Raw genomic sequence first — 57,671 nt, 5'->3', positions numbered from 1 at the left:
TGTGATGATTTGTACATGCCATGCCTCATAAGGTATTGATAAAACGATTTTTGATCGTCTTTTCCGTTAATTGTATTCTTTAACAGCTCTAAAGGCTTATGAATGGATTCCACCAGCCATTCATCAGTAGGAGCAACGGTCACCTTCATCCCTCTTTCCTGGCTTTTTATCATGTATATGTAAAGGAAAGAGAGTTCACAACAAAAAACGAGCCTGCTAACGTGTAGCAGACTCGTTCTCATTTTAGTTGTTATATTTTTTAAAGACGATCGTAGCATTATGGCCACCGAAACCTAATGAGTTACTCATCGCCACATTCACTTCCTGTTTTCTTGCTTCGTTCGCTACATAATCAAGATCACAATCCGGATCTGGTGTTTCTATATTGATTGTTGGAGGCAACACACTGTCTTTCATCGCGAGTACTGTGAAAATCGCTTCAACTCCCCCTGCTGCTCCCAGAAGATGACCTGTCATGGATTTCGTTGAGCTCATGGCTAATTTATAGGCATGTTCCCCAAATACTTCTTTTACTGCCATCGTTTCGTATTTATCATTGTAAGGAGTGCTTGTTCCGTGAGCATTAATATAATCCATTTGCTCAGGAAGGATTTCACCGTCATCCAATGCCATTTTCATTGCTCGGGCTCCACCTTCTCCAGCCGGTGCAGGAGCTGTGATATGATACGCATCACCTGTACAGCCATAGCCTACGATTTCAGCATAGATCGGCGCTCCTCGTTTCAGTGCATGCTCAAGCTCTTCCAGAACCACGACACCTGCTCCTTCTCCCATGACAAATCCGTCACGGTTTGCATCGAACGGTCTCGAAGCTTTTTCAGGATCTGTATTAGTCGAAAGAGCTGTGTTTGCACAGAAGCCCGCTACTGACATCTTTGTAATCGGTGCTTCTGCCCCACCTGAAACCATGACATCCGCATCTCCCCGCTGGATGACTTTAAATGCATCTCCAATCGAATTGGTCCCTGTCGCACATGCAGTGACTGTGCAAGAGTTAAAGCCCTTTGCTCCCAGCATGATGGAAACTTGTCCAGCAGCCATATCAGGAATGATCATTGGAACGAAAAATGGACTTACTCTGCGATACCCTCGCTTTTGGAAGGTTTCATATTGCTGTTCGAACGTTTCCATTCCACCAATACCCGAACCGATCCACACGCCGACGCGGTGAGCGATTTCGTCTGTAATGTCGAGCTTGGAATCTTTGACAGCCATTAACGATGCTGCAATCGCATAATGAGTGAAGCGATCCATTTTTCTCGCTTCTTTTTTTTCGACACCGAAATCCTCGATATTGAAATCTTTCAATTCTGCTGCCACTTTGGCTGGATAATCGTCTGCATTTAAGCGCGTTAACGGACCTACACCCGTTTTCCCTGCTAAAATATTTGCCCACGTTGATTCAACATCATTACCTAACGGGGTAACACTTCCCAATCCTGTTACAACTACACGTTTCTTGTTCATTTATTCCATCTCCTTTGTCTGCAAGTTATAGAAGAGAGTTCTATTTATTTGCCCCAGCGCATGATAATAGCGCCCCAGGTTAAACCGCCGCCGAATCCTACCATGACGACCACATCATTTTCTTTCACTCTTCCTGCTTCTAAATCTTCCACTAATGAAACAGGGATAGAAGCTGCTGAAGTATTCCCGTATTTATTTACAGTTTTAGACATCTTTTCAATAGGCAATTCCAATCGTTGTCTTGCTGCTTCCATAATACGGATATTAGCTTGGTGAGGAATTAAGAAATCAACATCTTCTTTCTTTAAACCTGCTTTTTCAATGACATTCACACTCGATTCGCCCATTTGACGAACGGCAAATTTAAAAACTTCGCGTCCATTCATGATGATGTTTTCTTCCTGGTACAAATGCTTTGCACCCGATCCGTCTGCACCTAATTCAAAGGCAAGTATTCCCTTATCATCGGGAACCGGTCCAAGTACTGCTGCACCTGCTGCGTCCCCGAACAGAACAGCCGTATTCCGGTCATCCCAATCTGTGACCTTGGATAACTTTTCAACTCCTATAACGAGTACATGCTTATACGCACCATTGTCGATAAACTGCTTTGCCGTAATCATACCATACATAAATCCGGCACATGCAGCACTTATATCCATCGCAGCTGCTTTTTTTGCTCCTAATCTTTCTTGAAGTAAGCATGCTACAGATGGAAATGGCTGGTCAGGTGTCACCGTAGCCACTAGGATCAGATCAATTTCTTCTGCCGAAATATCTGCATCCGCAATGGCCGTTTTTGCTGCTTCGTACGCCATGTCTGATGTGTCTGTTTCATTATCTGCTATTCTTCGCTCTTCAATGCCCGTTCTCGTACGAATCCATTCGTCAGATGTATCCACCATTTTCTCAAGATCTGCATTGGTTACGATTTTCTCTGGAAGGTAACGCCCAATTCCAATAATTCCTGTATTCATACCGGCATTCCCTACTTTCTTTTTATGTTTTTTTCTTATTCTTTAGTTTATTATCAATTATTATGACTTGGTACTAATTTTATCGAAGATTTCTACTTTCTGCAATTATTTTTTCTTTTCCCTTTCTTCTATGCGTTTGACTATACTCGTACAACCCCCCTTTCATAGGTTACATAGTAGGTAGAGGGGGTGAGGAAATGTCTGAAGAAAAGAAGCTGCATCCATTTGATCAGATGATGTATGGAGGAAGAATCCGAAAAAAAGAAGCGGCTCCTTCTCAGGAGAAGCGTGAAGGCAGCAATGAAGGAGGATCATTACTCGATGGCGTTCACTCCATGATGAATTCCATCGATGAATTGAAACCACTCTATAAGAAAATCAGTCCATTATTAAAGCAATGGAATATTAAATAAAAAAAACGGTTCATTGAAAAATTCAATGAACCGTTTTACTGTACACTCACTCTTTATGTAAGGCATCCTGTTTGCCTAATTCATAGGCTTCACTCATGACTTGTGTAAATAGCGACATGAATGGTTGCAGCATTTCGGGAGTGAACTCAACACCCGCTTGATCCAGTTGCTCTTTTGCTTGTGGGAAGTACTTCATGGCAATCTGCATGAATTCCATCGTTTTGTCTTGATTCATTACTTCGATTCCTTTCCGTTCGGCAATTTGCCTGTTTCGATGTAGGCTTGAACATGTTGCTTCATCTCAGCTTGAAAATCTTCTGGAATGATAGGACTATATTTACCCATGGAAATGACTCCGTCTTCAAAATCAAATTCGAGGTTTCCAGAATCGAGTTCGCCTTTCGCGAATCTTTCCGCAACTATACTATACAGTTTATCTGCATGCTGCACAGTACTCGTTAATACCGTGGATTCACCTAAATCTGATTGATCCGAGACATAGCCAATGGCATAGAGACCCTTTTCCTTCAGTTTTTCGATTACAGCTACATTATAGCCGTCACCTGCAGGATATACAACATCAACACGTTGATTCATTAATCCCTCCAACTTTTCGAAGGCAATATCTTGATCATTCCAGTGATTGGTGTACTCGACAATGAGCTCCGTTTCACTATCTTGGTATTTCACTCCATCTATAAACCCTTGAACCTCGGGTTGCCATTCAAAAGCAGCAATCACCCCGACTATATTCGTATTGGTTTGATAAGCTGCTGTCATGCCTCCGAAGAAGCCCATTGCATAGCCCTTAAATTGTAGGCTTGTTGTATTCTCCTCTGTGGCATCCCCATTAAAGCTTACAAAATGGATGTTGGGATAATCACCGGAAAGGGTGTTAAATATCCCGGAATATTCACTTCCGTGGCCAAACACTAAGGTAACATCATCATCACTGTACTCTTTTACCGCTTGTTTAATTGATGTATCATTTTTTATGCTCTCTTTATAGAAAACGTCTGCATTGTAATCGGATTGAATTTTCAATAATCCTTTGTAACCTTTTGTTCCCCATACTCCATCGCTTACGGTTTCCGGAACCAGTAAACCAACTTTTTCTATTTCAACGCTGTCTCCTGTTGAACAACCACTTATTCCAATAAGGAATACAATCATGAAAATGGTGTAAAATTTCTTACTCATGTGCAGCAACTCCTTTAAAGCCCGTGCAGCATCTATAAAAAAGAATCAATAGCAAATTATTACATCATATTTATTTTACCCTCATCCCTATCCACAAGGAAAGAAAAAGTTTTCTTATTCCTGAATTTCATGCAAATGAATGCCTCTTAATTGTTCTTTAATGACCGATTCATGAGACTTGGACGGCTTGACGATAAGCTCTTTTCCATTTGGTTCGGCATCCATTCTGACGGGAGTAAAAGACTTCTTCGTTACATACGATAAGGCTTCCTTCCAGCTTTGATTTGAGAGTGCTTTCACCTTATAGATTTCTTCTGAATTGGATGAATGCTTTATTATAGATCGGGCAGCGTCCTTTACATAGATCGCTCCACTTGGATCATCAATGTATGGAGAGTCACCATCTTCTCCATTTAAAAGTTGAGCGAACAGAAATTCTGTCGGCTGGTGAATTCCGTACAGAGTTGGAAGGTAGAATACTGTTCCTTCTTGGCATTTTTGATCTCTGTCCAGATTGGAATAGATTCGAATGATCGAGAGGGGTTGTTCAATTTTTGACAGCAGCCCTTCTACTTCTGACAAGTAACTTACTTTATCTTCTCTTACCTGATCATAGTATGGAAGGAACACACTGCATCCTGATTGTACTTCCTTATCCCAGTCTTCATAAGGAACATATTGAATGTTTGAGTTCCTTCCAATTCCTAACCACTTTTCCTCTGTTTCTTTTGTTTCATCCACTGCCGTTACGGTCCATCCATTCTCAAGAAGGGCATCACAAAGCTCAAATCCCAAAAACTGTTGAGAGGCAAATACGAATGCATGATTCAAGTCAATCACTCCAATGTGTTTGTTATAACTCTTTCTCATGTAAAGAAAAGTATGAAGCAAATTTCCTTCCCAGAGAAGCACGTTTTTCAGGGAGTACAAAGAACAAATCCGTTGATGTGCCTTTTTCTAAACGCTCCGTATATATATCTTTTATGAGAGTGAATTGATTTTTATAACGATTAAGAGTCGTTGATTGAACAATGTAAAGCGGAATCGAGATATTTTTAAATACTTCGTAGTCCTTCGATTGTTGACTGATGAAGGATTCGCACTCATCCTCTTTCAATCGAAACGTGTGTGAGAGTTCTTTTATTACCTTTTTATAAAAGAACTTCTGTTCCTTCTCTTGTTCCAGATGATCATATAAAGACACGCAAGGTGCAAGCATAACTGCACTTCTAATGTCCTGCTCCATTTTCGGATAGAGGTTTTTCAATACCAAAGCCCCCATTCCTTCAGCCAATATATGAATCTTTCCATTAATGATTTCATTTCGTTTCACATGCTGATAAAGTCGTTTGGCTAACTGCACGGCTTGATTGCTACCCCAATTCGCTCCGTAAAGATTACTATAATACACAATGTAGCCTTTGGCGGTCAGTTCTTGAATCCACTTGTAACGTGCCTCATGTTGAACCCAAAAGCTGCTCTTATCATCTACATAGTGATGGGAATCACCTATTACCATTACAGCGAATCCATTTGGGCGTTCAGGATAATGAATCATGCACCACTCTTGCTCTAATTGAAACAATCGCTGATACATTAGAATTTCTCCTTTTACATAGTAAGTCATTATAGTTTATGTAAGGAGACAACATTGGTAAGGGAGATAGCCCAAAGAACCTTTGATATTTGCAAATTTAGTTAAAAAAGAGAGTATCCCTAAAGATTTTTACCGGTATATGATAAGGTTTACATTTCACAGATTAGTCATTTATTAATTCATGAACCTGTGGTAAGATAAAAAAGATTGAAATTGGTTAGAACACTCTAATAATGTATTAGTTGATTACATAGGAATGAGGTGACTTGACGTGAGATTTTTTTGGATGTTTTTCTGGGCATTTGCTCTGACTGAAATGTTAACTTACGTTGTAAGTTCAATGAATGGAATTGCTTTTCACTTTGAAACAGGATTAATTATATCGGTTTGTGTAACGATATTAGTATTTCTTATCACGCTTGTTATACCAAACGAGCCAGTCGAAAAGCACTAAAAAAAGCAGCCAAGTCCGGCTGCTTTTTTTTATTTATCCTTCTTAATGATCGATATACCGTTCTCTCCTCTGTCGATGGAAATGGTTTCGTTTGACCTGATATTTCCTGCTATCAGTTCTCTTGCCAGTTTGGTTTCGATTTCTCTCTGCAAATACCTTTTCAAAGGGCGTGCACCATAAACCGGATCAAAGGCTTCCTGTGCTATATATTCTTTTGCACCTTCCGTTAATGACAATGATATATGCTGTTCTTCCACTCGGTTTTGCAAGTCTTCTACTAGCTTATCGATGATCCCTTTTATATTCTCAATGCTCAATGGTTTAAAGAGAATAATGTCGTCTACCCGGTTAAGGAATTCCGGTCTGAAAGAGGAACGAAGCTGACTCATGACCAGATTCTTCGTTTCTTTATCAATTTCCTCTTCCCCCTTATTCCGTTCAAGAAGATGAGAGGATCCGATGTTAGAGGTCATAATGATAACCGTGTTCTTACAATCAACTGTCCTTCCTTGAGAATCGGTTATCCTCCCATCATCGAGCATTTGCAGAAGAATATTGAATACTTCTGGATGAGCTTTCTCAATTTCATCAAGTAGGATGACCGAATACGGTTTGCGTCTGATCGCTTCTGTCAGCTGGCCACCTTCTTCATAACCAACATAACCTGGAGGTGCACCAATCAATCGTGAAACCGCATGCTTCTCCATATATTCAGACATATCAATCCGAATTATCTGTTCCTCACTATCAAATAACGTGTGAGCAAGTGTCTTCGCAAGTTCTGTCTTCCCTACTCCCGTTGGACCCAAGAAAATGAATGAACCAATTGGACGATTCGGATCTTTAATACCTGCTCTCGCACGAATAACGGCGTCACTCACTAATTGAACAGCCTCATCCTGCCCGATCACCCTTTCATGCAAAATGCGATCAAGTTTTAACAGCTTCTCCCTTTCACCTTCTACAAGCTTAGTGATCGGTATCCCTGTCCATCTTGCTACAATATTTGCCACTTCATCCTCCGTCACTTCTTCACGCAGCAACCGCCCTTCCTGCTCTTTCATCATCTCAGACTCAACAGCAACAAGTTCTTTTTCCATAGCTGGAATCCTGCCATGACGAAGCTCAGCAGCTTTATTCAGATCATAATCACTTTCAGCGTCTTCGAGTAAACGCCTGAGCTTCTCCAGTTCTTCCCGCTTCTCCTGGACGATCCCTATGCTTTCTTTCTCCTGCTGCCATTTTAACTTCATCGTATTCGCTTTTTCCTTCAGATTGCTTAAATCTTCACGGATTCGATCCAGGCGTTCAAGACTGGCAGAATCCTTTTCATTATTTAAAGCAGCTTCTTCAATTTCCAGCTGCATCACTTTACGTGTCACTTCATCCAATTCTGATGGCATCGAGTCAATTTCCGTCCTGATCATCGCACATGCCTCGTCGATTAAGTCTATTGCTTTGTCCGGCAAGAAACGGTCGGATATATAGCGATCGGAAAGTCTTGAAGCTGCCACAATGGCCCGGTCATGAATATTTACTCCATGATGAATTTCAAATCGTTCCTTTAAGCCCCTTAGAATAGATATCGTATCTTCCACATTTGGTTCCTGAACGAGTACTTGTTGGAAACGTCTTTCCAAAGCGGGATCCTTTTCAATGTACTTACGGTATTCATTGAGCGTGGTAGCACCTATACAATGAAGTTCTCCCCTCGCAAGCATCGGCTTTAAGATATTCCCCGCATCCATCGCTCCTTCTGTTTTCCCTGCTCCAACAATCGTATGGAGCTCATCAATGAAAAGAAGAATGCGTCCCTCACTCTTTTTCACTTCCTGCAATACGGCCTTTAAGCGTTCCTCAAACTCACCCCTGAACTTGGCACCTGCAACTAAAGAGCTCATATCTAATTCGAAGATGGTATTATCTTTCAAGCCTTCCGGGACATCTTTTCTGACAATCCGCTGTGCAAGTCCCTCAACGATGGCCGTCTTACCGACTCCGGGCTCTCCTATGAGGACAGGATTATTTTTCGTTTTACGGGAAAGGATTCGAATCACGTGGCGGATTTCACTGTCCCTGCCTATGACCGGATCTATTCTTCCCGACTTGACCTCCGCAACAAGATCCCTTCCATATCTTTTCAACGCCTCATATTTCACTTCAGGATTCTGTGTGGTCACCTTGCTCCCTCCTCTAATTGTCTCAATGATCTCCTTAAATTCTTTTTCTGTTACATTGTGTTTTGTTAAGTATGTCGTAACCGGGTGGTTCTTTTGGTTGAATAGCCCAAGTGCAAGATGTTCGATCGAGATATAGTCATCTTTCCATTTAGCCTTTAATGCATCACTATCTTGCATAAGCTGATGGATATCTCTTGCAAAAAATCGGCCATACTGCAGACCATCCCCCTCTACAGAAGGGATTCCGTTTAACTTGTCATCGATCCAATTCTTTAAGTCTTCTACGTCTACTCCTGCACGCTCATAGATCGTTCTGAGAAAACTGTCTTCTGAGCTGAGGAGTGATTTCCAAAAATGAAAAAGGGTAATATCTGTATGTAGTCTTTCTTTAGCGGTCTCTCCCGCCAAAGCCAATCCTTCTTGAATGCTGTGAGTCATATTATCAAAATTCATCGTGCTACACCTCGCATTTTGACCTTTATTGACCTTTCCATCTATTATATATCTTTCCATGGAAAAAGGAAAAGAAAAAGGAACAAGGAGAGCCTCCTATAGACGTCACCATCCTTACTAAGGTGGGTTGCCGTCACGGCATCCTTGTTCCCTTATGGGGTTAAGGTTTTCTCATATACGTCCATAGACGATTATGGTTTGAGTTTTCAGGAAATCGGTCCCCCGCATTTAATCGTAGTTTCTGCGGATTTTTCACCATACTCCCAGTTTCACCAATTTCGATATATTCACCATTATTAGGTGCTTTTTCTCCAGCTTTGAACTGTCGTGACTGGCCCATTCTTACCCCTCCTTTTCGAAGCGATGCTTCCTTACTATTTTTCTACAAGGCTGAGCATTCATGCATGCCATATGAAGGATATCAGAATGCTTTATATGATAAACAAGTTACGGTTCGGTTAAACATTTGGAAAAAGGCTTTACAGTCTTTCCCTTTATGGTGTTAAATTAAAAACTGTGGAGAAAAAAAGCTTGGAGGAAACACAATGGATTTTTATCTGATTATGAAATATTTATTTTTAGGGATTTTTCAAGGGTTTACTGAACCAATCCCGATTTCATCCAGTGGGCATTTATTATTAGCACAGCATTTCCTTGGAATCAAGGATGCTACCCTAACATTTGAAATGCTGGTTAATACGGCTTCGTTAGTGGCTGTACTCATTATTTACCGTGAAGATATCATGCGCCTGGTCGTGAATGGCTTAGGCTATTTCAAACATAAAACACCAGAAACGAAACGTGATTTTCATTTCATTGTTTACTTATTGATTGGTACGATCCCTGCCGGGGTGATTGGTGTATTATTTGGTGACGTGATTGAGAAAAATTTAACTTATGTATGGACAGTAGGGGTTACTTTAATTATTACCGGAATTGCCTTGTGGTTAATCCGTAACCTTCGAGGAAGAAAAAATGATGGCGATTTAAATGTGAAAGACGCTATCATTATCGGTCTTGCCCAGGCAGTAGCCCTTATCCCTGGAATCAGTCGTTCAGGTGCAACCATTGTTGCGGCAATGGCAAGCGGGATGAAAGCTGAAACGGCATTACGATTCTCTTTCCTGCTCTATATCCCTGTAAGTGTCGGGGTTATGGTATTCGGTATAAGTGATTTGATCAAGGATCCGAACCTTGCTTCAATGGCCATTCCTTACTTAGTCGCGTTTATTGCGTCTCTTATTGCTTCATACTTCTCTTTAAAATGGTTCATGAATATTATGGCTAAAGGTAACCTGAAATATTTTGCCATTTACTGTGCCGTTGTCGGAGCTGCTGTTTTAATTTTCGCGTAAATCACTTCTAACTGTCTGTTTCCTTTGGTAGGCTTTAAGAATAAGACATTACGATGGAAATGATGTGATCTCATGAGTGAAAATCTAGAAGTTCCTTCCGGTATTAAACAATTATTTTTCGAGAAAAAAACGTTGAAAACCGTTAAAAAAGGAACTTTCCTGTTTCAAGAGGGGAAACCAGCTCACGAGATATACTTAATCAAAAGTGGTCGAGTTCAGATCAGCAAAGTGATTCCTGATGGCCGGGAGTTGTCATTACGCATATGTTCAAGTGACGATGTGATCGGGGAGTTAACGTTATTTACGGAAGAAGCTTACTATATGCTCAGTGCAAAAATCCTTGAGGACACGGAGACTTATGTACTTCCTAAAGAAGCCTTTGAAGATAAGCTATCTGGTAATAACGGTCTGACAATCCAATGGCTAAAATGGATTCAAATTCAAAATCAACAAAATCAAACGAAGTTTCGGGATCTGGTTCTTCATGGAAAAAAAGGTGCACTCTACTCAACACTGATCCGTATGTCCAACAGCTATGGAAAAACAGTTAAAAATGGCATACTGATTGATTTTCCGTTATCCAATCAGGAGCTGGCCAATTTCTGTGGTTCCTCAAGGGAAGTCGTGAATCGGTTACTTAGTGAATTAAAGAAATACAATATCCTGGTGTGGGAAAAAGGATATTTCACGATACTTGATTTGAATTTTCTCAAAGATGAAATCGATTGTGAGAACTGTCCGGTTTCGATCTGTAGGATTGACTGATGACCAGATGCATGAATAAAGCCGAGGATGCAGTAGAGATACTGCATCCTCGGCTTTTTACTTGTCCAGCTCCGGCGGCTAGACCCTCGAGGTCATAAGTCAAGCCTGCCAAAAAGGCAAAAAACGCCTTTCCGGCAGGCTCGTCTTATGCTTGTCGGGCCTGACCAGTCGGCTCCGCTTTTCGTGTTACCTAATCCCCAATGCAATTTTAGCATAGCGGGACATGTTGTCTTTGCTCCATGGCGGATTCCAGACGATGTCTACTTCTGTTTCCTTCACTTCAGGGATGTCACTTAGGGCTGTTTTCACTTGATCGACAATGGTACCAGCCAGCGGGCACCCCATTGAGGTAAGTGTCATAGTGACCGTTGCTTTACCTTCTTCATCCAGATCCACGTCATATACCAGACCTAAATTGACAATGTCTATTCCTAATTCAGGGTCAACCACCTGTTCCAGTGCCCCCATCAAATTATCTTTAAGATCTTGATCCATGCTAACACTCCTTTGCTCTCAATACTTGTCCCATTTCTATTTTCACTATTCATCTTAACAAAAGAACGTTTATAAAACAAAACGTTAGGCCGATAGATGTTTCTCAAACCACTCAACAAGCTTTAACACGCCTTCTCTCGTTACTTTATGATCCGCTTTATCATCTTCTATAAATAACAGGTTATCCTCCTGGGATTCATAGTATGGCAGGATGCTTTGGTAGAATTCGTGTGTCAGGTTGAATGGTACAACTTTGTCCCGTTTTCCGTGCCAGAACATCAATGGTCTGCCGCTAAGTTTTTCAGGTTGAAGACTTAAGTCATAATGAGCCAGTTCGCTTATCATGTTTTCTATTTCTTCATCGCTGAATGGAAGTTCATATCCTAAAGATTCAACTTGGTCCAACTGAGCTTGAGCAAACTTCACATATGTAGGATTCCCCATCAGCGAGACAGCAGAAGAGATCCAATCATATTGAGTCAACGCTCCAAGTGTGACGATACCACCCATTGAGGTCCCTGCAACTCCGATACCATTATGAACGAGCAATCCTTTTTCTTCAAAATGGCCTTTAATAATCGATAATTCATGAATCGTATTTAAGACGATCTTCCAGAATACTTGTCCTAATTGATGCTCTGATTTGCCTGTCGACCGCTCTCCATGCTCTAAACAATCGGGAAGAATCACTCTAAATCCTTTTTCCGCAAGATAATAGGCGTAATGTAAATTATGCTCCTTGGCACTTGTAAATCCGTGGATAAAAAAACATACCGGGACTTGCTTATCTATATCCTCTTCTTTTACAAGGTGAAGAAATGGAATGCTTTGAATGGTTGATTTGTCAACTAAGATCATATGTGGTCTCTCCCTCCTGAATGCATTTCACTTTACTATGATATCCTAGATTTGGTAGTATGTATAATATTTAAATCGTAAGCGTTTGTAAACATTTTTCAAATGATATGAAGCTGGGGTGGACAACTTTCAATGTCTGGCGCTAAAATTGCCTTAATACCAATAAGATTGGGGATTTGTATTCATGAACGCACAAGAAAAGCATCTGATTGTTCTGGATTTAGACGGAACACTATTAACGGATGAGAAGAAAATCTCATCAAAAACTCACGATATATTAAAAAGAGCACGTATGAAAGGGCATGAAGTGATGATTGCCACCGGCAGGCCATATCGTGCGAGTGAATTGTATTATCAACAATTAAAGCTAACTACTCCGATAGTAAATTTCAACGGTGCTTTCGTGCATCATCCTATGGATGATGCATGGGGATTGTATCACGAGCCGATGGATTTAACAGTGGCAAAACAAATCATTGATGCATGTGACGATTTTAAATTCCGCAACATTGTTGCCGAAGTGATGGATGATGTGTATCTGCACTATCACGATGAAAAGATCATAGATGTATTCATGATGGGCAATCCAGCGATCTCAACTGGAGACATCCGAAATGTACTTTCTGATCATCCTACTTCCATGCTCATTCACGCTGAGGAAGAAGATGTTCCGGAGATTCGTGCACACCTGGATGATGTTCATGCAGAATTGATTGATCATCGCCGCTGGGCTGCACCGTGGCACATCATCGAAATCGTTAAATCAGGATTGAATAAAGCAGTTGGTATTGAACGAGTTGCATCAACATTAAATATTCCGCAAGAACGGATTATTGCATTCGGAGATGAAGATAACGATCTTGAAATGCTTGAATATGCAGGTACTGGAGTTGCCATGGGGAATGCCATTGATCCCCTTAAAGATATTGCCAATGAAGTGACATTTTCGAATCAAGACGACGGGATCGGACGCTACTTGCAAAAACGTTTTAATCTCTAAACCAGAACGTTTTTGGAAGCTGTGGGTATATCTTCTTACTGTATTCCACCACCACTTGAGCCATACTAAAAAGGAGCGCATCATGCGTTCCAACTTGCAAAAGGGGTGGTAGTGATGGGTAGAAATAAATCTAAACGATTTGTACAACAAGGTAAAATCGCTGTAACAAAACATGATGAACGTATTCCGTACCATCTGACGTATGCTGAAGCAGAGGCTAAAAAGCTTGCATCACATGGCGAAGGGTTAGGGGGAATGGAGTAGTGAGTAATCCATTATTCCAACAGGCCCGTAACGCGGTTCATTCTGCCCAACAAGCATGCAGTACGGGAGAAAACGCTCAAATGTCCATTGATAAAGCGAAAAACGCGTTGTCATCTGCTTACGCTAACTCAAATGTCGAAGAACAAAAGCAGCTTCACGCTCTTCAAGATGAGTTAAACCGCCTTTCATAAAGAAAAAACAAGGGTTGTCCAAAATCGACAACCCTTGTTTTTTTCACGGAATGGAGATGACATATTGGTGAAGAATCTTCCCATCGCCTTTATCCCGCTCATAAAGACTTATAAAGAACTTCTCAGCACTACCTGATAACTCCGGAAGTATGATGGAAAAATCAGTCCAGTTAGGCGCTTCTTTATTAACCTTGAATAATGTTTCTTTTAGAAGCACTCTATGTCCGTCCTCCACCGAATAATAAAAGCTGCCATCTGATACCCGGGCTCGCCCTGTGATGGTATAACGTCCTTTCACCTCACGTACAGTAATTCCTCTAAAGGACGGGTTTTCTTCTGGAACCGAGAATGAATCCACAGCTCGCAAAGGATGATCAAATCCACTCATATCCTCTCCCATCAGCTGTGCTTCAATCCTATATTCCCCTTTTGGGACACGTTTTCCTTCCTGCTTGTAATCCCATGTTTCTTTCCAGATCTTCGTTTCACCCTTTTTCAACGTAAGGGTTTGAAACGCCTGTAGGAATGATTTCCCCTGACTGTACCGATAGACCACTTGGCCCGCTTTGTTTTTGATTGTAAAGTCAAACATCTGACTCGTAGGGAAAGTGATCTTATTATCCCCTTCACTATTATTATAAAGAACGAGCTTGATCTGAGTTCCTTCTTCTCCCGGAAAAGTTTTTACAGAAAAGATCAAAGGTGCCTTCTCTGCTTTCATCTGAGAAGGTACACTAAAGAGCATGAAAGAACTAATAAGTATATAAACAAATGCCTTCAAGGTGATACCCCTTTCTATTCAAGTTCACCTTTAGTATTTGTTAATATTAAGAATCTAATCTTTTCTAAAAAATCCGAATATCCCAGTCGTTTGCACGATATTGGTAAATGCGTTGGGATCTACATCTTTAATAGTATGTTCGAGTTCGTAAAGTTCATAGCGAGAAATGACAATGATCAACATTTCCTTATCTTCACCGGAAAAAGCCCCTTTTGCAGGCAGAGTCGTGATTCCCCTGACAAGCTTTGAATGAATGGCTTCTCTTAATTCATTGGATTTCTTTGTCACAATCATCGCTGTGAGTTTTTCATGGCGTGTATGGATGGAATCAATGACACGGGTAGAAGCATACAACGTTACTAACGTATACAATGCTTTCTCCCACCCATAAAGAAATCCTGCAGAAGTAATGATGACCGCATTCATCAGAAAGAAATAAGACCCGACAGGCTTATCTTTCATTCTGGAAAGAATCATGGCAATAATGTCCATCCCTCCCGTAGATGCACCCCATTTTAACGTGATTCCAACTCCCACCGCGGCAATGACCCCGCCAAAGACGGCGTTTAAAAGAATATCAGGCGATAATTTAATCACAGGAATCACTTCCAGGAATAAGGACGTCAGAAATACGGAAATGAAGCTATACACTGTAAAGGAACGGCCAACTTTAAGCCACCCCAGAATCGTCACAGGAATATTTAAAATAAATAATAAAATACCTGTTGAAATATTGAATGGTGCAAATTCTTTTAACACACTCGACAATAACTGTGCCAATCCTGTAAACCCACTTGCATAAACATTTGCCGGTATCAGGAAAAAATTCATCGCAATGGCGCCCAGTACTGCCCCTACTAACACTACGAAAAACTTCTTCGCTTCTAACTGAACATGATCTCTCGACATTGACAGACCTCCCACATCTAGTTGTTATTTTCTATGTTCCACAATTCATCTTAACTAAACTCATCCCGATAATCATCCTTTCAGAAGTTAATGATACTTTTCACCTTTAAATCATACTCTATGGATTGTTATTTGAATGAAATATAGCTAGACTAAAGCTATATAGAATAATCAAAGGATGATTAGGATGACAGTAAAATTATTTGCTGATAGTGCGAGCGACCTTCCTGCTGCATATTTCAACGAACACAACATAGAACTGCTGCCACTGAAAGTACATATTAATGGTCAGGACTACGAGGACCTCGTCACCATCGAGCCGAAAACCGTATTCAACAAAATAAGGGAAGGACATATGCCAAAAACGTCTCAAGTATCACCGGACCTTTTCATGAAGAAGTTCACAGAGCTTGCAGAATCGAATCAATCCGGTATCTACATTGCCTTTTCCTCACAATTATCAGGGACGTATCAAACGGCTGTGATGATTCGCGATCAGGTAAAAGAGGAACACCCCGCTCTTGATTTGACCATTATCGATTCAAAATGCGCTTCTCTGGGTTACGGATTAGTTGTAATGAAGGCTGCTGAACTGTTACAGAACGGCGGAAGTAAAGAAGAAATTATCGCAGCCTCCCGTTTCCACTCAGAGCATATGGAGCACCTATTCACTGTAGAAGACCTAGAATACCTGGCAAAAGGCGGACGAGTATCAAAAGCATCAGCTTTTCTTGGCGGTCTGCTAAACATCAAGCCTCTTCTACATGTAGAAGATGGAAAGCTTGTCCCGATTGAAAAATTGCGTGGGAAGAAGAAGCTTCTCAAACGAATTCTCGACTTGATGGAAGAACGGGGTGAAGACCTCTCCAATCAAGTGATCGCCATCAGCCACGGAGACGACGAAGAAATTGCTCTTGAAATGAAGAAGCTCATTCAAGAAAAATTCTCACCGAAAGATGTATATATCAGTATTATTGGATGTGCCATAGGTTCTCATACAGGCACAGGCACTTTAGCCATATTTTTCTTAAACGAACACTCATAAACTCCCCTCTTCTTCCTCATACTATGAGAGAAGAATATACTAAAAGGGAGAATCACTATGCCGCATACATCTGATAACGAAAAAAAGGCCAGAGACAACAATGCCCTGCATCAGGAAAAAAATAAGATCAAAGAAGTGAATCGTAAAGCCGGGAAAAATCAGTATTCTAAGAAGACGGATCATTTGTAAGGAGTTGCCGTGGGCAGTCTCCGGCTCTTGGATACGGAAAGTGCCAGTTCTTTATAGAGCTGGTGCTTTTTATTGTTTAAAAAATCCCCCCAATGCATTCATAGAAGTTGTATGCACCATTAAAGGTTGTCTATAATGAAAGAGATAATACTATGGAGGGGTTACATATGGCAAAAGAGAGTTCATTTGATATTGTGTCGAAAGTGGATATGTCTGAAGTGAGTAATGCGATTCAAATTGCGTTGAAAGAAGTTCAAACACGTTATGACTTTAAAGGAAGTAAGAGTGACATTAAATTAGATGGAGAGGAAATCGTTCTCGTTTCTGATGATGAATTTAAAATGAATCAGTTAAAGGATGTACTTCTAAGCAAACTCATCAAGCGTAATGTACCTGTTAAGAACCTTGACTACAGCAAGCTTGAAGGGGCCTCGGGCGGAACCGTTCGTCAGCGTGCGAAGCTCGTTCAAGGAATCGATAAAGATAATGCAAAAAAAATCAATACCATCATCAAAAACTCGGGCGTAAAAGTGAAGAGTCAGGTGCAGGATGATCAAGTACGGGTCACTGGAAAAAGCAAGGATGATCTTCAAAAAATCATCGCCGCTATCCGTGAAGCAGATCTTTCTATCGATGTGCAGTACGTAAACTTTCGTTAATTCGGTTTTTCAAAGAAGTCTAATGGGTACAATATATCCATTAGACTTCTTTCATTTAGGAGGAAAAACATGAAAAAAAAGGTCATCATTATTGGGGCGGTCGGCGGCGGTGCCACCACTGCATCACAGATTAGAAAACTGGATAGTAAAATAGAAATTATTCTTCTTGAAAAGACATCCTATCTTTCATACGGGGCATGCGGAATGCCTTATTACTTAGGTGAAGTCATTAAAGACCGTGAAAGTCTTTTTGCTGCCACACCTGAAAAACTACATACGAAAAAAAACATCGATGTTCGCATGCATCATGAGGCGCTAAAAATTGATCGTGATAAAAAATCTATACTTGTGAGAGATCATGACAAAAACCGGGATTACGAAGAAGCATATGATTACCTCGTGCTCGCAACAGGGGCTTCCCCCTTTATCCCCGACATCCCGGGACTTGATAAAATTCCGGCTTTCCATCTCAGAACCGTTGAAGACATGGACAGAATAAAGCAATTCGTTGAAACCTCAAAGCCAAAAAACTGTACCATTATCGGCGGTGGCTATATAGGAGTCGAAATGTCTGAGAACTTCACTCATTTGGAGATGAAAGTCAATCTGGTTGAAAGATCGGAACATGTCATTAGTGTAATCGATGAAGAGACTGCCATCAAACTGCAAGAGCATATAACGAAACAAGGTGTTAAGTTGTACACCAATGATGGACTGAAAGAGGTGCTAGCAGAAAATACCCTGAAACTAGATAGCGGAGAAACGTTTCAGTCTGACTTCATTCTCCTTTCGGTAGGCGTAAAGCCTAATAACCTTCTTGCTAAGGAAGCCGGGTTATCAACAGGAGAGTCAGGTGGTGTCGTCAGTAATGAGTTTATGCAAACAGACGACCCCTCCATTTATGCAGTTGGAGATGTGGTAGAGTCCATGGATCTTATTGACGGGACCCCTAAGCAGGTTCCTCTCGCATGGCCAGCCCATCGACAAGCTTATATAATCGCAAGACATCTTTCAGGAAACCCCGTACCTTTTAAGGGTATGCTGGGTACTGCTATTGCGAAGGTATTCGACCTTTCCATCGCATCTACCGGAATAGGCGAGAAGGAATTAAATGAAAAGGGCTATTCGTATAAAACATCCGTGCATGAAGGAAAGTCACATGCCGGCTACTATCCCGGTGCTCATGATGTGTATGTGAGAGTCCACTTTTGTCCTGACACCGGAAAGATCTTTGGAGGAAATGTAGTTGGTGGCGAAGGAGTAGACAAGCAAATCGACGTTCTTGCCACAGCCATTTACGGTGGCCTGACCATTACCGACCTCCAGGAAATCGAAACCTGCTACGCCCCTCCTTTCTCTTCTCCTAAAGGCTTGTTGAATATGATCGGCTATAAGGGTGCCGGGTTGATGGAAAAAGAATAATTGTAGGCAGGCTTCTCTCGGGTGAGGCCTGTTTTTTGTATGTCTATGCACTTCGATAAAGATAAATCTGTTAAAATGTTGGATTTTTTAGGAAAGCTGCCGGAATTCCATAAAAAATCGGCTGAACTCCCTCAATCACGGCTCTATCTCACATCAAATGGCTTCGTCCCATATCGAAATAACTGCATTACACGTCAATTCGACCGAAAAATTTGATAAATCTCCCAATAGAAACACGTTAATAATTATTTTTTCCGGGTAAACACTATCTTAAGATAACCTAAATCATCAAAGGAGTGTTTTCATTGTCACCACAACAACAAAATCAGAAGCAAACGTTTCCCCCGCAGCACCAGGATCATCAGCCCGGCACAGTGGATGAAATGAACCCCCAGCCGATTCATACGGATCAAAATTATAAAGGCAGTGGAAAGCTGGACGGTAAGGTTGCACTTATTACCGGAGGAGACAGCGGGATTGGACGATCGGTCGCATGGTATTATGCCAGGGAAGGCGCACATGTCGCAATTTCTTATTTAGATGAACATGAAGATGCGAATAAAACGAAGGATTTAGTGGAAGCGGAAGGTGTAAGATGTATCCTGCTGTCAGGTGATATAGGAAGCTCGACGTTTTGTAAAGACATCGTGAACAAAACGATTTCTGAATTCGGGAAGCTTGATATACTGGTGAACAACGCTGCTGAACAGCATCCTCAACAAGGGCTTACTGATATAAGTGATGAGCAATTGGAGCGTACATTTAAGACGAATGTATTCTCTATGTTTTACTTAACAAGAGCAGCATTGCCTCATCTTAAAAAGGGAGCTTCGATTATTAACACGGCTTCTATCACAGCATATAAAGGGAATAAGGATTTGATTGATTATTCTTCTACTAAGGGTGCCATTGTCAGTTTCACGCGATCCCTTGCAGAAAACATTGCATCCGATGGAATCAGGGTAAATGGCGTGGCACCTGGCCCGATTTGGACTCCGTTGATTCCGTCCACTTTCAGCTCTCAAAAGGTATCTCAGTTTGGAGCGAATACTCCACTAGGACGTGCTGGTCAGCCGTATGAATTAGGACCTGCATACGTATACCTGGCAAGCGAAGATTCAAGCTACGTATCAGGACAGATGATTCATATTAATGGCGGAACGGTAATTAACGGCTAAATTGAAAGCGACTGAAGCATTTGATTCTCCAATAAAGTGGAGTTTAAAGGGCTTCAGTCGCTTTTATTATGAGTTCACTTTTCGCTCACTGCAAGAGCATCTTGTAACGAGCTGATGCGGCACTATGATTCTCTTGATCGGCTCTTTTGGGTTCTCAATCTTTTGGATCAGGCTTTTTGCTGCCTCATTTCCCAGATTGAATATATTGATATCTACAGACGTGAGCGGCGGACGGGACATTTCAGCCAGCAATACATTGTTGAAGCTGACAATGGAAATGTCTTCAGGAACACGGATGCCCATTTCATCCAGTGTGTTCAGTACCCCTAATGCCATTAGATCATCGGCCACTACCAGAGCCGTTGGAGGAGCGTCTAATTGCATCAGTTCATTAATGGCTTCACGACCTCCTTCACGAAGAAATTCTTCATGAATGATGTACTCGTCCTTCATGTCTATTCCAGCATTACGCAAAGCCTTCTCATAACCTAATAGACGCTCAACTGTTACAACTAGGTTGAGGTCTCCACCTATAAAGCCGATGCATTCATGACCAAGCTCCAGCAGATAATCGGTTACTTCCTTCGTTGCCCGGTAGTTGTCATTATCCACATGAGTAATCTCTTCACTATATTTATAAGGCTTCCCGACGACGACAAATGGAAAACCACGATCTTTTAAGTAGTTCATCACTTTATCTTCCACTTTTGAGTAAAGAAGGATGATTCCGTCCACTCTTCCCCCTTGCACCATTTGGACGACCCCTTCATAGATTTCTTCTTCGGATTGACCTGTGGACATCTGAAGTGCGTATTGTTTTTCCTGCGCCCCTTCACTTAGTCCTCTTAACACTGTAGGAAAGAAAGGATTTTGTGAAAAAGTACTAGCCGAACCTGGTAATACAAGCCCCAATACTTGAGTGGATTGATTTGCCAAGCTCCTTGCAATGAAGTTAGGATGATATCCTAACTGCTCCATCGCTTCTCTTACTTTTTGCTTTGTTTTCTCGCTGATTCTTGGATTGTTTGCAATAACACGCGAAACCGTAGATGGAGCTACGTTTGCAAGCTTTGCAACATCCTTGATGGTGACCGCCATTCATTCCACCCCCCTCTTTGAAAATCGTACCCTCTTAGGTGTTGAGGGCTGCTTTATTCTTTTTTACAATAATTAAAACGCTTCCATTTCATTATTCTTAAAAATCAGGAATTGCAGGGCTCATAGATTGAGCCCCGCATCAAATCATGACTGTATTTTCTTCCTTCCACGCTTCCATACAAGATAAATAAAGAGTAAGAAAAGAACATATACAGTGCCAAGTGTCAGTAGGTAAGGATAATTCAATCCACTCTTCTGTTTAAGGGAATAAACCTCTGATTCTTCACGATCGACTATGATCGTATAGTTTCCATCCTTATCAATACGTACCAGGTCTGCGGTTAATAATCCTTTCAGCTCACTATTTTCTGCTAATTCTTCTTCACTCAATTGAACCTTTTGAGATTCACTTGTGTTGTTTATGGCGATCACGAGCGTTTGATCCCCGTAAGTACGCTTAAATATTCCCATACCGTCTTTTTCATAGATGGGTTTTATCGTCCCTCTTGTAAGGGCGGGGTAATCTTGACGAAGCTTTCCTAATTGAGTGATGTAATCAATCAATTCTTCATCTGCCCTAAAGTTCATAAAACGCCGATTATCCGGGTCATTTCCACCATCTACGGCTATTTCTGAACCATAATAAACGATCGGTATCCCTGGAGTCGTATACATATACGTTAGAGCGAGCTTCCACCTGGTACCCGGGAAGAGCTTCTCTTGAACGAGCAGTCTCGTAAAACGTTCCATATCATGATTATCGATAAAAGTCCCCATTAAGTAAGGATCGTCATAGTACGTTTCGTTGTATTTCCAGAAGTTAAAAAGACGATCCATCGATGCATCCGATTTTTGGAATACAGAACGCATTTCTTCTGCTTGAGGAAAGTTAACAAATCCATCAATTCCTACATCATTATACTTCGCTATCTTCTGGGGATCGCGATCGAACACCTCACCAAGAAGATAGAAGTCTTCTTTGACTGACTTAACCTCTTCGCTAAATTCAGTCCAGAATTCTTGTGGTACGTGACGAACAGTATCCAGCCGGTATCCGTCAACATCTGTTTCTTCGATCCACCATTTAGCGGCGTCAAATAAGTAGTTTTTCACTTCAGGATTTTCTGTATTTAAATCGGGAAGATCATATAACCACGCATTTTGTAGACTGTCTTCATTATCGAAGTTCATCGGCTGTCTTTCATGAAACCAGTCCGATTTTTCAGGATCATTCACCCAAGGGTGTTCGGGTCCGACATGGTTTACAACGAAGTCCAGCATCACTTTCATATCACGTTTGTGTGCCTCATCTACAAGCTTTTTAAACGTATCGATGGATCCGAAATGTTCTTCTGTCTTATAGAAATCTGTAATCCAATACCCGTGATACCCAAGGGGTTGATTATCAAAGATCGGGGTCAGCCAGATGGCGGTAAATCCCATATCCTTAATATAATCCAGCTTATCAATCACACCTTGAAAGTCACCGCCTTGATAGGCTTTAGGGTCTTTGGTATCCACATTCTTATCATTGCCCGTATCCCCGTTATTAAAGCGATCGACCATAAGAAAATAAATGGTCTCATCCTGCCATTTTCGTTCTTCTTTTTCAACTGCACCTACCGGAAGGGCGTAAAAAAGAAGAAACGGGACTAAAATGAGAGATAATACTCTACTTTTCATCTCCGCTCCTCCTAAAACTGTTAGTAACGCCTATAAGATTATCCTTTTGTACCCCCTGCCGTCAATCCTGAAACGAAGTATTTCTGGAAGAACAGGAATAATAGAGCAATTGGTACGGCAATTAATACAGATCCAGCAGCAAATGTAGTAAATTCAGCTCCGAATTGTTTTGCTACCATATCATAAAGGGCAACCGGTAATGTGTACATTTTTTCTGAGCGCAATAGGATACTTGCGATGATAAAGTCTGCGAATGGTGCAATGAATGAAAATAGTGCAACTACCGCAATGATCGGTTTTGCAAGGGGCATTACAATCTGGAAGAAAATACGTAAATGTCCCGCTCCGTCCATCTTAGCTGATTCATCAAGCTCTTTCGGAATCGTATCCAGGTACCCTTTCATTAACCATGTATTCATTGGGATCTGTCCACCAACGTATACAAGAATCAATCCAATATGAGTATCCAATAGATCCGTTAATAGTGCTAAAACGAAAATCGCAATTAATGCAGCAAAGTTAGGAATCATTTGGAGGATAAGGAATGTCATTAATCCATTCTTACGACCAGCGAAGCGGTAACGTGAGAAAGAGTAAGCCGTTAAACTGACCAGTAATACCGTAAGTGCCATTGTTGATAAACTTACTTTTAATGAATTCCAGTACCAAAGCAAATAATTACTTTGCTCGAGATCGAATAGTTCCTTATAATGTGCCAGTGTTGCATTCTTAGGAATGATGGATGAACCCGATAAACTTTGTCCTGGGTTAAAGGAAGAACCGATGATCCATGCAACCGGGTAAAGAATGATGGCAAACATAATTCCAATTGCTGCGTATGAAAGTGTCAAACGTATGAGTTTCTGTCTCTTCATATTCATATTACATCATATCCTCTTCTTGGAATGATTTCGTTCTCTTGAACTGCCAGATCGCTACTGTAATGACGATGATGGATAATAATAATGTGATGGCAGCGGCTTTCGAATACTGTGCGGACGTCATAGTCAAACTGTAGATCCAGGAAATCAAAATGTCAGTTCCACCTGCATTTTGTCCTGTCAGGGCAGGTCCTCCGCCATTGAATAAGTAAATAACGTTAAAGTTATTAAAGTTAAATGTATATTGCGTAATGATGATTGGTGCCGTTGCAAAAAGAACAAGCGGCAACGTAATGTTCTTGAATTTTTGGAAAGCCGATGCCCCGTCAACCGTTGCTGCTTCATAAAGCTCATCTGGAATCGATTGAAGTACACCCGTTGTCATGGCAAAGATGAATGGGAAGCCTAACCAGGCTTGAATACCTATAAGGGCAATTCTTGTATACATTGGTTCAGTCATCCATGGTAATCCTTCAATGCCGAAAAATCCTAAGATATCCCGGTTAATCGTTCCGAAAGATTCATTGAACATACCGGCGAAAACCAAAATGGAAACGAAAGCCGGGATGGCCCAAGGTAAAATGAACACGGTACGAATGATTGCTTTTCCTTTTAAATCTTTTTGATTGACCAGGATGGCCAGGAATACACCCAGGGCAACTTGAAGCGTTGTGGCACCGAATGTCCAAACAAGTGTCCAGGCTAAAACGGTGATGAATGTTTCTCTCCAAATATCAATCTTGAAAATATCAACAAAGTTTTGAATCCCTATCCAGTCGACTAATTTAGCCGGCGGTGAGTGATACAAATCATAGTTTGTAAATGCCAGTAAGATAACGAAGATAATCGGGAAGATGACTACGAATACGAGTAGTAAGAATCCAGGAGACATAATAAGATAAGGAAAGCCATTGTCTACTAAATTTCTGTATTGTTCCCGAATCGTACTTAGCTTCTCACCTCTGTCTCTCTTTTCTCCGTTTTTATATGCGTCCCGAAGATTAAATAAGTAAAATCCGATTCCGAAGATTGATACGATGATTGCCAGGATTCCGTATACCATTAAGAAAATGGAATGATCTCCGTATGAGATGTCTGTCCCAAGCGTTGTAATCCCCCATAATCCGTAGCCGATCAAATCTCTAAAGACAAGGATAAAAGCGGCTGTCATGACCAGGAAGAATCCGCCTTTTAGAAACTGTCTATGATACATCTGACCTAATCCAGGGATTAGGGAAAGGGTCAGTGCTGTTTTTCTATGTTTTGTTTGATAGGATTGTTGATCCATCCTATATTCCCCTTTCTACGTTCACAATTTTGATAAGCTTCAAGAGCTTTTTAAGAAAAGAAGTCATTATTTCCTTAAAAAGCCCTTGAATAGGTCTTTAAAAGGATAGCAGTACCTCTCTAATTGAGAAGGTACCGCTATGTTTATTCATTAGTTTGAGTGATTGGCATCAATGTTTTCTTGAATTTGCTTTACAGCTGCATCAAGAGCCGTTTTAGGTTCTTGTTTGCCTGTCACAACGGTTTGAAGTGAGTCAGCCATTGGTCCCCAAACCTCTCCCATTTCAGGAATGTTCGGCATTGGAACCGCATTTTGAGATTGCTCAGCAACCGCTTTAGCTCCTGGATTTTCTGCGATCGCAGGATCGTCGATCAACCCTTGGTTTGTTGGAACTTCTTGAGTTTGTTCAAAACGTAATTTCGCATACTCATCTTGAGTGATGAATTCGATGAATTTTTGAGCCCACTCTTTATTTTCAGAGTATCCTGATACGTGCCATCCTTTAACACCCATGAAAGTTTTCATCGGCTCTCCGTTTGGAAGTTTAGGCATAGCAGATACCCCGATATCGATTCCAGCATCTTTGTAACCTTGGAAAGACCATGGTCCATTCATGACAGAAGCAACTTTTCCTTCACCAAACAGACCGTCCATTGCAGATCCACCATTTTCACCAACGATACCTTTAGGGAATAAACCTTCTGTGTACCATTTTTGAATATATTCCGTACCTTCTACAGCACCTTCATTGTTTAACCCAAGATCTTTCGCATCTAATGCTCCATCATTTTCAGCAAATACATATCCGCCAAATCCACCGATTGGTGCATGAGCGAAGTAGAAGTTGTCCCAAAGAGCTAAGAAACCGTAGTTTCCATCTTTTGTGAAGTCTTTAGAGAATGTGTAAACTTCATCCATTGTTTTGGGAACTTCTTCCATTAATGCTTTGTTATAAACGAATACCGGTGTTTCAGAAGACTTTGGAAGACCATATAGTTTTCCATCATAGCTCTCCGCCGTCATAGAAGATTCAGTGAAACGCTCTTCAATGTCCCCTTCAACTTCTAAAGCAGCGATATGACCAGCAAGAGCAAGCTCACCGATTTGGTCATGTGGTAATGTTAAAACGTCTGGACCAGTTCCAGCAGGACCATCTAAACGTAATTGTTCTTTCATCTTAGTAGCCATTTCGACTTCTTTCACTTCAACTTTGATGCCAGTTTCTTCTTCGAACTTAGCACCTACTTCATCCAGCCATCCAGTTTTCTCTTGATCTTCCCAGACAACCAGTTTTTCAGGTTTGTTTGCATCGTCAGCTTTCTTCTCTCCGCTGTCGTTGTTTCCTGACCCTTCTTCACGATTAGGACCACAAGCAGCCAACGCCCCTAGTACAAGCATGATTACCATCAATAATGATAACGCTTTTTTCATCTCAACCCCTCCTAAGTATGGTAAAAAGTATTGATTCATATTTTAGACTGAACAAACGTTTGCACATACCTATGACATTTACTTGAAAGATATCGCTTACATTCTTTGTGAAAACGATTGCACAATCTACTTCTTATTATACAAACTAAATCTCCTTTGACAATACTTTTTTGAAAATTTTTTATGTTTGCCAGGGAGAAAAGAAAACGCTTCACTAGATTGATGGCCCATTATTGACAACATTGTTGCTTTAGAATACTCTTTAAATGGAATCAAAAAGAGGAGGATTTACGATGCTACTGGAAGCCATTTATCATAGACCAAAAGATAACTATGCATACGCTTGCACTGAAAACGAATTACACATACGGATTCGTACGAAGAAAAATGATGTAGAAAACGTCACACTCCTGCACGGAGATCCCTATCAATGGGAAGCCGGAAAATGGATTTATGACCGTAAGGAAATGATTTTAACCGGAACTGATCACCTGTTTGATTATTGGTTTGCTCCCATCTCCCCCCCTTTCAGACGCCTTCGTTACGGTTTTCTTCTCCATGACGAAACGGATGAAGTCTTTTATGGTGAAAAAGGATTTAATGAGGCTCCTTCTACTGATATCGGGGATTACTTCTGCTTCCCGTTCTTGAATGCCATCGATGTCTTTCAAGCACCGGCATGGGTGAAGGATACAGTATGGTATCAAATCTTCCCGGAGCGATTCGCAAATGGGAATCAGGAGAATGACCCTGAGGGAACACTGACTTGGAATAGTACAGAGCCCACTCCGACCAATTTCTTCGGTGGGGATATAGAAGGTGTGATCCAGAACATTCCTTATCTAAAAGAGCTTGGGATCTCCGGGATCTACTTTACCCCAATCTTTAAAGCTCATTCCAACCATAAATACGACACGATTGATTATTTCGAAATCGACCCACAGTTTGGGACGAAAGAAACTTTGAAGGAATTAATAAAGGTCTGTCATGAGAATGAAATTAAAGTCATGCTGGATGCCGTCTTTAATCATAGCGGATTCTATTTTGACCAATTCCAGGATGTACTTGAAAACGGAGAAGATTCTCCTTATAAAGAGTGGTTTCATGTAAACGAATTTCCTTTGGATATAGAAAGTAAGCCCCCTAATTATGATACTTTTGCATTCGAACCTTCCATGCCGAAATTAAATACTGAAAATGAAGAGGTCCACAATTATCTATTAGAGGTTGGCCGATACTGGATAAAGGAATTTGATATCGATGGATGGCGTCTGGATGTTGCAAATGAAGTTGATCACCACTTCTGGCGTGAATTCCGGAGAGAAGTGAAGGGTATAAAACCGGATCTATATATTTTAGGAGAAATTTGGCACGATTCAATGCCCTGGTTACGGGGAGATCAATTCGATGCTGTCATGAACTATCCTTTCACGACAAATCTCTTGAATCTATTTGCTCATCAAACGATTTCTGCTTCTCAATTTGTAGAAAATATGGCTTCGGTCGTGCATATGTACCCTAAGAACGTAAACGAAGTGAACTTCAACCTTGTCGGAAGTCACGATACACCTCGTGTATTAACAGAGTGCGGCGAAGATATCCGACGTGCTAAACAAATTTACACGTTCATGCTCACTTTCACAGGTACACCTTGTATTTATTATGGTGATGAAATTGGCCTGACTGGTGAACAGGATCCAGGGTGCCGTAAGTGCTTCCCATGGGAAAAAGAACATCATAATGAAGAGCTCTTCGGGCATATACGGAAACATATCGCCCTCCGTAATAAGTATCCACTGTTAAGCAACGAAGGAAATCTGACTTTTTTACCCGGGAACCTTCATGAGCATTGCCTTTCCTTCACAAAATCAAACGGAGAGGAAACAATCTTTGTCCTATTAAACTCCAGTGAAGAATCTACCACCTACTCTCTTCCTTTTGAATTAAAAGGAAAGAAAATCACGAATCTGTGGAGCGGTGAAGATTTTGCCGCTGAAGCAGATTCCATTGAAGTGACACTTGAAGGGTATGGATTTGCCATCCTGAAATTTTAATAAAGCTTAGTTCGTGAAAAGCGGGACTACACCTTAACGGTTAGTCCCCTTATCTATTTAAATCGATCAGAATGACCAGGTACCTATCCCTGGCCAGCTAAAGGAGAAAATCTATGAGTAAGAATCAAAAAAACATGACCCTCTTCGCCTTGACTTGGCCGATTTTCATTGAAATTTTCCTTCATATGCTGATGGGAAATGCCGATACGTTAATGCTCAGTCAGTACTCAGATGACTCTGTCGCAGCCGTCGGGGTATCCAACCAAATCCTCTCACTCATTATTGTCATGTTTGGATTTGTCGCAACAGGTACTGCCATTCTTGTTGCTCAGCATCTGGGAGCCCGGGAGGACCGATTGGCTGGAGAAGTATCCATCGTTTCCATTGCCGTTAACTTAGGGTTCGGTCTTTTCCTCAGTTTCGCCCTTGTGTTTTTCAGTGAACCGATCCTGCTTTCAATGGATCTTCCCCGATCGTTGATGAATGAAGCCTCTTCATATTTAACAATCGTTGGAGGATTCGCCTTCATCCAGGCGTTGATCATGACGGCCGGTTCCATCATGAGGAGCTACGGCTATACAAAAGACGCCATGTACATTACGATTGGAATGAATATCATTAATGTGATCGGGAACTATTTATTTATCTTTGGTCCATTTGGCGTTCCTGTTTTAGGGGTGGAAGGGGTAGCGATTTCCACGATTGCTTCGAGACTTATCGGATTTATCGTGAGCATCATCGTGATTACCAAACGAATCCCAAATGCTCTTCCAATCAAGAGATTATTTCAGTTACCTATTTCTCATGTAAAAAATTTATTGCGCATCGGGATTCCCTCTGCAGGAGAACATTTATCATATAATGGTTCACAAATGGTCATTACGTATTTCATTGCAAGTATCGGAACGAACGCACTCACCACCAAGGTGTATGCACAAAACCTGATGATGTTTATCTTTTTATTCAGCGTAGCGATCAGTCAGGGAACTCAAATTATCATTGGTCATATGATCGGAGCGAAACAATTTGACAGTGCCTATGAACGGTGTTTGAAAAGTTTAAAGATCGCTATCTTCATCTCTCTTATTATGGCCGGAATTTTCTCTATCGCAGCCGAGCCGCTGCTGCGAATATTTACAAATAACGAAGAAATCATTTCTCTTGGTAAAACATTAATCTACCTGACCATCATTCTAGAACCAGGCAGAAGCTTCAACCTTGTCGTCATAAACGCACTAAGGGCAACAGGCGACGTGCGCTTCCCAGTATATATGGGGATCTTATCCATGTGGGGAGTGAGCGTTACGCTTTCCTATATACTCGGAATCTGGTTCGGGCTCGGACTTATCGGGATCTGGATCTCCTTTATTGCCGATGAATGGCTCCGAGGCATCATCATGCTCAAACGCTGGCGATCCAAAGTATGGATCCAGAAACGATTTGTCCAAAGTAATAAAGGTACAATATAGAGGGACGGGGCTTCCTTTAGGAGGTTGCGAACCTTGACGCAAGTTCATATAACCGCCGCTCCCCTCTCTCCTTTCAAAAAGAGTCAGCTCTCCAACCGAGCTGACTCTTTTTTCACACTAAATGAAAACGCATCCACCAACTTATGTTATGTTTTTTTACATAAAAACGCTTACATTACAAATTAACACTTGAACTTTTGTTATTTTCTGAATATGATAAATAATATAACTTATTCATGTCATAAAACCTAACATCCATGAATCATTTTTCTAAGAATGAAAGAACAAAAAACAAAAGGAGGAAAATACAATGAAAAAAGTAGAAGCGATTATTCGTGCAGAAGCATTCTTGTCCCTGCGAGAAGCGTTATGCCTTCGTGGATTCAGCGGGCTAACCGTATCAGAAGCAGCTGGCTGTGGAAAACAGAAAGGAAAGCAAGGGATTTTCAGAGGGAATAAATTCGAACTGCAGTTAGTCCCCCGTGTAAAGGTGGAAATGATTGTCGACGATGGTCAAGTTGAAGACATCATTGATCTCATTGTTGAACATTGCAGTACCGACACCATAGGAGACGGAAAGATTTTCATCTATCCGGTCGAGGATGTCATTCGCATCCGTACAGGTGAACGAGGAAAAAAAGCCGTTTTATAGATCACTTCATTCTTAACTCAATCACTAAGCCGCTGGCCAAACCAATATTGGAGGGATACCATTGATTAAAAAAATTTCTGCTCTGTTGCTTCTGTCACTGTTTGTGAGTACTACTGCTTTCGCTGCGGCCCCTACCGCAGAATCTGTTCAAGCGTCCGTTGACTCCCTATGGGTCATGATTGCTGCAGTCCTTGTGTTCTTCATGCACGCTGGATTCGCCATGGTTGAGACCGGATTCACCCGTGCCAAGAACTCTCTTAATATCCTGATGAAAAACTTCTTAACTGTTGCCATTGCCTCTGTTTTGTTTTTCATTGTAGGATTTGGGTTTATGTTTGGAGGAACATCCGGAGGCATCATTGGAATTGACAGTTTTTTCCTTTTAGGACGTGAAGACATCGGTTTCTTCTTATTCCAATCCGTATTTGCCGCTACATGTGCAACTATCATTTCAGGTGCTGTAGCTGAACGAATGAAACTTAATAGTTATATTCTGTTAACCATTGCCATGACTGGAATCATTTATCCAATTGTCGGACATTGGATATGGGGAGGTGGATGGCTTTCAGAGCTGGGATTCGTTGATTTCGCCGGATCTACAGTCGTTCATTTAACAGGTGCTGTCGGAGCCTTCATTACGGTACTTTTCCTTGGAGCACGTATCGGCAAATACAATAAAGGGAAAGTGAATGTCATTCCTGGTCATAATATCCCGATCGGTGCCCTTGGGGTATTCATCCTTTGGTTCGGCTGGTTTGGATTTAATGGAGGCAGCAGCTTGGCCGCTGATCCGACACTTGTCCCCCACGTCATTACAACAACTTTATTCTCAGCATCTGCCGCCATTCTTTCATCCGCTTTCTACACGTTAGTGAGATTTAAACGAATTGACCCCTCCCTCACTTTAAATGGAGCTCTGGGAGGACTTGTCGGTATCACCGCCGGCTGTGCCAATGTATCACTCGCCGGTTCTCTCATTATCGGGCTTGTTGCAGGAGTGATCCTTGTTGAAGCCGTAACCGTAATCGATTCTAAACTTAAAGTCGATGATCCTGTAGGGGCCATTGCCGTACATGGAATTTGCGGGATATGGGGTACAGTAGCAGTCGGGTTGTTTGATGTTTCAAACGGCTTATTATATGGCGGTGGTGTTTCTTTAGTAGCCACTCAAGCCCTCGGTGTGTTAGCAGTTATTGCCTGGACCTCCGTCACTGTCGGAGGGTTCCTGTTCATCGTAACGAGAGTATCAAGTATTCGCGTTTCACGTGAGGAAGAACTTTCAGGACTGGACTTTACAGAGCATGGGTCGAACGCTTATGAATTAAAGGATACTGTATTAGAATCAAACGTTTCTTCCTCTTCTCCTTTTGGATCTGATTTAGTTGATCGATTAAATTCGATTGGAACAGGTAAAGTGAGTGAAACCATTAATCAGCGAAACACAATATAATCAGATCGGGAGCTGCTGCAGAAGCGGCTCTCTTCTTTTGCCTCTAACAAAAATAAGCTCATATGGAAGGCTTCCAATAAAAGCTTCCATACGAGCTTATTTACGAATTCGTCGAAATGATTTTTTCTTTTTCATCTTGGACAAAAAAAGGTGAGCTTCTTTCATATAAGAAGCTCACCTTTTTCGTACGACTACTATTCCACAATCTCTACATTATAATCCTTAAACCAAACATGAATCTGTGCCAGGTGGGCAAGTAGCTGGGGACCGGTCATGAGTTGGCCGTACCATGGCACCTGGAAGGCAGATCCGCCTGTTGCAACGATTGCTTTCAGTTTTTCTTCATCGAATAATTCATAGAGAACACTTGATTTGTCTTCGAGTATTTCATTCAACCAGTCACTGACCAGCTTCGTGTACTCAGGGTGATGGGTCTTTGGGTACGGACTTTTCTTACGATAAAGGACTTCGTGAGGCAATACTCCTTCAAGAGCCTTTCGTAGAATTCCTTTTTCTCTTCCTTCGTGCATTTTCATCTCCCATGGAATATTCCAGACGTATTCTACGAGTCTATGATCAGCAAATGGAACACGGACCTCTAAACTTGCACCCATACTCATCCGATCTTTACGATCTAACAATGTCGTCATGAACCAAAGTAAATTCAGGTAGAATAATTGTCTTCTTTTTGTTTCAACTTCACTTTCCCCTTCTAATAATGGGGTTTCTGCCATAGTGCGATCATATTGCTCCAGTACATATTCTTCCAGATTTAATTTCTTGCTCCATTCTTCTTTTAGAAGACCTTGACGCTCAGCCGTGGAGCGCATCCATGGAAATCCTCTGCGGTCGAAATCTTCAGGACGGTGAAACCAAGGGTAACCACCGAATATTTCATCCGCACACTCCCCTGACAATCCAACCGTGAAGTCCTGTTTAATTTCCCGACAGAACCATAATAATGATGAATCAACGTCTGCCATCCCCGGTAAGTCTCTTACATGAACCGCTTCAGTAAGATAATCTTTCAATTTCTGTTGGCTGATGACACAGCGATGGTGCTCAGTATCGAATTCAGAAGTCATTTTTTCTATCCATGGTGCATCAGAATTAGGCTGAAAGTCGTCCGCTTTAAAGTATTGTTCGTTTTCTTCATAATCAATGGAATAGGTATGAAGTTTCCCTTTTCCTTCTTTTTTATAGCTGTTCGCTGCCACCGCTGTAATCGCACTTGAATCGAGTCCGCCTGATAAGAACGTACAAAGCGGCACATCGGAAACGAGCTGTCTCTCGATGGCATCAGTCAACAGGAACCTCACCTTTGACACTGTTTCAATAAATGAGTCTGTATGCTCCTCACTCTTCACATTCCAGTATCTCCATATTTTCAAGCCGTCTTTTGAAAAAAGCATAGCATGAGCAGGACGAAGCTCTTTCACTCCTTTAAACACTCCATTACCAGGCGTACGGGATGGCCCCAGTCCCAATACTTCCGCTAATCCCTGATGATCCACCTGGGGCAAAACATCAGGATGGGCCAGTAACGCTTTGAGTTCGGAACCAAAGAGGATGCCTTCTTCCTTTTCAAAATAAAATAAAGGCTTTACGCCCATTCGGTCCCTGCCTATAAATACATGCTCCTTCTCACTGTCCCACACAGCAAAGGCAAAAATCCCATTTAGGTGATGGACACAATCCTCACGCCACTCTATATAAGACGTTAACAAGACCTCCGTATCAGAATGTCCTTTGAAGGTATACCCCTTAGATATAAGTACTTTTCTCAAATCTTCTGTATTGTAAAGTTCTCCATTGTAGCAAATGGTAAAATGGTGGTTCTTATGCTGAATGCTCATGGGCTGCCTTCCACCTGCAGGATCTACGACAATCAATCGTTTATGACCAAACGCAACATGTTGTTCAATCCATACATTCGTTTCATCTGGCCCTCTCTTAGAAAGGGTTTCTGCCATTTTTTCCACTACTTCTTTTTGATCAGACAAATCTCGTTTATAATGAATCCAACCTGCAATTCCGCACATGGTGATCATCCTCACTTTCTAATCAAACAAACTGGGCTCACGGACACATAAATTATTCTATGCTCAAGGTAAGAAATGGTTAATTGTCTCAATCAATTTTCACATGAATGAAATATGATAATTATGACAAGAAATGTAGTTAAGGAGGGATATTCACTTGAGCAACACTTTTCGATCAAACATTATAAAATCCCAAAAAAGGTCCTATTCCGAAGGCACTGCCCTTTACGAAGATGATACGTGGTACTTTTTCGAAATTGACGCCGAGGAAGAGTCTGAGCTCGAATTTTACCTCAATCATGAATTGAAAGTATATAGAGATGGAGACTGGCTTTCTGGTGTTCTGTTGGAAGATGGAATTATTGTCACTCCGTATGAACGATTAAGAATCGAGAATGGCGATCGAATTCAAATAAAGAAGAATATATTGTATTCGTTGGAGAATTTATTGGAAGAAATTTCTGATGATGCTTTTCATCAGTTTACAACTGCCTTAAACAATCTGGGTTATTCTATTTATGATAGTATCTTTTGCCATAACCACCTGGTTTTCCTTGGAAATCAAAAGATCAAAGAAGGAGTTAACTTCATCACCTTCGATAACGGTGTAGAAGTATGTGCTGTCCAGCATCACTTCACCTATTACAAAAAGAAGCGTGACCGCTTTGAATTCACATTAAGTACGGGGAAACGAATTGTGATTGAAAGTTTTAATATTTAATCCATTCATAAGCCCAAATAGAAAAAAGCAAATGCCTGCCGCTATCCGGCATACATTTGCTTTTTTTCTATTACTTCTCTATCCAAGGAAATTTAAGCCAAGAGGCAAACGTAATCCCAGGTAAAGAACAATGATTAAAGCGATGATCAATTGAATCCAGAACACCCTCGTACTCTTGCCTTTATTCGTACGAACCAAGACCATCTCGAACATCCCGATGACCCAGATCCCAACCAATCCTTTAATGCCATATAGGGCAGGATTAATTCCTTGATGCTTCCAGAATAATAGGGCACCCGTTAAAATAATGAGCAAGTAGAATAACCTCAAGATCATATGTACAACTTTCATGCCTTTTTTCTTTCCTGCATTATGTAAGCCAACCGCTACAAAGAAAAGAATAATCGCAATGACCCAAGTTGTAATATGGGCATGTGTATTATCAAACATTATGAACCTCCTATGTAGATAGTTTACGTTCATAATATTACCATAGTCTTTACTCCAACAGAAATTTTAACTAGGCCTGTAACTGATTTGTCAAAATTCCCAGAGATTCAATTTCGATTTCCACTCTGTCACCCTTCTTCAGGAAAAGCGGAGGCTTGAAGCCTTTTCCAACTCCAGCCGGTGTCCCGGTAGCAATGATATCACCAGGCTCAAGTGTCATCCCCTTTGATAATGTCGAAATGATGGTGGGAATGTTGAATATCATTTCACTTGTGTTCGAAGACTGACGTATTTCGTCATTTACCCTCGTCGTGATTTCCAGATTCTGCGGGTCGACGATTTCATCCTTCGTGACAAGATACGGACCGATCGGACATGTAGTATCCAGGCTTTTACCGATAAAAAATTGGCCATGCTTTTTCTGCAGGTCCCTGGCGGTTATATCATTGAGTATCGTGTATCCAAATACGTACTCCAAGGCGTCTTCCAGGGAAACCCCTTTCCCTTTCTTGCCAATCACGACAGCAAGCTCCCCTTCATAATCAAGCTGCTCCGTCATTTCACCATGATGCAACACCATTTCTCCATGACCGACTACTGTATTGGTGGCTTTAGTGAAGATCATGATGTCTTTAGGGATATCCTGTTCGCTGCCCATTTCAATGGCATGATCACGATAATTTTTTCCCACACACATAATATTCCTCTTCACTCGTGGAAGAGGTGACAGCCACTTTATCTCATCATGTGAATAAGAGCGGGGTACTATCGAATCGTCCTGGAGAACATTTTTCACCTTATGAAGAAAGCCTTCCCCTTCTTCTACCCCGTCAAGTAAATCCTTAGATAAACCGTCAAAGCAGGCCAATTCTATGATTCTTCCATCTCGTTCCACACCATACGTCTGTCTATCCCCAATCTGAAAGCTAACAAATTTCATTCCTTACTCATCTCCTTCATTTGATTGAGAAACTATAACTCTCTTTGTTTAACCACAGTGCTTCTTCCATAGCTTAATACACGCCACAACTTCTCAACAGGACCGTATTTAAACTTGGATAACCAAATCTCTGATAAGATGACTTGAATGACATAAATCCCAACCGCCAGCAAAGTCCCCGTCGTTAACGTCACTTCTCCGTAGAGTCCAAATCCATAAGAATAGAATATCAGGGTGCCGATGATCGATTGCATGAGGTAGTTCGTCAAGGACATTTTCCCTACTGAGGCTAAAGGCTTGCTCCCTTTCATGATTTTTTCATTCAACAATAATAATGAAAGGATTATTGCATAAGATACTGATAAGAACGGACCTCCCAAAAAGTCTTGAATATATGCATATGCAAAATTGGACTGGATGAATAATGGCATTGATTTAATGAAAATCCCAATCGCCAAAGTACAGCTACCTATTACAATCCATGTCTTCTTATAATCTCTTACCTTTTCCAAGAGTTGCAGTTTACTAGCCCCTGCCCCGATCATCATCATTGGTAAGATAGAAAGTAATAAGAATATGAGGTTACCTGGTGAATTCACCGCATACCAGTCCTGAAAACGCTGCTCCATAATACTGCTGAAGCTTCCGGATGCATAAGCGGCAACTGAATTCTGCAGCGACTGGATATCAGTGAACTGGGTTACACCAGTCGGATCTGCGAAAGTCATTAATACGAGCAGAATACTGAAAAATAATTGAGGCAGCAGAAATAATAATCCCCCTAACCACAATAATCCCTTTCCAGACAGCCTCATAAATACGAGCAGCAGCAGCCCAAATACGGCATAATTAATTAAGATATCTCCTGACCAAATAAGAAAAGCATGAATGCAGCCAATCACTAATAAGATAAGAAGCCTTCTGATTCCAAATAGATAGAAAGACGTTCCTTTAGCAGTTGCCCTTTGCTGCTGAATGCCTAACCCATACCCAAACATCATGGCGAACAGAGGATAGAAGCTTGCTTGGACCAATACATCAATCCATGGATACAAGGCGACATCTTCAGGCGTTTTCCACCAGGAATACGGATCAAGATACAGAAATGGTGAATGAAAGGAAATCATGTTAATGATAAAGATCCCAAGCAATGAAAAACCCCGGATCACATCAAGACTTACAATACGTTCTGAATGATCAATTGGCGATAATGTGTTCATGTGCTATTCCTCCGAAAAAAAAATTCTCTTTTCCATTTTAACTCTAAATATGAAATTAGGCGATTATCACCTATTCGTTCCTATCACATAGAATAACAATAATTAACTTTGTCTTAAAGGTGTGAGTTGATATGCCCGCAATCGTAGGAATTGCTCAAGTCGTAAGCGTCGGTTCAAGTGCCGTCTTCCATATTGGAGATGTATTTAACATTAGTCCAATTTCCACAGCCAAGACCTTCGCAGGGGCAGGTTCGTTCATAACAGGAAAGGGGATTTCAGTCTACAATGAAAGCTCCTTGACCTATACCGTGGACGATGATGGAATGGATCAAGGAATAAACTTTAACCTATGAGTGTGATGCCGAATGACGAATTATTATGTTCAACAATCCATACAGATTCAATTTATTAAAATCGGGGGGATGTCCAATTCTTCCATCCTTCAGATTGGAACATGCGGTCAAATCACTACAAATAACTTTCTTTATAATACAGGGGGCTTCACGGAGCCTGCTCCAGAAGCGGAGAAAAACGGTAATGGAGAACCACCTCCCTCTGTAACCCCCCTCGTTCCCCTGCAAACGCCAAGTTAACCTAAATCGCGACAAAAGAAAGAGGTGGCAGTATGAACAATTACTATATGACCCCACAACAACTTTATCAGTATATCGAGATGTTGAACACGAAAATTGTCGCGTTGGAAAAAAAAGTGAATGAGCTGTCACAAGAGGTAATAACACTAAGAGATGCTCCGAAAATCAACGTTGAAAGAATCGAATATAAATTTGATCAACTCAAAGTAGAATCTCTTGATGGCACCTTGAATATTGGATTAAATCCAAATAACTTAAAAGAAACCATAGAGGATCTGGCCGTCGAGCAAAATGTGGATGTCAATTCAATAAAGGACATCAAGCCCTATAAAGAAAGGATTACCGCAGAAATTAAAGCGTATATCGATTCAGAATTACCAAGCCTTATTCAGGATAATGAAATGCAATTTAAGCGGTCACTGGATCCGTCTTACTACGAAATGATCCAGCAGGATTTATTGAACCAGATGCCACAAAGAATCGATTTCTATTTACAGAACATCCCCTATATTGAGTCAAAAGACCAAGAAGGAGAATGGGAACGGAAAATCATCAGCAAAATCAAAAAGGATATCGAAACGGCCCTCTTCTCCTTTATGTCACAAATCCCAAATAATATGGAAGGAATGAAGAACAATGAACCTCCAGGTCATCAATCGTGAACTTTCAGTTGGAAATATTGATATTGCAGGGGTGGCGAGTTCTTCCCTCGTGCTTGTTGGAGATGCTGATATCATTCAATTGGCATCTGCCTTCGACACCCCCCCTGAGTCCCTGATCATCGGCCCATTTGTCCCTCTGTCCCCTGAAGGATAAATCATGATGAAACGATATTCCATCGTAAACAAGCTTGATGGTATCACTCTGGCCTTTAGTTCGGTTTATCAAATTGGTGATTCCCAAAATATTTGCGCTCGCTCAAAGGCTTTTGCAGTACAACGTGAAAAAGAATTTTTCCTGACGAGTGAGGGAAGCTTCGATTCAGATGTATTCCAAAATCCGATCGACCTGCCTGCAATCAATCCTGACATTCGGGTAAGCCGCCTAAACCTTTGTCCCATCAAGGTCGACAACATGAACATCCGAGCTACCTCCTCTTCTTCCATTATTCATTTAGGGAATACTTGCAATGCGTATATGGAAGCAAGGGTGAAAAATATCCGGCAGTTGGAAAATAGTGAAGATGACACTCCTCAAACATTTGAAACGATCGATGAACTAGATTGATGCGCGGTGTTTTTTTCTGTTCAAGGCTGACCGAAGAACCTTCCCTGTAAGTTCACATAGGCTAACCATATAGACAAATAAAAAGAGGATGTTGATTATGCCCGCTTTAGTAGGTCCTGTCGCTATTCTTAACGTTGGTGGAGGAAATGTTCAGTTTGGAGATACGGCCGTTATTTCACCTAAGTCAGCAACCAAGACATTCGGTGGCGCCGGCGGTTTTAATACTGGTCCATTTCAGTTAAGCTATAATGTCTTCAGCGTAAGTACCACGTTTGATTGCAATGTCGTGGATCAACCAATCACCGGAAATAACTAAAAAACAAAAAGCCCTTATGCGGCTTTTTGTTTTTTGATTTCCTTATCGTTTCTTTCGACGTTTGATACTTTTCTTTGTCTTCACCAATTTAGTGGAGGGCTGCTTTCGGATCCACTTCATTAACTTATGAATCTTTTCATCCCCCCTCAAGTTTTCGATGGTGTTCAATCTTACTTCCAATTCGTCATTTGTATAGAGTGAATGGATTTGCTTATGACACGGAATACAAAGTTGTGCTGTAGGAAGGAAGGTTCCCCCAACCTCTTTAGGTGTCAGGTGATGAATCGTAGTTTCTACATTTTGCCGGGAGCATAATTCACAGGTACCTCGTTTTTTTACTCATCTTAAGCCCTTCCTGAATGTGTTTAGTATAGATATTCCCTATTATTATCACTTTAAAAACCACTTTGAAGACAAGTGCTTCAAAGTGGTTATTCTTTATAGTTCTAACACATGCCCTCCATCAAAAAAGTAAAGATACTTTTCAGACACCGTTTCTTTCCAAATCGATTCCAGTGCACGTGTATATAATTCAATTTGCACTCTATAACGCTCTTCAAGTATCGGTCTTGCTTCTATAAAACCATCCTTATATCGATCGTGGATGCCATCCGTTTTGTAATCCAATAGCACAATTCCCAATTCATCCCGGAATACACAGTCAATGACCCCTTGAACGAGGATCGTTTCTTCTGGGGCACCCTCTCCTGTTTCCGATATTTCACTCAGAGGGACACTCATGCTGAATGGAATTTCCCGTTGGATATTCGCTGCCTGAACCAAACGCTTCCCAAGGTCGCTTTGGAAGAATCCAACGATGTTGTCTAACGATATTGCTCTTTCCTGTTCTTCCGTCAGGATTTCTTTATACACTAACGTCGATAACAACTCTTTTACATCTTCTTCTGCAGGTACACCATCCGCAAAAGAAATATGCTGCATGACTGTGTGCATGGCTGTTCCTCTTTCAGCAGGAGACAGCTCTTTTGACTGCATGAATTGTGGGCGATTGTACACAGGCTTTTGATGGCGCCGCAAAATATCGATACTGGATGCTTCATCCCTTATTTCCACCATTCGCTTCAGCTCAGAAACCGATTGCTTCGAGCGAAGGTTTGTAGCACTCAGATGTGGATACTTCCACGACAATCGGTGCAATACCTCTTCTTTATGAATGGACTCTATTTCCACTCCCCCTCCGCTCTTCACTTGCTCTTTCCAATTGTCATCATCACTCATTGACTCAGCGTCTACTGCACCCAGCTCAGACTTTTGAATCATCGTGATCTGAAAGCAAGAAGGATGCTTTAGAATCTCTTCATTGATCCCACTTCCTTCTAAAACCGCATCTTCACCAAGCTCTCCACAACGGGGGTGTCGCATGAGGGACGGACCTATCCAATCAAGATATGAACTTGCCCCGGCCCGCTCATAGTCAGATAACAACCATTCTGTCTGACCTAAAGCTCCCCGCCATTTCTTAAGTGACTTCTCTAAGCTTTTCACAGTTCCCACTAAGAATAGCTTCTCTTTTGCACGGGTTAACGCCACATAGAGTACCCGCATTTCCTCTGAGATGGACTCCATGCGCTTCTTCCGCTTAAATGCCAGTTGGGGAAGAGATGGATAACTGATTCGCTTCCCTGGGTCTGTATACTTTGTAGCAAAACCCAAATCTTTATCTAATAAATAGGAAGCGTTCAAATCCATGAGATTGAATTGCTTCGATGTGCCAGCGACAAAGACAACCGGGAACTCAAGCCCTTTACTGGAGTGAATTGTCATTAAGCGGACTACATCCTCCTGCTCGCTGAGAGCTCTCGCTACCCCGAGGTCATCGCCTCTTTCCCTCATCCGATCAATGAATCGCAGGAAGCGGAATAAACCTCTAAAGGACGTTGATTCGTATTGGCGGGCACGGTCGTATAGTGCCCGAAGGTTTGCCTGACGCTGTTTCCCGCCGGCCATTCCTCCGACATAATCATAGAATCTAGTGTCCCGATACAATTGCCAAATTAGCTCCGTAACCGATCCTTGTCTAGCCTTTGTTCGCCAGTTTTGCATGTGATACAGAAACACTTTGACCTTTTCAAATGTTTCTTCTTCACGTGCGTTACTTGGTTTTTCACTTGCAAATTTCTTCAAGGCTTCGTAATACGTTCCCGCTCTCGAATGAATCCGAATGCTTGCAAGACCCTGCTCGTCCAGCCCAACAATCGGTGAACGAAGAACCGATGCCAGGGGGATATCCTGATACGGATTGTCAATCACTTTCAGCAGTGAAAGCATAATCGCGATCTCGGTTGCTTCAAAATAACCAGTAGACAGATTTGCATAAATCGGAATTCCTTGCCGTTTGAATTCTTCCATAATTTCTGCCGCCCAAGGCATAGAACGAAGCAAAATCACAATATCTTTGTATTGAACGGGACGCTCTGTCTTCGTTTTGGCATCATAGATCGGTGTACGCTCTTCAATCATGGCCTTCACTTTATTTGCCATGTAGCGGGCTTCAAGTACGGATTTCTCAATATCACCCTCATCAAAAATGGACAACTCATCTTCATCACCACCCGATGAAGTTTCCTCTGATTCCTGATTAATGATCGCTACTTCGATCGGATACTCTTTCTCTTCCGGGTAGGGAGCACCCTTCACCAGCTCTGCTTCCCGGTTATATTCCATCTCACCAACCGAAGACCCCATGATTTGCTTAAATAAAAAGTTGGTTCCCTCTAATACCTCTTTCCGGCTTCTGAAGTTTTGAGATAGATCGATCTTCAATCCCGCTTCTCCGCTTACAGGAAGAAAGCGGGTATACTTTCCTAAAAACAAATTCGGCTCTGCCAATCGGAATCGATAGATGGATTGCTTTACATCTCCTACCATAAAACGGTTCCCTACTTCTTCTCGTTCTTCAGTAATGAGAAGAAGAATCGATTCCTGAACCATATTCGTATCCTGATACTCGTCGACCAGTACTTCTTTGAATTTCTTTTTATATTGCTTTGCAGCTTCTGAAGGAAGTAAAGCATCTGATGAAGGGTCTCTTAAAATATCGAGACAAAAATGCTCTAAATCGGCAAAGTCAACAAGTCCCTTTTCCTCTTTCACTTGTCGGAAACGTTTGCCGAATTCCACCACCACTTCCGACAGGGTATGAATCACGTCTCTCATTTTCTTCATATCCTCAAGGAATGACTCCGGTCTTCTTGAGAAAAAATCTTCCTGCAGTTTTTCTATCGTTTTCTTCCCTTGATCCCGAAGCTTTTTCGCTTCATCAACGATATCCTTGTTATAGTCATCCCCTCGACAAGCTTTTAACTTTGTAAAGGGTAAGGTTTGAATCGTTTCATATAAAGCATTCCATGAAATGTGCCGGCTTTCTTCAAGGCTCTCGACAATCTCTATATCGTTTAGAAAGTTTTCAGCTCTTGGACCCGGTCCCCCAGGAACCCGTGTCAGATCCAATGCACGCTGAAACAAGTTTTTCGCCCCATGAAGCTGTAAGCGAATATCTGTATGGAGCGGCTGAATGAAAGAAAGGTGATCGATCTCTACACCTTCTTGGATGTCATACATCTCTTCCAGCCCTCTCAGCCATTCGTCCGGGTTCGGGTGAGAGCGTGAAAAGTCATACAGCTTACGGATCATATCCTGAAGGGCACCGTCACTTCTATCATTGGTAAATGTATCTACCAGTGTATAGAAATCATGATTGCCTTCTTTTCCGTATTCCTCTTCAAACAGCTCATCAAGCACTTCATCACGCAGCAGATCCCCTTCTGTTTCATCGGCAATCCGAAAACCCGGGTCAATGTCGATGAGATAATAATATTTACGAATCACTTCAAGGCAAAAAGAGTGAAGAGTCGAAATGGAAGCCCGGTTCAGTAAGCTCAGCTGTTTTCTTAAATGATGGGAATGGGGATCCTCATCAATCGCCTTTTCCAATGCCTGCCCGATCCGATGTCTCATCTCAGCGGCAGATGCATTGGTAAAGGTTACTACCAATAGTTCATCCACATCTATTCTGTCTTCTTCAGAAAGGATTTTCTGAATGATCCTCTCTACAAGAACTGCAGTCTTCCCTGATCCTGCAGCAGCTGCTACGAGAATGTCCTGACCTTTCGCCCAAATCGCCTTCCACTGATCATCTGTCCATGTAACATAATCAGGCTTTGCCGGAATCGTACCTTTACTCATTGGACTCAACCTCCTCTCTCAATGTCCTTAATAGATCTTCTGGTTTTGCCGTCGGGAGCACTCTGTACTCGTTTTCTTCAAGTGATTGGTCGAATTGACAAACGGAACGGAACGAACAGAACTGACATGGTGTACGGTCCTTTAGCTTGTAAGGAGTAATATTGGTCTCACCTGAAACAATCCGGTTCCCTGAAGCTTCATATAGTTTTCTCACATGCTGACGCATATAGTGAAAGTCTTCTGTTGAAGCAGCTTTTGACCGGGAGGATAATGATCCATCCTTCTTGACCCCTGCCGAGATGATATCTGAGTTCCCCGTATCTAACGTTTGATCCATTAACCGAACGATGTCAGAGTCTCCCAGAACGAGTCCCTTCATCTTAAAACTCTTAAAGATTTCCTTTTCAATCTGATCCATTGTCAAGATTTTCTTACTATTGATCATAGGATTATGAACGTGGAAATAGAGTACGCCCGCAGGCTTTGCTTCTTTCCCGACAAATTGCTTAGAGTTCGTTAACACAATATCTAAATACGTCAGCATCTGAAGTGCCAATCCGTAGTACACTTCCGTCATATCCAAATCTCTTGCACTCGATTTGTAATCGACAATCCTTAGGTATACTCCGCTTGCATCTTCTGCTTTGTCTACCCGGTCGATCCTTCCCTGTAATTCCATTTTCGTTCCATTTCTCAGTTGGAACTGGAACGGAGGCAGGGTCGCATGCGGTCCAAATCCAAGCTCCACCCCTACAGGCACAAATCCACTCGCCTTCGCATGCTCACTGAGAATCAGGCTCGCACGGCTTATGATTTGCTCAAGCTTCTGAGCGATATAATAATGGCGGTTTGAGCTTAATAGAATCTGGTGCTGAAGTTTCGGTGCGAGCATCAAGACGGCTTCTTTAGCAAGCTTGAGACACTGAGCTTTTGATAAGGATGCCCAGGTCAGACCATGACGATCTACTTCTTCTGATATCCATTTAAGAGCGGAATGGAACATTTCCCCAATATCCGGTGCCTCCAGTTTAAAGAAATCCCGCTCTCTAAGCTTCAACCCATGACTGGCAAAATGAGAAAACGGACAACTATGGAACAGCTCCATTCGGGATACGCTCGCTAAAATATGGTCACCATACAGATCCCTGCTCGTATCCTCAGAAAGCTGATTCGCCCGATTCTGGTAGAATAGACTGGATAGAATATGCTGTGCATGCCATTTCCAATCGTTTGACGTTGCATAGAAGTTATACACATCCCACCAGAAGTCATAGATCGGATATTCGTGCTTCTTTAACTGTAATTGGGACGTTAAATGAGAAATTGTCACATTGGGATGACAAACATAGTGCAGCTGTTCTTCTTCAGAAAGCTCGGATGGTTCATTAATAAGAAGCTTCGTAAATGCATCCGGGAACATTTCATTCAGCCTTTTTATGAAAGAGGATGGCAATAACGCTTTTCCTTCTTCATTGGCAATCGGATAGCTGATGAATAAGCGTTCACTCGGGGTCGTAAAGGCTTTATACGCCACAAACTCCTCGTCCAACAGCTTCGTCCTGTTACTGGGAGCTATCTTGAAGCCCCTGTTGATCAACGATTCACGGTCTTCATCTGACAGGACTCCGTCTTCATTCATTTTTGCCGGAAGAACCCCATCATTCACTCCAATGATAAATGCTGCTTTAATGGCACCAAGCCTTGATTTCTCCAGATCAGCTATTATGACTTGATCAATGGCAGGGGGAACTAACGAGAATTGCATCGTTTCCATACCCGCATCGAGGATCGATGAGAATTTCTTCATCGTCGTTTCCTCATCACCGAGCATTTCTACATATTGATCAAGTAAGTCCATTACAGCTGACCACGCTTGATCGTGCTCTCTTGCCGCAATCAAATCGCCTTTTTCTTCAGCTTCAATACGCATACGTTCAAGCTTAGCCGGAATATCCAACTCTTCCAGATACAGATAAAGAGTTTCACAGAATTCCCGTCCCGTGGATTGCTTTTTCAATCGTTTTCCAAGACGTATGATCGGCGCAGAAATAAATAAACGAAGCTCATTGATTTCATGCTCGAGTTCCTTTTCACGGTCGGTTTGTGGTGCGTCCACATGCTCAAGACCACGGAAGCGACGGTATTTCCAGCGATCTTTCTTCGTCCAGCGATCGCCTTTGATCCCGTAAGCCAGCACATAGTTCTCCAATCGGTCCATTTTTTCCCGTAAATCGGTTGGATTTTTTTGATAAGGAAACAACAGGTCTGTTTTTACCGCCCGGAATACAGGCTCATATCTCCAGTTCGTGTTCATGATTTCCAGAGTCGAACGGATCAACTCAATCAGAGGGTGATTTAACATTGTCCGCTTCTGATCAAGGAAAAATGGAATACTATAATCTTGAAAAATCGTTTCGACCTTATCACGGTAGTCCTGGCTGTTTCGAACCAGCACCGCTATATCCTTGTACCGATATCCCTTTTCCCGGGCAAGCTTCCGTATTTCCCTTGCTATCCCTTCGACCTCTGCCCGGCGATTAGAGGCTTCCAGAAACTCAATGGAACCTTTTGCTTCTTCGCATGGAACAGTTGGCCGGTCCTCAAAATGGCGTTCGAGATGCAGCATCGAGTCATTATGATAGCGAATCCGCTTCACTAACACCACTTCTTCTATGGACTTCCCCGCACCATTGCTTATATCCTGAAGAGTATGGTACGTTTCGTTCGTCATCCGATATAAGCTCAACTCGTTCATCGCGCCCATTTGCTGCTCCGGATCGGTTGTCAGTGCAACCGTCACTGTCTTACTATACTGAATGAGCTGATCGATTATCTGATATTCCTGGGGCGTGAAGCTATGAAAGCCGTCTATGTAAATCTCTGCATCTCTAAGAAGCTCAGAGTTTTTCACATTATCAGCCAACAGCTGAAAGTAGTCTTCTGAATCAATGTATTTGCCGAGGAGCTTTTCCTCGAATTTCTCATAAATCAATTCAAGATCATGAAGCTTATCCTTCAACACCTTCGAACCCAGCTCATCTTCCCCATCAAGTTGCCCGAGATCCTGAGGCGATATACAATAGCGCTTGAATTCCGTCAACATGGATTCTACATGATGAATGAAACCCGGCTTATCCGCGGCCTTCGAGAAAATATGGAGACGATCTTTATTTTCGTCGATAATCTTCCTAATCATCATATTTAAGCCGACATCTGATAGATGGTAGCGGCTCATTCCGCCCGTTTCCTGCAGAATCTTCCACGCGAGCCGGGTGAAACTGAACACTTGTCCACGAATCATCCCATTTAATCCGGGTGTGTTGACAAGATCGTATTCCGATATAAATGACATCTGATCCGGTACGATATAGATGATGGGATCCCCATTCGGCTCTTCCAACAAGCTCTGCTTCATCTCATCTAATATGCGATGGGTTTTCCCCGTACCAGAGCGCCCGAGAATAAAACGTACAGCCATCCTCTCACTCCCTTTCTTATACTAATCTATTGTAACCATGAGGCAGGTTGAATTTTTGTATAGGTTCATTATAGTACACAGGAACAAATCTTTCCCGTCTCAATCTTTATTGAAAATATTTGGAACACCTGCATACAGTAAAAAGATGCAGGTGATGGCTGATGAATCAATATTTTAACAGAATCGCTTCTGTTCTTGTTGTGATGGCGATTATGGTAGCCTGTAATATTTACACGTTCATTTCCATTTACGGGAATATCGCTTCCTCCCTCTCTATAGCACAAAGTGAAGTCGTTATTGCAGGAAGCTCATTTATCTTTTTCTACGCATGTGGACTTCTAACCTTTGCCAATAGCGCAGATCGTTTTGGAAAAAAAGAGATTCTTGTTTGGGGAATGCTCGCCTCTGCTGTTTCAACAGGCTTGGTGGGGCTTGCAGGTGATTTCTGGAGTTTATTTTTCTTACGGGGAATTCAAGGGTTTTGTTTGGAGATAACCGAAGCCAGGCACTCAGCCTGTACTCCTTTATTTTATTAGGTGGATCCAGCATAGCCCCCTTAGTCATCATGCAGCTTACTTACGTACAATCGTTGTTTCTGTTACTGGGATGCTTTTTGTTTCATGGCTGGATGGGAGGATTGTTGTATGTTGAGAGGAGGAGATGGAAGATGGGGGCATAGATGCATTCTACGCCAAAAAAAGAAGGATAGACTCATCCTTCTTTCACACTTTCTCTCCATTCATCCGCTAATATCCCGTATAAGTTCATGTCATACCGATCTCCGTCCCTCTGTAAAAATTGACGATAGCTTCCTTCTTTCGTAAATCCGAGTGATTCATATAAACGAATGGCCCTCTCATTATATGAAAATACCGTCAATTGAAGGCGGTATAAATTCAACTCATGAAAGGCATATGCCAACAAACACTTCATGGCTTCCTTCCCATAACCATTGCCCCAGGCCTGTTCGTCTCCAATTGAAATGGAAACCCATCCGACACGATGCGTCCATAGGATCCCGTCCAATTCGACAAAGCCTATGATTCTCCCATCATTTTTTAGGCGTATGGCAAATCGAAAAGCATTGTCTTCAGAAACCACCATCCATTTTTTTGTCTCTTCCTCTGATTTTGGTTTATGGGGGAGAGCATCGAATAATCTCTGAAGCTCTTCATTTGAATTCCATTCTCGTATGGCCGCAAGATCTTCATCCTGAAATCCTGAAAGATAAATTCTTGTACCTGTTAATAACCGTTTCATTCTCACTTCACCTCGACGTATGTATTTCGAGGCGTTTCTCTCCGATTCCTTTATTGCACTTGAAAAAGTTTTATGATCAGGAGAGATCATTGATCGATTCTGAAACCAATCTTTGACTCTTTCCATGTACATCTCCCTTTGGATGGTTGCTTTCATGATAGATGGCGGGGTTACAAATGAGTTACAGTAAAGGAACCTAGCTTCCACATTAAAAAAAGAGCCTGGAAGATTCCAGGCCCCGTGTTGCTTACCAGATCATTTCCGCCCACTCGGGGTGGTCAATGAATGGATTGCGGTTTCCTTGATATTGTTCGAAAATGATATCGTTGCGTCGGATTTCCCTTCCATCTACAGGGTCCTGTTCATTCCATTGCAGAAGAACGGACATTTTCCCGTGATAAGGGGCACTTCCATTGTTCACGTTGTTATTGATCTCTAAATCCAGTTCCCCGCTGTCCCCTTCATAGCGGACTGCCATGTAGAAAATCATCCGGGCGACGTCCCCTTTTACTTCATCCCGTGGCTCCCAGGAATCCCCATCATAATAGTTGCCTGGTGCTTCACTATGTTGAGTCCCGCCATTATCAAAATCAAGATTACTTCTTGTAGAATTGACGGTTACATCTGTCGGTCTCAAATGATGAAGGTCCGTCCCTGGTCCTTGAGCTGTTCCAAAGTCTCCGTGGGATTTCGCCCAGACGTGCTCCCGGTTCCAATCGTTGACTCCACCGCCGTTTGTCGTTTTGGATTGGGAACGGCCTGAGTATAGGAGGATCACATTATTCGGGTTGTTCGGATCTTCATCTGTATTTCGAAGCGCTCCCCATACATCGCTGTACGAAAGGGTTTGATGATCATCAATGATGTTATGTAGTGCTGTTTTTAAAGATGATCCTGTTTTCCCTTCAGCCGAGTTGTAATATTCCTCATAGGATGGTGGATCGGTTGGGTCGGTTGGAGGATCAGTCGGATCAGTCCCTCCATCTTCCACTGATTCAAATGCTGACGTAGACTTCACTCCCGGATGAGAGAAATAGGCCGTTAAACTGCCCGTCACTTTGATTTTTTCACCCATTAGACCCGGGTTACTTTGCAATCCAAAGTTTGAACGGTAAGAAGATGGAATTTGAACATAAACCATCTCATCCGTATTGGATTCAGACGGGGAATCCGCCAAGGCAAGTGCGTAATCGTTTGGAAAGTTACCCGTGACAACGGATGACGTAGAGGTCGGCTGCCCGACCACATACCCTTCCACTGACTGAGTGGAACCATCTTGATTGGATAATGCCTGATCAACAGTGAATGGCGAACTCCACGTCCCATTTCCCGCTGCACTCATTTGACTTGGAGATACTTGACCACACGCAATCATAAAAATAATTAAAATTGAAAAAATACTGATGAACTTTTTATTTACATCCTTCAAATCGCTTCTCCTCCTCTAAATATGACTATACATTTAGCGTACATTACGCATTGTCAAAATAGGGTAAATTTTGTGTAAATGCTTGAAAATGAGTCTATTATCATAGGGTTGTGATTGGCGTTGGGGGGCTAATTCTTTCCGTAATGGGTGCGGGTCTTCCTCCCCCACTACAAATCCCACAAAAAAAGCACTAGCCCATCCAGAGCCAGCACTTCCTCTTCTTACATCCCTTCAACCAATACCGTAGCGCCCATGCCACCACCTACACATAATGACGCAATTCCTTTTTTCAATTCACGACGCTTCAATTCATGCAGTAAAGACACAACAAGTCGTGCACCTGTGCAGCCTACTGGGTGACCGATACTGATTCCGCTGCCATTGACATTCACTTTCTCACGATCCAGGCCCAGCTCTTTTTCAACAGCTAAATACTGGGCTGCGAATGCTTCGTTGATTTCAAATAGATCAATATCATCCAAAGACCAATTTTCTATTGTATGTAAACCTTTGTGAATAGCGGGCACTGGTCCTATCCCCATCACTTTTGGATCGACGCCTGCTACGGAATATCCAACGATCCTTCCCAAAGGCTGAAGTCCTCTTCGTTCAGCTTCTTCTTCACTCATGAGAATCAGTGCCGCCCCTCCATCATTCAGGCTTGAAGAATTCCCGGCAGTGACCGTGCCGCCTTCCCGGAATGCCGGCTTTAATTTCTGCAGTTTTTCTACCATCAATCCAGCTCGTGGGCTTTCATCTTTATCAATGACCTTCTCTCCTTTTCGTTCCTTCACTGTAAGAGGAACGATTTGAGAATCGAAGTGCCCATTTTCCATTGCCGTCATTGCGCGCTCATGGCTTAATACTGCATACTCATCCTGCTCTTCACGGGAAATCGAGTGAATTTCCGCCAGGTTCTCAGCTGTTTCCCCCATCATCATGCCGTGAATGGGATCTTCAAGGACTTCCCAAACCGAATCACGAATTTCTCCATGTTGCAGTCTTTGACCGAATCGGTGCTGCTTCAAAATATATGGACTGGAGCTCATCGCTTCCACCCCGCCTGCCAGCACAATATCAGATAATCCTGTTTGAATTTGCATGGCTGCTGAAATGATGGCCTGCATTCCACTGGCACATTGGCGCTGGATCGTATAGCCCGTGGTCGTGTCATCAAACCCGGCCAGTAATGCGGCTGTTCTTGCTGTATTTGGCTGATCGGTCCTTTGAATACAATGCCCGAGGATCACTTCATCAATATCACTTGCCGACAGCCTACTTTCTCTAGCTGCTTCTTTCATAACGGGGACAATCAAATCCGTCGGGAGCAGATCCTTGAATGTTCCTCCAAATGCCCCAACCGGAGTACGCATAGCCGCTGTGATCACTACATTCCTCATCTTGTCACTTCCCTTTCCTGTTTAAATTACATCATGATGCCGCCATCTACATGGAGGACGGTTCCATTCACATAGTCACTGTCTTCCGATGCCAGATACAAATATGCTTTCGCGATATCATCCGGTTTTCCTAATCTTCCAAGGGGGATCATCGCTTTCATTTGCTCGATGACCTTTTCAGGAACAGCTGCCACCATACTCGTTTCGGTGAATCCGGGCGCGACTGCGTTCACGTTGATCCCTTTGCGTCCCAACTCTTTCGCCCAGGTTTTCGTCATCCCTACAACCGCTGCTTTTGTTGCAGCATAGTTGGTTTGACCGACATTTCCGTATACCCCGCTTACTGAAGATGTGTTTATGATTTTCCCTTTTCCATTTTCAATCAAATAAGGGAGAACCGCTTGGGTACAATTAAACACACCTGTTAAATTCACATCCAGCACCTTTTGAAAATCTTCCGGCGATAACTTATGAATCATGCCATCTCTTGTGATTCCAGCATTGTTAATTAAAATATCGAGCTTGCTGAACTGTTCAATTACTCCCTTGACAAAGGCATCTACGGAAGAAAGGTCTGCTACATCTCCCTGAAAGAAGGCCGCTTTACCTGTACCAAGTTCATTGAGCCCACTGGCTTTTACTTCACCGACTTCCTGATTGAAGTCCACCAGGGCAACATTACATCCTTCTTTTATAAATAATTCTGCTGCCTCATATCCAATCCCGTTCGCAGCACCTGTGATAAGGGCAACTTTCCCTTCCAGTCTCATGCGAATTCCTCCTTTGCTTGCAAAAACGATTGTATTGCCTTTAACAATTGATCTAAATCATCGATGAGGGGTGAATGCCCACTGTTCTTTAATTCAACAAAAGTAGCGGTTTCTCCTATATCTTCGACAATTTCCTTGTCGTTTCTTTTGTGATTACTTAATCCCTGTCTCATGAAGTCGGTCAGACGTACTTCCTCCTCTTCTTTTGTAAGGAAAAGATCACTTTCTGTTATCTCAAGCAATAGTCGGGATATTTTCAGCTGTTTCTTTGGACGCTTAATATATGTATCCTTGACAACAGGCGGCACAAACTTGGTTTCAATGATTGGTATTTCTATTGTCACACTACCACCCTCAAAAAGATCGAATTTTCTTACTATTATACCATATTTATATGGACCACAGGAGGATAACTAGTACATGCTGAAGAATCTTTCGCAAAAAAAGAATGCTGTTCATATACGAACAGCATTCCCATAACTCTAGTTCCTGAATTGTATATCCCATTCGTTGATAGGCCAGTAACGAAGATCCACTTTTCCTACAATCTGTTCCCGGTCTATAAACCCGAAGTAGCGACTATCCATGCTTCCCCGACGATTGTCTCCAAGAACGAATACTTTGCCTTCCGGAACCGTTTGCTCATCCGTGATTTCTTCAAGGGTAAAGTCTCCAGTCAGTTTGTTGCCGATGAACTCCTGCTTGAACTTTTCTAAATAAGGTTCAGGATAGTACTCTCCGTTAACATATAACTTATCATCTTTATAAACGACCTTATCACCGGGCAGTCCAATGATTCGTTTCACATAATCCTCGTTCTCATTCGCATGAAAGACAACAACATCAAAGCGATCCAAGTCTCCAATATGATAACCGATTTTATTCACAACAAGTTTATTTCCATCCTGTAGTGTCGGCATCATCGATTCACCTTCGACTACATAGTTGGAGAAGAGAAAGGTTCGAATGATAATAAAGATGATCAGTCCAATCCCCAAGGCTTTAATCCATTCGAGTCCTTCTCTTTTTACCTCTTCTCTCAATTTGATTCCTCCTGCTTTTTCCGTTCAATTCGTTGGTCTATTTCCATTTTCTTATTCAGATGTATCTCAATTCGTTTCCCTACAAACCATAGGACAAAAATAATGGCTGCAACGATTACAGTACGTATTGGTTGTCTTACTAATGATATAATATCATATCCGATAAAGCTTATGGTGAAAATCATCACCATTTTCCCCGTAACTACAGCGAGCATATATTGAGCGATACTGATCGACGACAATCCCGCCACCACATTCACCACGGCAGACGGCGTAAATGGGAAGCATAATAGAATGAACAACGGGCCAAACCCATGCTTGTCTACCCATTTCGTCAATCGCTTCACTTGGCGGTTCTTTCTCAGGATGCGAAAGAATCGTGTTTCCCCATATCTTCGTACCAACAAGAATACAATAAGAGCTCCAAGCGTAGCGCCAATCCAAGAAAACAGAAATCCCCACCATAACCCGAAGGCATTCGCATTGGCCGTCACAAACACAACCAGGGGCAGGAAAGGAAGAAATGCTTCCAACAGCGGCAGCAGGATCCCTGGAATCGGTCCAAATGAACGATACTGCTGAATCAGGTCCATCATATTTTCAAGTGTAAACCAGGCTTTAATCGTATTTATATCCATATTATATGTTTCCCCTTAAACTATATGTTTCCCCTTAAACGACCATGAACAAATAAACTCATTTCGTGATATCGTTACTTATATTTTCATCATATCACACTAAATCGGGATTTCCATATTGTTGTCTCTTGGGTCGTTTTATTATTATAACTTTGCCTAATGAGGGATAATGTAAACGTGCTGGGGTGGGTATTTTTTGCGGTGGGTTGTGGAATAGGCTTTGGATTGGAATTGACTCATGCGCTCTAACAAAAAGCTGCCATCCCCATCCAGGAATGACAGCTCTCACCTCTATAAATGCTCCCCAAACCAATCAACAATCTCTTGTAATCTTGCTTCCCTCAAAGAAGGCTTTCCGGTCCTGGACAGATTATGATTGGATTCTGGAAAACGCACGAATCTCACCTCTTTCTTCTCTCGCTTTAATGCGATAAATAGTTGTTCAGCCTGCTCAATCGGACAACGGTAGTCCTTTTCGCTGTGAAGTATTAATAGGGGAGTGTCCATATTCTTCACATACGCAAGGGGTGAATGCTTCCAAAGGGTTTCGATGTCACCAAGATCGCTTTGGATTTGCCATTCTGAAAAATAGTAGCCGATATCACTCACTCCGTAAAAACTGATCCAATTGCTGATGGAGCGCTGGGTTGCCGCCGCTTTAAACTTGTCGCTGTGACCGATGATCCAGTTGGTCATGAATCCTCCGTAGCTTCCACCGGTCACACCTAAGCGGGTTTCATCAATAAACGGAAATTCCTCCAGGGCATACTCGACTGCTGCCATGATATCCTCATAATCCCCGCCGCCGTAATCGCCTCTTACGGCATCCACGAATTCTTGTCCGTAGCCATGGCTTCCTCTTGGATTCACATATAAAACAGCATATCCTTTACTTGCCAGCACCTGAAATTCGTGAAAGAAAGTGTTCCCATACATGGTGTGTGGGCCCCCATGTATTTCGACGATAAGTGGATACTTCTTTCCTTCCTCATAACCGACTGGTTTCATGATCCAGCCTTGTATAGGCCAGTCTTTCGCACCCATGTACATAAACGATTGGGGAGAAGACAATTCACGTTTCCCCAGTAGGTCTCCGTTCAGACTGGTTATTTCCGTCAGCTCACCACTAGGAACATGAAGAATATATAATTCACCAGGTTCGGTCGGTTTGCTCATGGCAACGAGCATCACTTGTCGAGTTGAATCGAAGTCGAATCCGTATACATGCTGTTCTTCCTGCAGCAGTGCAGGGTAGATGGCCCCTTCAATATGAGCGTAATAAAGAACTGTGTTCCCTGCATCAGACGCCAGGAAATAGAAGCTTTCATTATCCTTTGACCATAAAATCCCCGTTTGTGATGAACCTTGGATGCTGTCGCTATTAATATAGTCTCCTACGGGCAAATCCATGCCTTCTGTCAGGCAGATGGCATGTCCAGTTTCAAAATGATACAGCCACACCTTATTATGTGTCGCATTCTCATATTCACGTCCATGCCCCATGTAGGCAAGATGCTTTCCGTCGGGAGACCAGGCTGCTCCTCCAAAGTAACCCGATTCTTTATTAATCTTTTTATATTCATTCATTTCAAGGTGAAAAATAAATAAATCAGACTGGAAGGAGAAATCTTTGTCTTTTGTTCTGTCCACTGAAAACGCGATGTGCTTTCCGTCGGGAGACCAGGAGTGAAGAGTGTAATCATGGACATCATCCGTGACTCTTCTCATTTTTTTCGACGCCACGTCCACCACTACTATTTGCGAGTAGCAGTTATCATCGAATCCTCGGTCGTCACTTTTATATTTCATGCTTGTGGTAACGTATGGCTTTAATATCTCTTCTTCGCCTTCATTTTTTTCAAACGTCTCCCCCTTTTCAAGCCGGAGCGAGACTGCAATTTTCTCACCGCACGGAGACCAGACTGGATTTGAAACGCCTTTTTGGTAATCTGTCAGCTGTTCTGCTTCCCCTCCATCCCGGTGGATGAGGTATAGTTGATTCACACCAGAGCGATTCGAGACAAAGGCGATCTTTCTACTATCAGGTGACCATCTGGGAGTTGAAATTTTTTGTTCTCCGAAAGTCCATTGGCGAATGGTCTTATCTTGCAGACGAATGCTATGTAAGGTTGAGAAATACTCATTTCTTTCTTCACACATGATGGTTTTGACATAAACGGCTTCATCTCCACTTGGTGACAATCTTGGATCTGATACGGCCCTTAACTCATAGAGATCGTGGATTTCGATTCCTTTATTCATGTTCCGGCACCTTCCTTTCTTCTATTCTCTTTATTATTTCGACGTCAGAAATACTTTTCCCTTTATGGATAAAAATCCGATCTGCCCTTCATAATAGAAACAAATTCAAATTCTACAACTTTCGCTATTGAAAGTAAATCGAATTCCACGTAAAATAAAAACACGAACATCCGTTCTATACTAAAGTGAAAAGGAGTCTTTTCATATGACAAGGATCCCGGAGAACGACAGGAACATATTAGAACAGGCCATATATTTACCGATGGTGCTGACGATTTTGAATCGTGATCTGCAAATCGTAGACAGCAGCCCGTTTAAATTAAAACGACCGTATTTAGAAATGATTGAGGAGACGATGAAGGTCATCCAAGGAGAACTCGCTCATGTCAAAAAGTACATGAGGACCAATAAGATGAAGGTAGAGCGAATTCAATCAGACGAAGCCTTTACAATGTATATGTTTCTGTATAAGGGTTATGAGGAGCACCATAATTACTTTAATCCGCGCCTTCGAAACCGCGTGGAGGATTTAATGAGACATTATTTGTATCGCCGATTCCTGGAATCGAAAACAGATACAACAAAAGAAGCGTGATTCATCTCACGCATCGTTTTTTTTGATATTTCGGTTAAGGTAAAACGTTTTGATATTACTCATTTCAGTTTGAACCTTCGTATTATATTTACTTTCCATTTCCGCGACACGCTGTGTGTAAGCGATTCGCAAGTCAGATGTACGAAGCATTTGATTTTCAAAGGAACTGTAAGAAATGGGAACCATGCAGGACTCATTGTTTTGAAGAAAGACCCGTGTTGATCCATCTGTCGAGCGTTCATACCCGCGAACATGTGAATGGGAAATCCAGGCGCATTCTTGCTTGACAGGAGAAGATGTTGGAAATAGATAAATGGACATCTGAGGATTCACCATGATGGGAGCTTTGTAGATGATACCCGTAAGTCTTTTGGTGCCTTCTTTTCTTCCTTCATAGGAGGAACCAAAGAATTCACAGCTCTTCTTTAAAATATCGAACGGTTTAAATGGGGAGATTAGTACGTCATCTACCTCTATGATTTTGGTAAATGTCCTGGCACCGTACTCAATTGGTTGTAGGATCATCGTATGGGGATTCACTTCATATTCTTCTATAATTCGAGATTTTTCTCTCATTTCATCGCCTCCATTTACATTTTTCACCAAAATAATACCATAAATTTCGAGGGTTGTCTCGCATATTTTTAAAAATTCTGAAATTAATAATATGCTACTCTGTTAAGGGTAAAAAATTATCAGAATATTTAATTTTTTGGTTGAATTTTTACTACTTACCCCATATACTAATAAAAAGAATTCAGGGGTGACCGTATATGGAAAACAAAAAGTCCTATACCGAAATGATGAAAGCTTCTGCCATGACCCGTAAGAAAGCCGCTGAGAGAAGTGTGATGGAGATCTATATCGACATGGTGCTGCATGAAAGCCTTCTGATGACGCGCAAGACAAAACTCCTGACAGACATTGACGCCGCCCTGGATAAGAAAAATAAACCTCTGTTCATGAAATTATCAAAAGAATTAAACGAACTAAACCTAAGCTACGGATGATAAATATAGCTGACTCTATACATGAGTCAGCTATTCCTTTTTTAATGGACGGGCCTTTGGTCCCTCCATTTATGCATGACTTCAATTCAAATAGTAAACCCTATAGCTAACCTATACACTTTGGAGCGAATATGATGATCCTGCTAATAAAAGTACTTGTCCTCTACTTAATTACCATTGCCGCTATGCGAC

61 protein-coding genes (2 of these 61 running past the window's edge) are annotated in these 57,671 nt (G+C 41.9%); 27 read left to right on the top strand and 34 right to left on the bottom strand.

What is annotated here, in order from left to right:
• From F0342_RS06560 to F0342_RS06550, 3 genes are all read right to left on the bottom strand, one after another.
• Positions 1-173 carry the 5' portion of a DUF2268 domain-containing putative Zn-dependent protease gene (locus F0342_RS06560; protein ID WP_188048432.1) on the bottom strand. The gene continues 619 nt to the left of window position 1, outside the view, so 173 of the gene's 792 nt are visible here — the first part of the coding sequence; its start codon is at positions 171-173; the stop codon falls past the left edge of the window.
• Between the two features lie 70 nt (positions 174-243).
• Positions 244-1,488, bottom strand: a complete 1,245-nt coding sequence (gene fabF / locus F0342_RS06555; RefSeq protein WP_149155190.1) for a beta-ketoacyl-ACP synthase II — start codon at positions 1,486-1,488, stop codon at positions 244-246.
• Positions 1,489-1,532: 44 nt separating this feature from the next.
• On the bottom strand, positions 1,533-2,465 hold the full coding sequence (locus F0342_RS06550) for a beta-ketoacyl-ACP synthase III (RefSeq protein WP_149155189.1): 933 nt from the start codon (positions 2,463-2,465) through the stop codon (positions 1,533-1,535).
• Positions 2,466-2,662: 197 nt separating this feature from the next.
• Here F0342_RS06550 and F0342_RS06545 point away from each other — a divergent pair, with 197 nt between their 5' ends.
• Positions 2,663-2,878 carry a hypothetical protein gene (locus F0342_RS06545; RefSeq protein ID WP_149155188.1) on the top strand — a complete coding sequence of 72 codons (216 nt, stop codon included), beginning with the start codon at positions 2,663-2,665 and terminating at the stop codon, positions 2,876-2,878.
• Positions 2,879-2,924: 46 nt separating this feature from the next.
• Here the strand turns inward: F0342_RS06545 and F0342_RS06540 are convergent, their stop codons facing one another.
• The 4 genes from F0342_RS06540 to F0342_RS06525 all read right to left on the bottom strand — a co-directional run bounded on the left by F0342_RS06540 (position 2,925) and on the right by F0342_RS06525 (position 5,675).
• Positions 2,925-3,113 carry a ComZ family protein gene (locus F0342_RS06540; protein ID WP_149155187.1) on the bottom strand — a complete coding sequence of 63 codons (189 nt, stop codon included), beginning with the start codon at positions 3,111-3,113 and terminating at the stop codon, positions 2,925-2,927.
• Positions 3,113-4,078, bottom strand: a complete 966-nt coding sequence (locus F0342_RS06535; protein WP_149155186.1) for a BMP family ABC transporter substrate-binding protein — start codon at positions 4,076-4,078, stop codon at positions 3,113-3,115. Before F0342_RS06535 ends, F0342_RS06540 begins: the two co-directional genes overlap by 1 nt.
• A gap of 114 nt (positions 4,079-4,192) precedes the next feature.
• Positions 4,193-4,948, bottom strand: a complete 756-nt coding sequence (locus F0342_RS06530) for a hypothetical protein (protein WP_149155185.1) — start codon at positions 4,946-4,948, stop codon at positions 4,193-4,195.
• Entirely contained in the window at positions 4,932-5,675 is a 744-nt protein-coding gene (locus F0342_RS06525) for a hydrolase (protein ID WP_149155184.1), read from the bottom strand. Before F0342_RS06525 ends, F0342_RS06530 begins: the two co-directional genes overlap by 17 nt.
• A 286-nt stretch (positions 5,676-5,961) precedes the next feature.
• Between F0342_RS06525 and F0342_RS06520 the strand changes: the two genes are divergently transcribed.
• Positions 5,962-6,129: a YjzD family protein gene (locus F0342_RS06520; RefSeq protein WP_395940667.1), complete on the top strand. Its 168-nt coding sequence runs from the start codon at positions 5,962-5,964 to the stop codon at positions 6,127-6,129.
• A 29-nt stretch (positions 6,130-6,158) separates the two neighbouring features.
• Here the strand turns inward: F0342_RS06520 and clpB are convergent, their stop codons facing one another.
• Positions 6,159-8,762 carry an ATP-dependent chaperone ClpB gene (gene clpB / locus F0342_RS06515; RefSeq protein WP_149155182.1) on the bottom strand — a complete coding sequence of 868 codons (2,604 nt, stop codon included), beginning with the start codon at positions 8,760-8,762 and terminating at the stop codon, positions 6,159-6,161.
• Between the two features lie 160 nt (positions 8,763-8,922).
• Positions 8,923-9,102, bottom strand: coding sequence for a YjzC family protein (locus F0342_RS06510; protein ID WP_113969938.1), 180 nt, complete (start codon positions 9,100-9,102; stop codon positions 8,923-8,925).
• Between the two features lie 205 nt (positions 9,103-9,307).
• Here F0342_RS06510 and F0342_RS06505 point away from each other — a divergent pair, with 205 nt between their 5' ends.
• Positions 9,308-10,117, top strand: a complete 810-nt coding sequence (locus tag F0342_RS06505; RefSeq protein ID WP_149155181.1) for an undecaprenyl-diphosphate phosphatase — start codon at positions 9,308-9,310, stop codon at positions 10,115-10,117.
• A gap of 72 nt (positions 10,118-10,189) precedes the next feature.
• Positions 10,190-10,882, top strand: a complete 693-nt coding sequence (locus F0342_RS06500; RefSeq protein ID WP_149155180.1) for a Crp/Fnr family transcriptional regulator — start codon at positions 10,190-10,192, stop codon at positions 10,880-10,882.
• Between the two features lie 186 nt (positions 10,883-11,068).
• Here the strand turns inward: F0342_RS06500 and F0342_RS06495 are convergent, their stop codons facing one another.
• Together F0342_RS06495 and F0342_RS06490 are read right to left on the bottom strand one after the other, a co-directional pair.
• Entirely contained in the window at positions 11,069-11,377 is a 309-nt protein-coding gene (locus F0342_RS06495) for a metal-sulfur cluster assembly factor (RefSeq protein ID WP_044337705.1), read from the bottom strand.
• An 84-nt stretch (positions 11,378-11,461) separates the two neighbouring features.
• The gene (locus F0342_RS06490; RefSeq protein WP_149155179.1) at positions 11,462-12,235 is read right to left on the bottom strand and encodes a prolyl oligopeptidase family serine peptidase; all 774 of its coding nucleotides are present in this window, start codon (positions 12,233-12,235) and stop codon (positions 11,462-11,464) included.
• A gap of 184 nt (positions 12,236-12,419) precedes the next feature.
• On the opposite strand from F0342_RS06490, the gene F0342_RS06485 reads away from it, so the two are divergent.
• The 3 genes from F0342_RS06485 (at position 12,420) to F0342_RS06480 (ending at position 13,690) form a co-directional block, all read left to right on the top strand.
• Positions 12,420-13,235, top strand: coding sequence for a Cof-type HAD-IIB family hydrolase (locus F0342_RS06485; RefSeq protein WP_149155178.1), 816 nt, complete (start codon positions 12,420-12,422; stop codon positions 13,233-13,235).
• 114 nt (positions 13,236-13,349) lie between these two features.
• A complete protein-coding gene (locus F0342_RS24725; RefSeq protein ID WP_187443328.1) occupies positions 13,350-13,499 on the top strand; it encodes a hypothetical protein in 150 nt (49 codons plus the stop codon).
• Entirely contained in the window at positions 13,499-13,690 is a 192-nt protein-coding gene (locus F0342_RS06480) for a DUF3813 domain-containing protein (protein WP_044337708.1), read from the top strand. Before F0342_RS24725 ends, F0342_RS06480 begins: the two co-directional genes overlap by 1 nt.
• A 43-nt stretch (positions 13,691-13,733) precedes the next feature.
• Here F0342_RS06480 and F0342_RS06475 read toward each other — a convergent pair whose 3' ends face one another.
• Both F0342_RS06475 and F0342_RS06470 read right to left on the bottom strand, forming a co-directional pair.
• Positions 13,734-14,471, bottom strand: coding sequence for a BsuPI-related putative proteinase inhibitor (locus F0342_RS06475; protein ID WP_149155177.1), 738 nt, complete (start codon positions 14,469-14,471; stop codon positions 13,734-13,736).
• A 54-nt stretch (positions 14,472-14,525) separates the two neighbouring features.
• Positions 14,526-15,380, bottom strand: coding sequence for a YitT family protein (locus F0342_RS06470; RefSeq protein ID WP_149155176.1), 855 nt, complete (start codon positions 15,378-15,380; stop codon positions 14,526-14,528).
• Positions 15,381-15,567: 187 nt separating this feature from the next.
• Here F0342_RS06470 and F0342_RS06465 point away from each other — a divergent pair, with 187 nt between their 5' ends.
• From F0342_RS06465 to F0342_RS06445, 5 genes are all read left to right on the top strand, one after another.
• Positions 15,568-16,425, top strand: coding sequence for a DegV family protein (locus F0342_RS06465; protein ID WP_149155175.1), 858 nt, complete (start codon positions 15,568-15,570; stop codon positions 16,423-16,425).
• 57 nt (positions 16,426-16,482) lie between these two features.
• Positions 16,483-16,614 (top strand): DUF3941 domain-containing protein, encoded by a 132-nt coding sequence (locus tag F0342_RS06460; protein ID WP_149155174.1) that lies wholly within the window; start codon positions 16,483-16,485, stop codon positions 16,612-16,614.
• A 167-nt stretch (positions 16,615-16,781) separates the two neighbouring features.
• Positions 16,782-17,273 carry a YajQ family cyclic di-GMP-binding protein gene (locus tag F0342_RS06455; protein ID WP_034763412.1) on the top strand — a complete coding sequence of 164 codons (492 nt, stop codon included), beginning with the start codon at positions 16,782-16,784 and terminating at the stop codon, positions 17,271-17,273.
• A gap of 69 nt (positions 17,274-17,342) precedes the next feature.
• Complete coding sequence (locus tag F0342_RS06450; protein ID WP_149155173.1) at positions 17,343-18,695, top strand: CoA-disulfide reductase; 1,353 nt, start codon at positions 17,343-17,345, stop codon at positions 18,693-18,695.
• Between the two features lie 305 nt (positions 18,696-19,000).
• The gene (locus F0342_RS06445; protein WP_149155172.1) at positions 19,001-19,873 is read left to right on the top strand and encodes an SDR family oxidoreductase; all 873 of its coding nucleotides are present in this window, start codon (positions 19,001-19,003) and stop codon (positions 19,871-19,873) included.
• Between the two features lie 66 nt (positions 19,874-19,939).
• Here F0342_RS06445 and F0342_RS06440 read toward each other — a convergent pair whose 3' ends face one another.
• The 5 genes from F0342_RS06440 to F0342_RS06420 all read right to left on the bottom strand — a co-directional run bounded on the left by F0342_RS06440 (position 19,940) and on the right by F0342_RS06420 (position 26,254).
• The gene (locus F0342_RS06440) at positions 19,940-20,971 is read right to left on the bottom strand and encodes a LacI family DNA-binding transcriptional regulator (RefSeq protein ID WP_149155171.1); all 1,032 of its coding nucleotides are present in this window, start codon (positions 20,969-20,971) and stop codon (positions 19,940-19,942) included.
• 144 nt (positions 20,972-21,115) lie between these two features.
• Positions 21,116-22,654, bottom strand: a complete 1,539-nt coding sequence (locus tag F0342_RS06435) for an alpha-amylase family glycosyl hydrolase (protein ID WP_149155170.1) — start codon at positions 22,652-22,654, stop codon at positions 21,116-21,118.
• Between the two features lie 38 nt (positions 22,655-22,692).
• The gene (locus F0342_RS06430; protein ID WP_149155169.1) at positions 22,693-23,535 is read right to left on the bottom strand and encodes a sugar ABC transporter permease; all 843 of its coding nucleotides are present in this window, start codon (positions 23,533-23,535) and stop codon (positions 22,693-22,695) included.
• A gap of 1 nt (position 23,536) precedes the next feature.
• Positions 23,537-24,823, bottom strand: coding sequence for a carbohydrate ABC transporter permease (locus F0342_RS06425; protein ID WP_149155168.1), 1,287 nt, complete (start codon positions 24,821-24,823; stop codon positions 23,537-23,539).
• A 150-nt stretch (positions 24,824-24,973) separates the two neighbouring features.
• Entirely contained in the window at positions 24,974-26,254 is a 1,281-nt protein-coding gene (locus F0342_RS06420) for an extracellular solute-binding protein (protein WP_149155167.1), read from the bottom strand.
• 293 nt (positions 26,255-26,547) lie between these two features.
• On the opposite strand from F0342_RS06420, the gene F0342_RS06415 reads away from it, so the two are divergent.
• From F0342_RS06415 to F0342_RS06400, 4 genes are all read left to right on the top strand, one after another.
• On the top strand, positions 26,548-28,308 hold the full coding sequence (locus F0342_RS06415) for an alpha-glycosidase (RefSeq protein ID WP_149155166.1): 1,761 nt from the start codon (positions 26,548-26,550) through the stop codon (positions 28,306-28,308).
• A gap of 113 nt (positions 28,309-28,421) precedes the next feature.
• Positions 28,422-29,777: an MATE family efflux transporter gene (locus tag F0342_RS06410; RefSeq protein ID WP_149155165.1), complete on the top strand. Its 1,356-nt coding sequence runs from the start codon at positions 28,422-28,424 to the stop codon at positions 29,775-29,777.
• A 310-nt stretch (positions 29,778-30,087) separates the two neighbouring features.
• Entirely contained in the window at positions 30,088-30,429 is a 342-nt protein-coding gene (locus tag F0342_RS06405) for a P-II family nitrogen regulator (RefSeq protein WP_149155164.1), read from the top strand.
• A 61-nt stretch (positions 30,430-30,490) separates the two neighbouring features.
• Entirely contained in the window at positions 30,491-31,879 is a 1,389-nt protein-coding gene (locus F0342_RS06400) for an ammonium transporter (protein ID WP_149155163.1), read from the top strand.
• 194 nt (positions 31,880-32,073) lie between these two features.
• On the opposite strand, the gene asnB is transcribed toward F0342_RS06400, so the two are convergent.
• Positions 32,074-33,921: an asparagine synthase (glutamine-hydrolyzing) gene (asnB, locus tag F0342_RS06395; protein ID WP_149155162.1), complete on the bottom strand. Its 1,848-nt coding sequence runs from the start codon at positions 33,919-33,921 to the stop codon at positions 32,074-32,076.
• 157 nt (positions 33,922-34,078) lie between these two features.
• On the opposite strand from asnB, the gene F0342_RS06390 reads away from it, so the two are divergent.
• Positions 34,079-34,642, top strand: coding sequence for a DUF2777 family protein (locus tag F0342_RS06390; RefSeq protein WP_149155161.1), 564 nt, complete (start codon positions 34,079-34,081; stop codon positions 34,640-34,642).
• 78 nt (positions 34,643-34,720) lie between these two features.
• Here the strand turns inward: F0342_RS06390 and F0342_RS06385 are convergent, their stop codons facing one another.
• From F0342_RS06385 to F0342_RS06375, 3 genes are all read right to left on the bottom strand, one after another.
• Positions 34,721-35,092 carry a YisL family protein gene (locus F0342_RS06385; RefSeq protein ID WP_149155160.1) on the bottom strand — a complete coding sequence of 124 codons (372 nt, stop codon included), beginning with the start codon at positions 35,090-35,092 and terminating at the stop codon, positions 34,721-34,723.
• Positions 35,093-35,162: 70 nt separating this feature from the next.
• Positions 35,163-36,032: a fumarylacetoacetate hydrolase family protein gene (locus F0342_RS06380; protein ID WP_149155159.1), complete on the bottom strand. Its 870-nt coding sequence runs from the start codon at positions 36,030-36,032 to the stop codon at positions 35,163-35,165.
• Between the two features lie 32 nt (positions 36,033-36,064).
• A complete protein-coding gene (locus F0342_RS06375; protein ID WP_149155158.1) occupies positions 36,065-37,252 on the bottom strand; it encodes a DUF418 domain-containing protein in 1,188 nt (395 codons plus the stop codon).
• 131 nt (positions 37,253-37,383) lie between these two features.
• Between F0342_RS06375 and F0342_RS06370 the strand changes: the two genes are divergently transcribed.
• The 6 genes from F0342_RS06370 to F0342_RS06345 all read left to right on the top strand — a co-directional run bounded on the left by F0342_RS06370 (position 37,384) and on the right by F0342_RS06345 (position 39,388).
• A complete protein-coding gene (locus F0342_RS06370) occupies positions 37,384-37,605 on the top strand; it encodes a spore germination protein (protein ID WP_138777268.1) in 222 nt (73 codons plus the stop codon).
• A 12-nt stretch (positions 37,606-37,617) separates the two neighbouring features.
• Positions 37,618-37,845, top strand: a complete 228-nt coding sequence (locus F0342_RS06365) for a spore germination protein GerPB (protein WP_149155157.1) — start codon at positions 37,618-37,620, stop codon at positions 37,843-37,845.
• Positions 37,846-37,877: 32 nt separating this feature from the next.
• Entirely contained in the window at positions 37,878-38,507 is a 630-nt protein-coding gene (gene gerPC, locus F0342_RS06360) for a spore germination protein GerPC (RefSeq protein ID WP_149155156.1), read from the top strand.
• The gene (locus tag F0342_RS06355) at positions 38,482-38,661 is read left to right on the top strand and encodes a spore gernimation protein GerPD (RefSeq protein WP_149155155.1); all 180 of its coding nucleotides are present in this window, start codon (positions 38,482-38,484) and stop codon (positions 38,659-38,661) included. Before gerPC ends, F0342_RS06355 begins: the two co-directional genes overlap by 26 nt.
• A gap of 3 nt (positions 38,662-38,664) precedes the next feature.
• Positions 38,665-39,072: a spore germination protein GerPE gene (locus tag F0342_RS06350; RefSeq protein ID WP_149155154.1), complete on the top strand. Its 408-nt coding sequence runs from the start codon at positions 38,665-38,667 to the stop codon at positions 39,070-39,072.
• Between the two features lie 97 nt (positions 39,073-39,169).
• A complete protein-coding gene (locus F0342_RS06345; protein ID WP_149155153.1) occupies positions 39,170-39,388 on the top strand; it encodes a spore germination protein in 219 nt (72 codons plus the stop codon).
• Between the two features lie 42 nt (positions 39,389-39,430).
• Here F0342_RS06345 and F0342_RS06340 read toward each other — a convergent pair whose 3' ends face one another.
• The 3 genes from F0342_RS06340 to addB all read right to left on the bottom strand — a co-directional run bounded on the left by F0342_RS06340 (position 39,431) and on the right by addB (position 47,072).
• A complete protein-coding gene (locus tag F0342_RS06340) occupies positions 39,431-39,673 on the bottom strand; it encodes an HNH endonuclease (RefSeq protein ID WP_149155387.1) in 243 nt (80 codons plus the stop codon).
• Between the two features lie 153 nt (positions 39,674-39,826).
• A complete protein-coding gene (gene addA, locus F0342_RS06335) occupies positions 39,827-43,594 on the bottom strand; it encodes a helicase-exonuclease AddAB subunit AddA (protein WP_149155152.1) in 3,768 nt (1,255 codons plus the stop codon).
• Positions 43,587-47,072, bottom strand: coding sequence for a helicase-exonuclease AddAB subunit AddB (addB, locus tag F0342_RS06330; protein WP_149155151.1), 3,486 nt, complete (start codon positions 47,070-47,072; stop codon positions 43,587-43,589). Before addB ends, addA begins: the two co-directional genes overlap by 8 nt.
• Before the next feature lie 161 nt (positions 47,073-47,233).
• On the opposite strand from addB, the gene F0342_RS06325 reads away from it, so the two are divergent.
• Positions 47,234-47,608 (top strand): MFS transporter, encoded by a 375-nt coding sequence (locus F0342_RS06325; protein WP_149155150.1) that lies wholly within the window; start codon positions 47,234-47,236, stop codon positions 47,606-47,608.
• Positions 47,609-47,783: 175 nt separating this feature from the next.
• On the opposite strand, the gene F0342_RS06320 is transcribed toward F0342_RS06325, so the two are convergent.
• From F0342_RS06320 to F0342_RS06285, 8 genes are all read right to left on the bottom strand, one after another.
• Positions 47,784-48,458, bottom strand: a complete 675-nt coding sequence (locus F0342_RS06320) for a GNAT family N-acetyltransferase (RefSeq protein ID WP_262481657.1) — start codon at positions 48,456-48,458, stop codon at positions 47,784-47,786.
• 121 nt (positions 48,459-48,579) lie between these two features.
• Positions 48,580-49,674, bottom strand: a complete 1,095-nt coding sequence (locus F0342_RS06315) for an endonuclease (RefSeq protein ID WP_262481670.1) — start codon at positions 49,672-49,674, stop codon at positions 48,580-48,582.
• A 308-nt stretch (positions 49,675-49,982) separates the two neighbouring features.
• Positions 49,983-51,161: a thiolase family protein gene (locus F0342_RS06310; protein ID WP_149155149.1), complete on the bottom strand. Its 1,179-nt coding sequence runs from the start codon at positions 51,159-51,161 to the stop codon at positions 49,983-49,985.
• A 26-nt stretch (positions 51,162-51,187) separates the two neighbouring features.
• Positions 51,188-51,931 carry a 3-oxoacyl-ACP reductase FabG gene (fabG, locus tag F0342_RS06305; protein WP_149155148.1) on the bottom strand — a complete coding sequence of 248 codons (744 nt, stop codon included), beginning with the start codon at positions 51,929-51,931 and terminating at the stop codon, positions 51,188-51,190.
• Positions 51,928-52,275: a hypothetical protein gene (locus F0342_RS24720; RefSeq protein ID WP_188048431.1), complete on the bottom strand. Its 348-nt coding sequence runs from the start codon at positions 52,273-52,275 to the stop codon at positions 51,928-51,930. Before F0342_RS24720 ends, fabG begins: the two co-directional genes overlap by 4 nt.
• A 138-nt stretch (positions 52,276-52,413) precedes the next feature.
• On the bottom strand, positions 52,414-52,974 hold the full coding sequence (lepB, locus tag F0342_RS06295) for a signal peptidase I (protein WP_149155147.1): 561 nt from the start codon (positions 52,972-52,974) through the stop codon (positions 52,414-52,416).
• On the bottom strand, positions 52,971-53,612 hold the full coding sequence (locus tag F0342_RS06290; RefSeq protein ID WP_149155146.1) for a TVP38/TMEM64 family protein: 642 nt from the start codon (positions 53,610-53,612) through the stop codon (positions 52,971-52,973). Before F0342_RS06290 ends, lepB begins: the two co-directional genes overlap by 4 nt.
• Positions 53,613-53,903: 291 nt before the next feature.
• Positions 53,904-55,874: a S9 family peptidase gene (locus tag F0342_RS06285; RefSeq protein ID WP_149155145.1), complete on the bottom strand. Its 1,971-nt coding sequence runs from the start codon at positions 55,872-55,874 to the stop codon at positions 53,904-53,906.
• A 205-nt stretch (positions 55,875-56,079) separates the two neighbouring features.
• Here F0342_RS06285 and F0342_RS06280 point away from each other — a divergent pair, with 205 nt between their 5' ends.
• Complete coding sequence (locus F0342_RS06280; protein ID WP_149155144.1) at positions 56,080-56,469, top strand: YhjD family protein; 390 nt, start codon at positions 56,080-56,082, stop codon at positions 56,467-56,469.
• 6 nt (positions 56,470-56,475) lie between these two features.
• Here the strand turns inward: F0342_RS06280 and F0342_RS06275 are convergent, their stop codons facing one another.
• Entirely contained in the window at positions 56,476-57,045 is a 570-nt protein-coding gene (locus F0342_RS06275) for a competence protein ComK (RefSeq protein WP_149155143.1), read from the bottom strand.
• 197 nt (positions 57,046-57,242) lie between these two features.
• Here F0342_RS06275 and F0342_RS06270 point away from each other — a divergent pair, with 197 nt between their 5' ends.
• The gene (locus F0342_RS06270) at positions 57,243-57,479 is read left to right on the top strand and encodes an IDEAL domain-containing protein (RefSeq protein ID WP_149155142.1); all 237 of its coding nucleotides are present in this window, start codon (positions 57,243-57,245) and stop codon (positions 57,477-57,479) included.
• A 134-nt stretch (positions 57,480-57,613) separates the two neighbouring features.
• Positions 57,614-57,671, top strand: the 5' portion of a protein-coding gene (locus F0342_RS06265) for a DUF421 domain-containing protein (RefSeq protein WP_149155141.1). Its footprint extends 608 nt past the window's final position; only the first 58 of its 666 coding nucleotides appear in the window; the start codon lies at positions 57,614-57,616; its stop codon lies off the right edge, out of view.

Origin of the sequence: Bacillus sp. CH30_1T, from assembly GCF_008364765.1 — a bacterium.
Taxonomy (GTDB): Bacteria; Bacillota; Bacilli; order Bacillales; family Bacillaceae_B; genus Rossellomorea.
This window is presented reverse-complemented; position numbering and strand designations above follow the sequence as displayed.

What these genes read in the sequence shown, in the direction of transcription:
- F0342_RS06405 (WP_149155164.1), top strand. Translation starts at nt 30,088, where the DNA reads ATGAAAAAAGTAGAAGCGATTATTCGTGCAGAAGCATTCTTGTCCCTG.
- F0342_RS06410 (WP_149155165.1), top strand. Translation starts at nt 28,422, where the DNA reads ATGAGTAAGAATCAAAAAAACATGACCCTCTTCGCCTTGACTTGGCCG.
- gerPC (WP_149155156.1), top strand. Translation starts at nt 37,878, where the DNA reads ATGAACAATTACTATATGACCCCACAACAACTTTATCAGTATATCGAG.
- F0342_RS06550 (WP_149155189.1), bottom strand. Translation starts at nt 2,465, where the DNA reads ATGAATACAGGAATTATTGGAATTGGGCGTTACCTTCCAGAGAAAATC.
- F0342_RS06490 (WP_149155179.1), bottom strand. Translation starts at nt 12,235, where the DNA reads ATGATCTTAGTTGACAAATCAACCATTCAAAGCATTCCATTTCTTCAC.
- F0342_RS06485 (WP_149155178.1), top strand. Translation starts at nt 12,420, where the DNA reads ATGAACGCACAAGAAAAGCATCTGATTGTTCTGGATTTAGACGGAACA.
- F0342_RS06350 (WP_149155154.1), top strand. Translation starts at nt 38,665, where the DNA reads ATGATGAAACGATATTCCATCGTAAACAAGCTTGATGGTATCACTCTG.
- F0342_RS06285 (WP_149155145.1), bottom strand. Translation starts at nt 55,874, where the DNA reads ATGAATAAAGGAATCGAAATCCACGATCTCTATGAGTTAAGGGCCGTA.
- F0342_RS06280 (WP_149155144.1), top strand. Translation starts at nt 56,080, where the DNA reads ATGACAAGGATCCCGGAGAACGACAGGAACATATTAGAACAGGCCATA.
- F0342_RS06525 (WP_149155184.1), bottom strand. Translation starts at nt 5,675, where the DNA reads ATGTATCAGCGATTGTTTCAATTAGAGCAAGAGTGGTGCATGATTCAT.
- F0342_RS06535 (WP_149155186.1), bottom strand. Translation starts at nt 4,078, where the DNA reads ATGAGTAAGAAATTTTACACCATTTTCATGATTGTATTCCTTATTGGA.
- F0342_RS06435 (WP_149155170.1), bottom strand. Translation starts at nt 22,654, where the DNA reads ATGAAAAGTAGAGTATTATCTCTCATTTTAGTCCCGTTTCTTCTTTTT.
- fabF (WP_149155190.1), bottom strand. Translation starts at nt 1,488, where the DNA reads ATGAACAAGAAACGTGTAGTTGTAACAGGATTGGGAAGTGTTACCCCG.
- F0342_RS06370 (WP_138777268.1), top strand. Translation starts at nt 37,384, where the DNA reads ATGCCCGCAATCGTAGGAATTGCTCAAGTCGTAAGCGTCGGTTCAAGT.
- F0342_RS06470 (WP_149155176.1), bottom strand. Translation starts at nt 15,380, where the DNA reads ATGTCGAGAGATCATGTTCAGTTAGAAGCGAAGAAGTTTTTCGTAGTG.
- F0342_RS06440 (WP_149155171.1), bottom strand. Translation starts at nt 20,971, where the DNA reads ATGGCGGTCACCATCAAGGATGTTGCAAAGCTTGCAAACGTAGCTCCA.
- F0342_RS06385 (WP_149155160.1), bottom strand. Translation starts at nt 35,092, where the DNA reads ATGTTTGATAATACACATGCCCATATTACAACTTGGGTCATTGCGATT.
- F0342_RS06530 (WP_149155185.1), bottom strand. Translation starts at nt 4,948, where the DNA reads ATGAGAAAGAGTTATAACAAACACATTGGAGTGATTGACTTGAATCAT.
- clpB (WP_149155182.1), bottom strand. Translation starts at nt 8,762, where the DNA reads ATGAATTTTGATAATATGACTCACAGCATTCAAGAAGGATTGGCTTTG.
- F0342_RS06520 (WP_395940667.1), top strand. Translation starts at nt 5,962, where the DNA reads ATGTTTTTCTGGGCATTTGCTCTGACTGAAATGTTAACTTACGTTGTA.
- F0342_RS06455 (WP_034763412.1), top strand. Translation starts at nt 16,782, where the DNA reads ATGGCAAAAGAGAGTTCATTTGATATTGTGTCGAAAGTGGATATGTCT.
- F0342_RS06425 (WP_149155168.1), bottom strand. Translation starts at nt 24,823, where the DNA reads ATGGATCAACAATCCTATCAAACAAAACATAGAAAAACAGCACTGACC.
- F0342_RS06430 (WP_149155169.1), bottom strand. Translation starts at nt 23,535, where the DNA reads ATGAATATGAAGAGACAGAAACTCATACGTTTGACACTTTCATACGCA.
- F0342_RS06365 (WP_149155157.1), top strand. Translation starts at nt 37,618, where the DNA reads ATGACGAATTATTATGTTCAACAATCCATACAGATTCAATTTATTAAA.
- F0342_RS06510 (WP_113969938.1), bottom strand. Translation starts at nt 9,102, where the DNA reads ATGGGCCAGTCACGACAGTTCAAAGCTGGAGAAAAAGCACCTAATAAT.
- F0342_RS06275 (WP_149155143.1), bottom strand. Translation starts at nt 57,045, where the DNA reads ATGAGAGAAAAATCTCGAATTATAGAAGAATATGAAGTGAATCCCCAT.
- F0342_RS06450 (WP_149155173.1), top strand. Translation starts at nt 17,343, where the DNA reads ATGAAAAAAAAGGTCATCATTATTGGGGCGGTCGGCGGCGGTGCCACC.
- F0342_RS06315 (WP_262481670.1), bottom strand. Translation starts at nt 49,674, where the DNA reads ATGAGTGCAGCGGGAAATGGGACGTGGAGTTCGCCATTCACTGTTGAT.
- F0342_RS06545 (WP_149155188.1), top strand. Translation starts at nt 2,663, where the DNA reads ATGTCTGAAGAAAAGAAGCTGCATCCATTTGATCAGATGATGTATGGA.
- F0342_RS06380 (WP_149155159.1), bottom strand. Translation starts at nt 36,032, where the DNA reads ATGAAATTTGTTAGCTTTCAGATTGGGGATAGACAGACGTATGGTGTG.
- F0342_RS06540 (WP_149155187.1), bottom strand. Translation starts at nt 3,113, where the DNA reads ATGAATCAAGACAAAACGATGGAATTCATGCAGATTGCCATGAAGTAC.
- F0342_RS06415 (WP_149155166.1), top strand. Translation starts at nt 26,548, where the DNA reads ATGCTACTGGAAGCCATTTATCATAGACCAAAAGATAACTATGCATAC.
- asnB (WP_149155162.1), bottom strand. Translation starts at nt 33,921, where the DNA reads ATGTGCGGAATTGCAGGTTGGATTCATTATAAACGAGATTTGTCTGAT.
- F0342_RS06310 (WP_149155149.1), bottom strand. Translation starts at nt 51,161, where the DNA reads ATGAGGAATGTAGTGATCACAGCGGCTATGCGTACTCCGGTTGGGGCA.
- F0342_RS06320 (WP_262481657.1), bottom strand. Translation starts at nt 48,458, where the DNA reads ATGGAAAGAGTCAAAGATTGGTTTCAGAATCGATCAATGATCTCTCCT.
- F0342_RS06465 (WP_149155175.1), top strand. Translation starts at nt 15,568, where the DNA reads ATGACAGTAAAATTATTTGCTGATAGTGCGAGCGACCTTCCTGCTGCA.
- F0342_RS06355 (WP_149155155.1), top strand. Translation starts at nt 38,482, where the DNA reads ATGAACCTCCAGGTCATCAATCGTGAACTTTCAGTTGGAAATATTGAT.
- fabG (WP_149155148.1), bottom strand. Translation starts at nt 51,931, where the DNA reads ATGAGACTGGAAGGGAAAGTTGCCCTTATCACAGGTGCTGCGAACGGG.
- F0342_RS06375 (WP_149155158.1), bottom strand. Translation starts at nt 37,252, where the DNA reads ATGAACACATTATCGCCAATTGATCATTCAGAACGTATTGTAAGTCTT.
- F0342_RS06500 (WP_149155180.1), top strand. Translation starts at nt 10,190, where the DNA reads ATGAGTGAAAATCTAGAAGTTCCTTCCGGTATTAAACAATTATTTTTC.
- F0342_RS06420 (WP_149155167.1), bottom strand. Translation starts at nt 26,254, where the DNA reads ATGAAAAAAGCGTTATCATTATTGATGGTAATCATGCTTGTACTAGGG.
- F0342_RS06290 (WP_149155146.1), bottom strand. Translation starts at nt 53,612, where the DNA reads ATGGATATAAATACGATTAAAGCCTGGTTTACACTTGAAAATATGATG.
- F0342_RS06345 (WP_149155153.1), top strand. Translation starts at nt 39,170, where the DNA reads ATGCCCGCTTTAGTAGGTCCTGTCGCTATTCTTAACGTTGGTGGAGGA.
- F0342_RS06270 (WP_149155142.1), top strand. Translation starts at nt 57,243, where the DNA reads ATGGAAAACAAAAAGTCCTATACCGAAATGATGAAAGCTTCTGCCATG.
- F0342_RS06505 (WP_149155181.1), top strand. Translation starts at nt 9,308, where the DNA reads ATGGATTTTTATCTGATTATGAAATATTTATTTTTAGGGATTTTTCAA.
- F0342_RS24725 (WP_187443328.1), top strand. Translation starts at nt 13,350, where the DNA reads ATGGGTAGAAATAAATCTAAACGATTTGTACAACAAGGTAAAATCGCT.
- F0342_RS06460 (WP_149155174.1), top strand. Translation starts at nt 16,483, where the DNA reads ATGCCGCATACATCTGATAACGAAAAAAAGGCCAGAGACAACAATGCC.
- F0342_RS06495 (WP_044337705.1), bottom strand. Translation starts at nt 11,377, where the DNA reads ATGGATCAAGATCTTAAAGATAATTTGATGGGGGCACTGGAACAGGTG.
- F0342_RS06325 (WP_149155150.1), top strand. Translation starts at nt 47,234, where the DNA reads ATGAATCAATATTTTAACAGAATCGCTTCTGTTCTTGTTGTGATGGCG.
- addB (WP_149155151.1), bottom strand. Translation starts at nt 47,072, where the DNA reads ATGGCTGTACGTTTTATTCTCGGGCGCTCTGGTACGGGGAAAACCCAT.
- addA (WP_149155152.1), bottom strand. Translation starts at nt 43,594, where the DNA reads ATGAGTAAAGGTACGATTCCGGCAAAGCCTGATTATGTTACATGGACA.